We start from the raw sequence: 56,042 nt of genomic DNA, 5'->3' as shown, positions 1-56,042 counted from the left end.
GAAGTGGAACGCGCTGGACCTGGAAAACGCGATTGCGGACGCCGGCGTCTGCGGCGCCATGGTCCGCACGGCCGAAGAATGGGACGCCTCCGAGCAAGGCCGCATCCTCGCCGCTCGTCCCGTCGTCGAGATCGTGAAGATCGCCGACGGCCCGCCGATGCCCCTGCCCGATCATGGCCAGGCGCCGCTCTCGGGAGTTCGCGTCCTGGACCTCACCCGCGTGCTAGCCGGGCCGACCTGCGGCAAGACGCTGGCCCAGCACGGCGCCGACGTCCTATATGTCGCCTCGCCCAAGCTGCCAGCCACCGAGTTCTTTGTCAGCGACGTTGGGCACGGCAAGCTGGCGACCTGGCTCGACCTCAAGGATTCGGCCCAACTGGCGCAGTTGAAGGCGCTGATCTCCCAGGCCGACGTCTTCAGCCAGGGCTATCGCCTCGGCGCGTTGGAACGGCTCGGCCTTGGCCCGCTCGACCTCGCCAAGCTGCGCCCGGGCATCGTCTACACCTCGATCAACGCCTACGGACACGAGGGTCCGTGGGCCAATCGCCCGGGCTGGGAGCAACTGGCCCAGACCGTCACCGGCATGGCCGACATTCACGGCGGCGACGGCCCGCCCAAGCTGCAGCCGGCGGCCGTCGCCGACTACACGACGGGCTTCCTCGCCGCCTTCGGCACGTTGGTCGCGCTTGAGCGGCGGGCCCGCTATGGCGGCAGCTATCTGGTTCGCGTGTCGCTCGTGCAGACGGCGACCTGGCTGCGCGGCCTGGGGCTGAAGTCCGACGACGCCCTCGCCAAGGTGCAGAGCGCCTCCCCGGCCGAGATCGACGGCTGGCGGATCGACTCGCCCTCCGGGTTCGGACCCGTGCGGCACCTGCGCCCGCCGGTGCGGATGTCGGCGACGCAGCCGCGTTGGGTCCGGCAGACGACGCCGCTGGGCGCTGCGCCCGCGATCTGGCCCGGCTAGGGCGCGTCGTCGATCAACGACAGCGGCGGGGAGACCTCCTCCAGCGGCTTGCGCTCGGCGGCGACGCCCAAGAACAGCTCCACGACCGCCGCGCTCAGCATCAGCACGCCGCCCAGCAGGTAGCCCCAGAAGATCTGGCTGCGCTCGCCGCTGTCGATCAGCGCCCCGAACAGCGCCGGGCCGCCGACGCCGCCCAGCAGCGTGCCGAACGCATAGAACAGCGAGATGGTCACCGCCCTCGTCTCCAGCGGGAAGCTCTCGCCCACCGTCAGATAGGCCGCGCTTGCGCCCGCCGAAGCGAAGAAGAAGATCACCGTCCAGGCCGCCGTCTGGGTCGTGGCGGTCAGCATCCCTGCCGAGAACATCCAGCCGGTGGCGCACAGCAGCGCGCCGGCCAGCCCGTAGGTCAGGGCGATCATCGGCTTGCGCCCGACACTGTCGAAGAAGTGGCCCAGCAGCAGCGGCCCCAGGAAGTTCCCCGCCGCGAACGGCAGGATGAACCACCCGATCGAGGCGGCCGGCACCTCGTAGAACTTGGTCAGGATCAGCGCGTACGTGAAGAAGATCGCGTTGTAGCAGAAGGCCTGGGTGGCCATCAGCACCAGGCCCAGCACCGTTCGTTTTGGATGGCGCACGACCAGCGAGCGGGCGATGTCGAACCACGACGTCCGCATCGGGCGTAGGCGCAAGGTCGGTAGTTCGTCCGGCGGGCCTAGCGAGCGCCCGGTGTCGCGCTCGATCCGCGCCTCGATTCCCTCGACGACCGCCAGCGCCTCCTCAGGATGGCCGTGCGTCATCAGCCAGCGTGGGCTCTCGGGGATGTAGCGGCGCACCCAGATGACGATCAGCGCCAGCAGGCCGCCGATGATGAAGGCCAGCCGCCAGCCCCAGGCCTGGTCGACCAGGTTCGGGTCGAGCACGATCAACGAGCCCATCGCCCCCAGCGCCGCGCCCAGCCAGAAGCTGCCGTTGATGGCCAGGTCGGTGTAGCCGCGCCGCCGCGCCGGGATCAGCTCCTGGATCGCCGAGTTCACCGCCCCGTACTCGCCGCCGATGCCGGCCCCGGTCAGGAACCGGAACAGCATGAACGACCAGAAGTCCCAGGCGAAACCGGTGGCGATTGTCGCCACGAGGTACACCGCGACCGTGATCGTGAAGAGCCGCCGCCGCCCGAAGGTGTCGGTCAGCCGTCCGAACACCAGGGCGCCCAGAACCGCTCCCAGGATGTAGGCGCTGCCCGACAGGCCGATCTGTGTGGTGGTGAGTCCCAGCCCCTCCGAGATCGCCGGCGACAGCGACCCGACCAGGGTCACCTCTAGCCCGTCGAGGATCCAGGTGATCCCCAGCGCCGCGACCACCAGCCAGTGGAAGCGGCTCCAGGGCAGCCGGTCGAGCCGTGCAGGCACGTTGGTTGTGAAGCTGTCGGTCATGCGCCCGCCCCCGTCGTTTCGCGTAAGTGAGCGACAACGCGACGGCGCCGCTTGGGTTCATGCCCTTCTGGCTGTATGGCCGCACAAGATGTTTATCGACGAGATCACCGTTGACGCCCGCGGCCACCGCTGCCCGGTTCCGACCTTGCGGCTGCGGCGGGCGCTGGAAGACGCCCGGCCGGGCGTGAAGGTCCGGCTGCTGGCCGATGATCCGCTGGCCAGGATCGACGTCCCGCACTTTGCGACCGGCGCCGGGTTCGTCGTCGTCGAGACCGGCGAGCATGACGGCGTGCTTAGTTTTCTGGTCGCGCGGCCAGATCCGGCCTAGTCCCCTTCGGGTGGCAGGCGCCGCTCGCGCTCGCGCAGGACCATCTCGATTTCGGTCGCGAAGGCGCCGCCGAAGAACACCGCGTTGACGCTCCACGACAGCCAGATCAGGAACACGACGACCGCGGCGACCGAGCCGTAGGTCGCGCCCAGGTGCGCCACCTGCTCGACATAGAAGGCGCTGGCCCAGGACACGAGCAGGCAAAGGATCGCGGCCGAGACTCCGCCCAGGATCGACGGCAGCCAGGCCACCGGCCGGCTGGACATCGCGAACCGGTAGATCAGGGTCATCGCAAAGGTCAGGCCGAAGCTCGCCCAGGTCCATTCGCTGTAGAGCCAGGAGACCCCGGCCAGCGGCTTGAGCCCGAACGCCGCCGCGATGAAGCGGAAATAGAAGAAGATGGCCGAGAAGAAGGCCAGCATCGCAAAGGCGGCGATCAGCACCGCCAAGGCCAGCAGGTTGAACTGCAGGAAGCTGCGCGGCGCCTCTTCGTCGTGAATGAACGACAGACCGGCCAGCAGCGCCTTGAAGCCGCGGTGCGCGGCGTAGCCCCCGACCACCAGCGCCACCCCGCTCTGCGCCGAGACGGAATGGAAGGGCGTCTGCGCCAGCCGCTCGAGCTCGGCCTGGAAGATCGCCTGCGCCCCAGAAGGCATCAAGCGGGCCAGGGCCTCGGCCTGATGCGCCACCTCGTTGGGATCGGCCAGCAGGCTGTAGAGCCCGATGCCGATCGCCAGAGCCGGAAACACGGCCAGCATGATGAAGAACGAGACGCCGCCCGTGTAGAGCATGACGTCGCGCCCCCAGAGACGGCGCATGGCGCGGCCGGTGATCAGGACCGCCAGGCGCACCCAGTGCGAAGGGTCCCAGTCCGTCTCGCGAACGCGCTGGATTCGTTGCCGTAGCGACATGGCGCGGAAGGTGCTGAAGCTCGCCTCGCGGCGCAAGCAATGATCTTCCCACGCCGAACGGCGCGCCGGACCTTGCTGGGGGACCGACGCGCCGCCGATGGGCGTGTCATGCCATCGGGCCGGCCGCCGTATCGAGGGACGGGAGTGACGACGACCGACCGTGGCTAAGAATGCCTCGCTGCGGCTGAACCCCCGCTGAACGCGGTTCGTAGAACCTGTTCAGCTCGCACGCGTTCGTCATCCAACCTTCACATAACCGTCAAACAACAATGTTAGCGCCTCTGCCGTACCGGAGCGGAGCCAGATCATGAAGACTTTCGCCTATCTCGCCGTCGCCGCCGTCGCGCTCAGCGCCTGCGGCCAGCAAGCCCCCAAGGGCGGAGCCGAAAAGGCTGCGGGCCCCAGCGCCAGCGGCCGCGATCAAGTGTGGGCCGCCGGCTCATCGACCGTGTTCCCGTTCGCGACCCGCGTCGCTGAGAATGTCGCCAAGACCACGGGCGGTCGCCCGGCCAAGGTGGAGAGCCTCGGCACCGGCGGCGGCTTCAAGCTGTTCTGCAGCGGCACCGGCGCGGGCTTCCCCGATATCGCCAACGCCTCGCGCCCGATCAAGAAGTCGGAATTCGAGCAATGCGCCGCCAACGGCGTGACCGACATCGTCGAGATCAAGATCGGCTTTGACGGCATTGTCATCGCCAACGCCAAGGGCGGCCCGACCTACAACTTCAAGATCGATCAGGTCTATCGCGGTCTTGCCGCCGAACTGCCGCAGGGCGACGGCTTCGCCAAGAACACCGCCAAGTCCTGGAAGGACGTCGACGCCGGCCTGCCGGCCCAGGCGATCCTGGTCTACGGCCCGCCGCCGACCTCGGGCACCCGCGACGCCTTCGTCGAACTCGGCCTGGAAAAGGGCGCCCGCAAGCTCCCGGCCCTCGAAGCCCTGCGCGAAAAGGACGAAGACGCCTTCAAGGCCAAGGCTCACACGATCCGCTCGGACGGCGCGTGGGTCGACGCCGGCGAGAACGACAACGCCATCGTCCAGACCCTGACCAAGACCCCGAACGCCATCGGCGTGTTCGGCTACTCGTTCCTCGAGAACAACCTCGACACCGTGAAGGCCGCGACGGTCGACGGCATCGCCCCGACCTTCGAGACCATCTCGAACGGCACCTATCCGGTGTCGCGCTCGCTCTACATCTACGTGAAGAAGGCCAATGTCGGCGTCATTCCGGGCCTGCGCGAATACGTCAACGCGTTCGTCTCGGACGCCGCGACCGGCAAGGGCGGCTATCTGCAGCAGCGCGGCCTGATCCCGCTGCCGGCCGATCAGCACGAGGCCCAGAAGGCCTCCGTGACCGAGCTGAAGACCATCAGCGCGCCGGAAAAATAAGCGCCGCCCAAACGGCGGCGAACAAGGCCCCGAAGCTCAGCGCTTCGGGGCCTTTCTGTTATCCGGCCATGTTATCCAGCGAGCGCGCCGGCCGCCTTCAGCTCGTCGATCGCCGCGGCCGAGAAGCCCCAGTCGCCGAGCGCCTCGCGGTCGTGCGCGCCGATGGCCGGCGGCGGGCCCTGGATCTCGCCCGGCGTGGCCGAGAAGCGCGGCGCCGGGGCCGGCTGCACCACCCCGCCCAGTTCCACGAAGGTCTGGCGCGCGACGTTGTGCGGGTGCTTGGGAGCCGCATCGAGATCGAGCACGGGCGCGAAGCAGACGTCGGTGGCGTCCATGATCTCGCACCACTCGGCCTGGGTCTTCTGGGCGATCACATGGGCCAGCTTCTCGCGAAGGTCGTTCCACGCCCCGCGGTCCATCTGCGCCGCAAACGCCGGGTCGTTGATCCCGGTCTTCTCCAGCAGCAGAGCGTAGAACTGCGGCTCGATCGAGCCGATCGAGATCCACTTGCCGTCGGCGCACTGGTAGGTGTCATAGAAGTGCGCCCCGCCGTCGAGCAGGTTGGCCCGACGCTCTTCCTTCCACATGCCGCTGGCCTTGAAGCCGTAGAACATCGACATCAGCGAGGCCGCGCCGTCGCTCATCGCGCAGTCGATGACCTGGCCCTGGCCGGTCTCCCGCGCGCTCAACACGCCCGCCAGCAGTCCGAAGGCCAGATAGAGCGCCCCGCCCCCGAAATCGCCGACTAGGTTCAGCGGCGGGATCGGCTTGTCGCCCGTGCCGATGGCGTGCAGCGCCCCGGTGATGGCGATGTAGTTCATGTCGTGGCCGGCGGCGTTGGCGTAGGGCCCGGTCTGGCCCCAGCCGGTCATGCGGCCGTAGACCAGCTTCGGATTGCGCTTCAGGGCGACGTCGGGGCCCAGGCCCAGGCGCTCCATCACGCCCGGCCGGAAGCCCTCGAACACCGCGTCCGCGCCTTCCATCAGCTTGAGGCAGGTTTCGATGGCGGCGGGGTTCTTGAGGTCCAGCCCGATTGAACGGCGGCCGCGGCTGGTGATGTCGGCCGGCGACGAGCGCCCCTGCCCCTTGCGATCGATCCGCACCACGTCGGCGCCGAGGTCGGACAGCAGCATGCCGCAGAACGGACCAGGGCCGATCCCGGCGAACTCGACGACCTTCAGCCCTGAAAGCGGTCCCTTACCCATGCGACGTCTCCCTGTTTCGTTGCCCCGAACCTAGCGGCCATGACGCGCCGTCAGCCAACGGCTTCAGCCGCCGCCCGGCAGCGACTGGCCGTCGTCGACGGTGATCACCGTGCCGGTGATCGCCCGCGCGCTCGGGCCGCTCAGCATCAGCAGCGAGGCGTCCAGGTCCCCGGCCTCCATCAGCCGCCGCCGCGGGAAGCCCTTCATCTGCTTCAGCCCGCCCTCGGTCTTGAACCAGTCGGAATTGATGTCGGTCTCGATGTAGCCGGGGCAGATGGCGTTGACGGCGATCCCCTTGCGCGCCCACTCGCGGGCCAGGCTGCGGGTCAGCATCGCCACCGAGGCCTTCGAGGCGCAGTAGGCTGACAGCCCCGGCAGCACGGTGTGCGAGGCGATCGAGGCGATGTTGACGACCCGCGCCTCGCCGCGCTCGGCCACGCCCGAAGCGATCATCCGCCTGGCCGCCTGCTGAGCGGCGAAGAACACCCCGCGGACATTGACGTCGAAGGTGCGGTCCCAGTCCTCGATCGACAGGTCCAGCGCCAGGCCCTCGCCGCCGACCCCGGCGTTGTTGATGAGGATCGAGATCGGCCCCAGAGCCGCCTCGACCTCGTCGAACGCCGGCCCGATCGCCGCGGCGTCCGCCACGTCCAGCTTCAGCGCCATCGCCTGGCCGCCCTCTCCGGCGATCGCGCCCGCGTGGCTCTCGACCAGGTCCAGGCGGCGGGCGGTCAGCGCCACGGAGGCCCCGGCATGCGCCAGCACCCGCGCGAAGTGCGCGCCCAGCCCGCCCGACGCGCCGGTGATCACCGCCACGCGGCCCTTCAGCGTCTGCTCCATCCTGTCTCTCCTCCACAGGCTTGCGACTCGGCGTCGCTGTGCCATTCGCCTTGCGGCTGTATAGTTGTTGCGCACGTCGATTCCCGCCCAGCCTGGGCGCGCGACCGAGAGGCCAGGGTTTAAGCGAATGACGGCGGGCGTCCAGGCGCGAGTCTTGATCGTTGCACGGGACGATGCTGTCGCCGGACCGCTGGCCGAAGGGCTGGATCGGCTCGGCTGGCGCACGGTGACGGCCCGCGGTCCCTACGCCGCCGTGGCGGCCCTCGCCGACCTCAACGTCGAAGCCGCCATCGTCGACCTCGCCAGCGGCGGCCACGAGGCGCTGACCATGGCGCGGCGCCTGAAGGCCGCCTGCGCCCCGCGCCGCCTGCCGGTGGTCGCCATCGGCGATCCGGGCCCCGAGCTCGACACCTACGATTTCGACCTGACCCTCGCCGCGCCGGTGCACCCGGCCCAGATGGTCATGCGGCTGGAAACCCTGGTCCGCACCGCCGTAGCCGAAGAAGAGTTCGAGCTGCGGCTCGAGACCTTCGCCGAGCGCGGCCGCCGGCTGGACATGCCCGAGCCGGATCCGACGCCCTATCATGTCCTGGCGATCGGCGAGCCGGCCCCGCAGTTCCTGGCCCTGGCCAACGCCCTGACCCGATCCGGCGCCGAGGTCGTGGGCGCGTTCACCGCCTACACCGCCTTCGACTACCTGCATGAGCGCCCGTTCGACGCCGTGGTGCTCTGGGCCGGCGACACCAGCCAGGAGGCGCTGTCCATCGCCGCCGGCATGCGCCGCAACACCCGCCTCTATCACACGCCCGCCCTGCTCTACATGCGCCAGGAGAGCTACGTGACGATGTCGGAGGCCTACCATCGCGGCGTCTCCGACGTCGCCTCGCCCGAGACCCCTGAGACCGAAACCGCGCGCCGCGTGCTCGAACTGGCCCGCAGCTATCGTCGCCAGACCGCGATCCGGCGCGCGCTGGAAATGGCGCGCACCTCCGGTCTGATGGACGCCGCCACCGGCCTCTTCACCCGCGATCTCTTCGCCCGTCACGTCGGGCGCCTGGCCCAGGCGTCGCGCGTTCGCGGCCGCCCGCTGTCGGTCTGCGTGCTCAAGGTCGCCGAGCGCACCGACGTCTCGGCCGCCCGCGCCGGCGGTTGGCTGGACCGCGCAATCCCGCAGATCGGCTCGATGATCGGCCGCCTGGTCCGCGTCGAGGACACCGCCGCGCGCCTGGGCCAGGAGGTCTTCGCCCTGGCCCTGCCGGCCACCGGCAAGGCCGCCGCGCGCGCCGCCGGCGAGCGGATCGCCGCCGTCATCGGCTGCACCGCCTTCGAGGCCGGCGACGGCCAGCCGCCGTTCGTGGTCGACTTCGACATCGGCGTGGCCGAAGTCACCTCGCCCGAGAACGTCGGCAAGGCCCTCGAGGAGGCCGCAGCCAGGGCTCACCAGAAGGCGAGCTAGCCTGCGGCCTCCGCCGCGACCGGAGCCGAACTCCGCAGCCGCATGCTCAACGCCTGGGCCTTGTTCCAGACGACCCAGGCCAGAATTCCCCCGACCAGCGCGCAGGCCACCTGCAGCAGCGGCCAGTTCGGCGCGCCGACCGCGTTGAGCGCGACCCGGAAGTGATAGTGGGTCAGGTAGATGAACAGCGAGCCGCCCGACAGCAGGAAGATCGCCCGCCCGAACGGTTTCAGCACCGGCAGCCGGCGCACGAACAGCAAGGCGAAGGCCGAGGCCAGGATGAACAGCCAGCTCATGACCTCGAGCGTGAAGTAGGTCGCCGCGGCATAGGCCAGGGCCGCCGCCATCGCCGTCAAACGCCGGCGCGGCGTGTCGGCGCAGGCCACCATCGCCCCCAGGATCAAAGTCGCATAGTGGGTGGTCGGCAGCAGGTTCACGACCAGCAGCGGATCCGACGTCGCTTCAGGATAGTCTGGATAGATCAGGAACGGGACCACGAAGCGGAACACGCAGGCGATCGAGAACGAGCCCATCAGGAACGCCCATTTCCGGTCCGGCTCCAGGCGCCGCTTTCCCGCCAGCAGCACCGACAGATACAGGATGGCCAGCATCTGCATCATGCAGTGGATGTACCAGAGGAAGAACTGCTTCTCGCTCGGGGTGTAGGCCAGGAAGTTTTTGTAGAAGAAGGCGAGCGACCAGGAGGCTTCCTGCCCGGCCAGCACCTTCGCGAAGAACAGTGCATATGAGAACAGCGCCACCGGTATCGTGACGTTGAGCAGCATCTTGAGAATGGGCTTGGCGCTCTTCTTCTCGAACACCTCCCACAGCTGATGGCCGCCGATCATGAACCCGGACACCAGGAACAGCGCGCTCGTCGCCCCGCCGCCGTAGTCGAGCAAGGCGAAATGCCCGGCGACGACCAACGCGATCGACACCGCGCGGATGATCATCGAGGTGTCGACGTCGCTGAAGAACCGCTTGGCGGGCGCGGCCGTGGCGGCGATGTCGCGCAGGGACATCAGGTGCCAGCCGTCCGGAACGACGCCCAACACCTCCTCGGTGGCGAGGTAGAGCTGGACATAGGACAGGCTGTCCCCGCCGATGCTCACGAAGGACGCCCCTGCGGTGATGTCCCGGCGTCCGAGCACCGCCGACCATTTCTCCACCAGTGCACGTTCCTTGGGCGTGCCGGCCGCGCGGCCCGCTGGCTCGGGCGCCGCCTCGACCGCCGACGTCCTGGCGCGCAGCGCCATGCGGTCGATCTTGCCGTTGGGCAGCAGCGGCATCGCTTCCAGTCGCACGAGGCTGCTCGGCGACATGTAGCTGGGCAGCCGCTCGGCGAGGTGCCGCTGGATGTCCTCCAGCAGGGTCGCGTCAGACCGGTCGGAGGTCACGAACGCGGCGATCCTCGGCGCGCCGTCCCCGCCCTCGGCGAGGGCGATGGCGGACCGGACGTCGGGATGCGCCAGCAGCGCCGCCGTGATCTCGGAGAGATCGACGCGATAACCCCGGATCTTGATCTGGTCGTCTTGGCGGCCAAGCACGACGACGTCGCCGCTCGGCAGATAGAAGCCGCGGTCCCCGGTGTAGTAGGTGTCGCCGCTCGTGCTGGCCTGGATCTCTCCGCCGACCACATAGCCCAGGCTGAGCATGTTCGAGCGGACGGCGATTTCGCCGACTTCGCCGATGCCCTTCAACTGCCGATCACGATCGACGATCAACAGCTGGAAGCCGCCGGAGCCTTGCCCGACCGGAACCGTCTTCCAGCCGAAGTCGCCGTCGAAGACGAAGTGGCCGGCGGCCTGCGGGGTTTCGGTCGATCCGTAGAAGTTGACGTTGACCGCATTGGGCGCGACGCGGGCGATCTCGGTCAGCAGCGTCGGGCGAAGCAGGTCTCCGCCCCAGAAGACATGGCGAAGTCCCGGAAACGCCCCGGTCTTCGCCCCGGCGCAAAGCAGTTGTCCCATGGCCGGCGTCATGTGCGCGGCGGTCGGACGAACCTCTTCGAACCAACGCCGCAGGCCGCCCGGCTCGAAGATCGCCCTCTGCTCAGGGATCATCAGGCAGGCGCCGAGCGACAGCGGCGTGAAGATGTCGCGCAGCAATGGATCGTGCGACAGCCCCGACAGCATCGTGAATCGGTCGCCTGCGCCGAGGTCGAACCTCCCCGCCTGCCAGGCTGCGAAGTTCACCAGCGGCCGATGGCCGACGGCGACGCACTTCGGAACCCCAGTGCTGCCGGAGGTGAACAGCAGATAGGCCGGATCGGCGGGGTCGGCGGCGTCGAGCCCCGCCTCCTCGCACTTTGACAGTATCTCCCGGCCGGGATGGACGATGGGGCCGCCTCGGCCAGCCGCAATCCGCGCCGCAAGAGCCTTCACGTCCTCGCCGTCAGCCGCGCAGACGACGGCGCCGACCACTGCGATCTCCGCGAGGTCGGCGAGGCGCTGTTCGGGATAGGCGCTGTCGAGGACCACGAACACCGCGCCCAGCCTCAGGACGCCAAGGATCGCCCAGATCAGGGCCGGTCCGCGTTCGGCGATGATCGCCACGCGGTCGCCGCGCCCGACGCCCGACGCCTGCAGCCGCGCCGCGACGTCTCTCGAACGCTCCGCGACCTGGCCGTAGCTGTAGGCCAGCCGGCCATGACGCAGGGCGATCGCCTGGGGCGCGCCGCGCGCCGTTCGCAGAAACGCGGCGTGGACGAGCTCGCCGCCGCCCGCCGTCAGCGCCGCGGTCGGATCCGGAAGCACGCCGGACGCGGCCAAAGCGCTGGATCGGACCTTGGCCGTCGGGACCGAAGGCGCGGCGCAAAGGTGCGTCGTAAGGGCGAGCAGCAGATCGGCCATCGCCGACGCCCGTGATGGCGACACGCCCGCGGCGTGAAAGACCGAGACCTTTCCCGGCGAGGCGGCGAGATCAAACTCCAGACGCAGATCGATCGCGCCCTCGGCGTGGGCCGGCGCCGAGCCGGCGTTCCGGACGTCCAGGGCCAACCGCGGCGTGGCCTCGTCGCCCGCCGGCGTCCGCATCGCGAGTGCGACGGCCTGAGCCTGCTCGCCCAGCGAACGCGCCTCGTCGACGCTGATGCTGAGAAAGGTCCGGCCGCGTTCGTCGCCCCCGAGCGCCACGTATTGCCGGTCGGCGTCGGTCAGCCGGGCCAAGACGATCAGGCCGATCGCCCGGGCCACGTCACCGGCGCTCACGCCGGCGCTGCGCGCGCTCGCCTCCAGGTCCGCGCGCACCCCTTCCGGCAGGTCGAGCACGACTCGACCGCCTTCGCTTGGATCGGCGGCGACGAGCCGATCCATCGGGATTGTCGGCATATCCTCCGACGGTCCGGCTTCCGCCGGTCGAGCCTCTAAGTCCAACGACGCGTGCGTACGCGACCGTCCATCCCACAGGACGATCTTACCCATCTCACCCCCCCGACACCGTCAGGCGCGAACCTGCCGATGCAGCGTTTACTCGACTGCGATCACCGTTCAGTGATCATCGCTACGGCGCGGGGTTCTATACGCTCAGGGTGTAGAGGCAAACCTCAATCCACCATTGCGAGAGTCGTCGGCGCGACGCTCGCAATTGGATCGACGGACCAGATCAGGCCGCCAGCTTCGCCAGCTCGCTGAGGATGCCTTCGGCCGCAGCCAGACGCTGCTCAGGGGTCTCCCACTCGCCCTTCACCACGACCTTGTGGTCGGGGCGGATCTTCCAGGCGACCTGGTTCTTCTGCACGAAGCCGACCAGACCCATGGGGTTCTTGAACTCGTCGCCACGGAAGGTGACGACCGCGCCCTTAGGCCCGACGTCGATCTTGGCGACATTGGCCTCGCGGCACATGCCCTTGATGGCCACGACCTTGAGCAGCTGGCCGGCTTCGGGCGGCAGTGGACCGAAGCGGTCGATCATCTCGGCCGCCAGCGCTTCGCGGTCGCCCGCCTTCTCGGCGTCCGACAGGCGGCGATAGAGCGACAGGCGCACGTTGAGGTCCGGCACATAGTCGTCGGGGATCAGCACGGCCGCTCCGGTGTTGATCTGCGGCGACCATCCGCGGTCGGCCGCCTCGCCCTTGCCGGCCAGTTCCTTGAGCTCGTTGACCGCGTCTTCCAACATCTGCTGGTAGAGCTCGACCCCGATCTCGCGGATGTGGCCCGACTGTTCCTCGCCCAGCAGGTTGCCGCCGCCACGCTGGTCCAGATCGTGGCTGGCCAGCTGGAAGCCGGCGCCCAGGCTGTCCAGCGACTGCAGAACCTTCAGGCGCCGTTCGGCCGACAGGGTGATCTGCTTCTCGGCCGGCGTGGTCAGGTAGGCGTAGGCCCGCGCCTTGGCCCGGCCGACGCGTCCACGCAGCTGGTACATCTGGGCCAGGCCGAACATGTCGGCGCGGTGCAGGATCATGGTGTTGGCGGTCGGGATGTCGAGGCCGCTCTCGACGATCGTCGTCGACAGCAGCACATCGTACTGCCCCTCGTAGAAGGCGCTCATCACCTCTTCGAGCTGGGTCGGCGCCATCTGGCCGTGGCCGACCACGAACTTCACCTCAGGCACCTGCTCGCGCAGGAACTTCTGCAGGTCCGGCAGGTCGCTGATCCGCGGCGCGACGTAATAGGCTTGGCCGCCACGATACTTCTCGCGCAGCAGCGCCTCGCGGATGACGACCGGATCGAACGGCGTGATGTAGGTCCGCACCGCCAACCGGTCGACCGGCGGCGTGGCGATGATCGACATCTCGCGGATGCCGGACAGCGACATCTGCAGCGTGCGCGGGATCGGCGTCGCGGTCAGGGTCAGCATGTGCACGTCGGCGCGAAGCTCCTTGAGCTTCTCCTTGTGCTTGACCCCGAAGTGCTGCTCCTCGTCGACGATCACCAGGCCGAGGTTCTTGAAACCGACCTGCTTGGAGAGCACCGCATGGGTGCCGACGATGATCTCGACCTCGCCGTTGGCCAGGGCCGTGCGGGTTTCGCTGGCTTCCTTGGCCGGCACCAGCCGCGACAGCCGGCGAACCTTGACCGGCCAGCCCTGGAACCGTTCGGAGAAGGTCTTGTAGTGCTGGCGCGCCAGCAGCGTGGTCGGCGCGACCACCGCGACCTGCTGGCCGCTCATGGCGACCACGAAGGCCGCGCGCAGCGCGACCTCGGTCTTGCCGAACCCGACGTCGCCGCAGATCAGGCGGTCCATCGGCTTGCCCGCGCCCAGGTCCTCCAGCACGTCGCCGATGGCGTTGAGCTGGTCCTCGGTCTCCTCGTACGGGAAGCGGGCGCAGAACTCGTCGAACACCCCGTGCGGCGGGGTGATCGCGTCGGTGTCCTTGGTCGCCCGTTCGGCCGCGATGCGGATGAGGCCGATGGCCATCTCCCGCAGGCGTTCCTTGGCCTTCGCCTTGCGGGCCTGCCAGGCCGCGCCGCCGAGACGGTCGAGCTGAACGTTCTCGCCGTCGCTGCCGTAGCGGGTGAGCAGGTCGATGTTCTCGACCGGCAGGTACAGCTTGGCCTCGCCGCCGTACTGCAGCTCCAGGCAGTCGTGCGGCGCGCCCGCCACGTCGAGGGTCTTCAGTCCCTCGTAGCGGCCGATGCCGTGGTCGATGTGGACGACGAGATCGCCCGGCGTCAGCGACGAGGCCTCGGCCAGGAAGTTCGAGGCGCGGCGGCGGCGACGCGGGCGCGCCAGGCGGTCCCCGAGGATGTCGGTTTCGGAGATGACCGCCAGCTTTTCGGTCTCGAAGCCCGATTCCAGCGGCAGCACCACGCGTTGGAAGATCTTCGGGTCGGCGGACCGCGCGGCGTCCCAATAGGGCGCCAGCGAGATGTTCTTCAGGCCGTGGTCGGCCAGCATCGCCCCGAGGCGATCGGACGAGCCGTCCGACCAGGAGGCGAACAGGACGCGCTTGCCCTCGCCCACCAGCCGCTTGGCGTGATCGGCGGTCGCCTCGAAGAGATTGACCGAGTCCTGCTGGCGCTCGGCCGTGAAGGCGCGGCCCTGGCGCGCGCCCATGTCGATGACGGTTTCGCCCTCGACCTCCTGGAACGCCGAGAACCGCCGCGTCGGCCGCACCGCCAGCCGCTCGCGATACTCGTCGGCGTCCATATAGAGCCGGGTCGGCTCGAGCGGCCGATAGTGCACCTTGCGGTCGGCCTGGGCGCGGGCGTCGTAGGCGTCCTCGATCATCGAGAGCCGCTCGTCGCGGGCCCCGTCGGCCAGGTGATCCAGGGCGATCAGCGTGTCGGCCGGCAGATAGTCCAGCAGCGTCGCCATGTCCGGGTAGAACAGCGGGAGCCAGTGCTCCATGCCGGCGCGGCGGCCGCCCTCGCTGACCGTGTCGTACAGCGGATCCCCGCCCGGCGCGCCGAAGGCCTCGACATAGCCGCGGCGGAACCGCGAGATCGCGTCCTTGTCCAGCAGCGCCTCACTGACCGGCAGCAGCGAGATGTCCTTCAATTGCCGCGTCGAACGCTGGGTCTCGGGATCGAAGCCCCGGATCGATTCCAGCGTGTCGCCGAACAGGTCCAGACGAACGGGTTCTTCCGCGTTGGGCGGGAAGACGTCGATCACCCCGCCGCGGATGGCGAACTCGCCGCGTTCCGACACGGTCGAGGCGCGCTGGTAGCCGTTGATCGCGAAATAGCGTTCGAGATCGGCGATCTCGACCACATTGCCGACCGTGGCGGCATAGGCGGCGCCCTCGACCGCCGACTTCGGCGGCACGCGCTGGATCAGCGCCGGAACCGTGGTGACCAGCAGCGCCGGCTTCTTGGCGTCGAAGCCCTTGGCCAAGCGGGCCAGGGCCGTCATCCGCTCGGCGGCGGCGCCGGCGGAAGGCCCGATGCGGTCGTAGGGCAGGCAGTCCCACGACGGAAAGCGCACGACCTCGACATTGGAGGCGAAGAACGAAAACGCGTCTACGAACGCCGACAGCCGCGATGCGTCGCGGGCGACGAACACCGACAGGCCGCCGCGGGCCTTGACGATGTCGGCCATGACCAGGGCGTCGAACCCCTCGGGCGCGCCGACCAGGTCGAGCCGACCTGGATCCTGAGCGATACGCCGGGTCTCCGCCGCCGTCGGCGCCCGGAAGCCGTCAGCCGCCACGGGGTCCTCCCCTCGCCTCGAAAGCTTCGAAGCGGAAGGTCTTGATCATGCCCATGATTTCGCCGTCGAACTCAGGCGGGGTCGGCGTGCGCTCGACGATCCACTCGTAGAGGTCCTGGTCCGGCTGCTCCATGAGCGCCTCGAGGGCGTCGAGCTGCTCGGGCGTCAGCGTGTGGGCATAGGTGTCCGCGAACGGCCCCAGGATGAGGTCCGCTTCCCGGAAGCCCCGGTGCCAGGCCCGGAACTTCAAACGCTTCAGTCGTGTGTCATCGATACTCATGGGCGAGCGGCCGATATAGGCCGCTACGCCCATGCGCGCCAGAGCGCGTTCGCCGAAAACGCGTCAGCCCCAATCGCCGCCGCGCCAGGTGAAGGCGACATCCTTGAACGGCGTGTCGCCGACCTGCAGCGCCCCTTGGGCCACGGTCAGGCCGTCCTTGCCCTTCGTGCCCTTGGTCTTCTTCAGCGCCGCGGGGTCCAGCTTCACGTCCAGCCGCACGTCGCCGAGCTTCGGATGCTTGCCGACCAGCCGGATCCGCTCGTCGGTGACGGCGTAGGCCTCGGGCAGCACCTTGAGCTTCACGGAATAGACGACGTTGCCGAGCGCGTTCTTCCGCGCCGGGCTGGTGATGTCGACGAACTCCAGCATCACCGGGGCGTAGGTCTTGGTCCGCTCGCCCTTTTCCCAGTCGTTGAAGCCCATCTGGCCGGCGACGTGCAGGTTGTCGAGTCGGTAGTCGCCGACCTTCACCTCGTTGGTCGGCAGGTAGTAGCCGAACTGGGCGTCGCCCTTCGGCCGCGTCAGGCCGGTGAACGTAGGATCGACCGGCACGGCCGGCTCGGCGACCGGCGCCTTGGCCTGCTCGACCTGCTCGGCCGGCGGGCTGCAGGCCGCGAGCATGGCCGCGCCGACGGCCGCCAGAAGCGCTTTACGCATAAAATTCCCCCCTGGGTTTTGCGGAACTTCATCATGGGCGCCGCAGGCTGTCCATGGTCGCGCTATGTTCCGCCCATGCGGCCCGAGATTCTTTTCCCGCTCTATGCGCCCATCACGACCCTGAAGGGCGTCGGCGCGCGCGTGGCGCCCCTGCTGGAGAAGCTGGCGGGGCCGATCGTGCGCGACGTCGCGTTCCTGCGCCCGCACTCGGTGATCCGCCGCGAGCACGCCACCGTCGCCAGCGCCGTCGAAGGCGCCGTGCAGATCTTCGAAGTCCAGATCGACGCCTACAAGCGCCCGCGCAGCCCCCAGCAGCCCTGGCGCGTCGAGACCTACGACGGGACCGGCGTGCTCAGCCTGGTGTTCTTCGGCAGTTTCGGCGGCCAGCTGGAGGCCAAGCATCCGCTCGGCTCCAAGCGCCTGGTCAGCGGCAAGGTCGAGCGCTTCGGCGCCGGCCTGCAGATCGCCCATCCCGACTACATCGTCGCCCCCGACCGCGCCGAGGACATCCCGGCCTTCGAGGCGGTCTATCCCGCCACCGCCGGCCTGCCGGCCCGCACCGTGCGCAGGTTCGCGCTCGAAGCCCTCGGCCGCGCGCCCGAGCTGCCGGAATGGCAGGACCCCGCCTGGCTGGCCCGCGAACGGTTCCCGAGCTGGCGCGAGGCGCTCGGCCTCATGCACGCCCCGCAGTCCGAGCTCGACCTCGCGCCGCAGACCGCCCACGCGCGGCGCCTGGCCTATGACGAGCTGCTGGCCCACCAGCTGGCCATGGCCCAGCGCAAGTCCGAGCGCCGCGCCGAACCGGCCGCGAAGATCGCCGCCTCCGATCTCGCCGAAAAGGTCCGCGCCGACCTGCCCTACCGCCTGACCGGCGCCCAGGACCGCACGCTCGGCGACATCCGCCGCGACCTTGAGGCCGGCGACCGCATGAGCCGCCTGGTCCAGGGCGACGTCGGCTCCGGCAAGACGGTCGTGGCCATGCTGGCCATGGCCGACGTCGCCGCCGGCGGCGGCCAGAGCGCGCTGATGGCCCCGACCGAAATCCTCGCCCGCCAGCACTTCGAGACCCTCTCGGGACCGCTGTCGCAACACGGGATCACCGCCATCCTGCTGACCGGCCGCGACAAGGGCGCGGCGCGGGCCGAGAAGCTGCGCGCCCTGGCCTCCGGCGCGGCCCAGGTCGCGGTCGGCACCCACGCCCTCTTCCAGGACGACGTCGGCTTCCAGAACCTGCAGCTGGCGGTCATCGACGAGCAGCACCGGTTCGGCGTCGCCGAGCGCCAGCGGCTGCAGGCCAAGGGCCAGGCCGTCCACCTGATCGCCATGTCGGCGACGCCGATCCCGCGCACGCTCGAGCTGACCGTCTACGGCGACCTCGATGTCTCGCGGATCGACGAGAAGCCGCCGGGCCGCACGCCCGTCGCCACCCGTGCGGTGCCGACCAGCCGCCTGGACGAGATCGAGGCCCGCCTGCGCGAGGCCATCGCCCACGGGGCCCAGGCGTTCTGGATCTGCCCGCTGGTCTCGGAATCCGAGCTGATAGATCTCAAGGCCGCCGAAAAGCGCGCCGCCGAGCTGCGCGCGAAGATCGGCCCCGGCGTCGGCCTCGTCCACGGCAAGATGACCGGCCCCGAGAAGGACGCGGTCATGGCCGACTTCGCCGATGGCAAGATCAGCCTGCTGGTCGCCACGACCGTCGTCGAGGTCGGGGTGAACGTCCCCAACGCCACCATCATGGTCATCGAGCAGGCCGAGCGCTTCGGCCTGGCCCAGCTGCACCAGCTGCGCGGCCGCGTCGGCCGCGGCTCGCGCGAGAGCGCCTGCGTGCTGCTCTACGATCCGCCGCTGTCGGAGACGGCGCAGAAGCGCCTCGACATCCTGCGCCGCACCGACGACGGCTTCCTGATCGCCGAGCGCGACCTGGAACTGCGCGGCGGCGGCGACGCGCTGGGCCTGCGCCAGTCGGGCTTCCCCGCCTACGTCTTCGCCGATCCCGTCGCACACAAGGACCTCATCGCGGTCGCCGGCGACGACGCGCGGCTGATCATCGAGCGCGACCCCGAGCTGACCTCGCCGCGCGGCCAGGCCGTGCGCGTCCTGCAGGAACTGTTCGACTGGCGGCCGAGCTCGCCCCTGAAGGACGCCGGCTAGGGCGCTCGCTAGACCTTCACCATCCGCTTGCCGCGGTTCTCGCCGGCCAGCAGGCCGACCAGCGCGGCCGGCGTGTTCTCCAGCCCCTCGATGACGTCCTCCTGCACCTTGAGGGCGCCGCTGGCGACCCAGGCCTGCAGCTCGGCCAGCGCAATGTCGCGGCGGTCGTAGAAGTCCGAGACGATGAAGCCGCGAACGTTCAGCCGCTTGGTGACGATCAGGCCCGGCACCCCGCGCGGCCCATGCGACGGCGCCGCGCCGTCGTACTGCGAGACCGCGCCGCAGCAGGCGATGCGGCCGAAATTGTTCATGTTGAACAGCGCCGCCTCGAAGACGTCGCCGCCGACATTGTCGAAATAGATGTCGATTCCGTCCGGACAGGCCCCGCGCAGCGCGCGCCGCACGTCGCCGGCCTTGTAGTCGACCGCTGCGTCGAACCCGAGCTCGTCCGTTAGCCAGGCGCACTTTTCGGCCCCGCCGGCGATCCCCACGACCCGGCAGCCCTTGATCTTGGCCAGCTGTCCGACGATCGACCCGACCGATCCCGCCGCCGCCGACACCACGACCGTTTCGCCCGCCTGCGGCCGGCCGCACTCCATCAACCCGAAATACGCGGTCAACCCGGCGACGCCATAGACGCTGATCAGGTGGGTCAGCGGCTTCAGGTCAGGGAGCGGCGCCAGCCCCTTGGCCGGGAGCGCAGCGTATTCCTGCCAGCCGGTGTCGGCGAACACCAGGTCGCCGGCCTTGAGGCCCGCCGCCTTGCTCTCCACCACCTCGGCGACCGATCCGCCGGCCATCACGTCGCCGGCCTGCAGCGCCGAGCGGTAGGTCGCGCCCTGCATCCAGGCGCGGTTGGCCGCGTCGAGCGAGATGTAGCGGGTGCGGACCAGCACCTCGCCGTCCGCCGGCGTCGGGGCCGGCGCGGTCTGCAGCCGAAAGTGCTCCGGTGTCAGCTTGCCCTGCGGGATCTGCTCAAGAACGATCTGGCGGTTGTCCATCCGGCGTCTCCTGTCCTGCGGTGAGGCGACGATGATCCCCGAAGCCCGTCAGGGTCAATCGACGGGCTTGGCCCCCCGCCCGGACAGCGCCTCGACCCGGGCCCCGGCGTCGGCCTCCAGGTCGGCGAAGAAGACGTTGTAGCCGGGCGCTCGCCGTCGGTCGGTCCACGAGCCAGACGGCTTCAGCGACGGCGACTTCGGTCGCGTCACCCGCAGGATGCCCTTCTCGCACTTGGCCCCGACCTGGCGGGTCAGGAAGGCCGGCCGCGCGCCCCACTCGAGGCCCGTGGCGTTGGTGGCCCCCAGGTTCAGGCGCGCCGGGGCCTCGGCGTCGACCACGGCCCCGAACAGCGGATTGAAGCAGATCGGCGTGCGGCCGCCGAGATTGATCAACTGCCCGGCGTCGCCCCAGACCAGCGAACGGTCCAGCAGCGCCTGGGCGCGCTCCGGCTCGCCGTCATAGACCGACGCCCAGGCCGCCAGGCACCCGGTCTGCTTGGGCGCGATGCACGGCGGCAGCGGCGGCTTGTCGGACGGCACGACGGTCTGCATCAGGTAGGCGGCGGCGATCCGCGAGCGCAGCGCCGGATTGGGCGCCACTTCCTCGGCGATCAGCCGCGCGGCCAGCGTCCCGCCCTGCTCCACCCCGACGATCACGAAGGGCCGGCCCTGGTTGTAGTGGGCCACGTAGTAGCGGAACGCCTCGGCGACGTCGCCATAGGCGAAGCGGCGCGCCTCCTTGGCGTCGTCGCGCAGCGTCATCAACGTGTAGAGGCTGGCCTGGCGATAGCGCGGGGCGAAGATCCGTCCGACCCGGACGAACGGCCCGGCATAGTTGGGCGCCATGACCTCACGGAACAGGCGGTCGGCCTGCGGATCGTCGATCGGCGCATTCCAGTGGCGGCCGCCGTCGAAGGTGGTCGGCGCGACGAAGAACACGTCCGCTGCCGGTTCGGCCGCCGTCGGAGCTTCCGGCGCGTTCGGCATCAGGGCCCAGGCCGAGCGCTGCGCATAGTCGGGCGCCGGCGGCGGATCGTAGATCTGGAACGGCTCCTTGGGATCGAGCTGGGTTCGCAGGATATCGTCGCGCCAGACATAGCCGGCCGCCGCCAGCACCAGCGCGACCACCACGATCGTCGCGGCCGCCAGACGCCGAAAACCCTTGGGACGATCGGCCATTTCGCCCCTGCGCCTAGCGGTAGGGATCGGGCTGGGACAGGTAGCGCTTCACGTAGTCGCTCACCCCGTCCTCGAGCGTGGTCATGGGCTGGTTGTAGCCGGCGGCCTGCAGCCGCTCCATGTTCGCCTGGGTGAAGTACTGGTACTTGTCGCGGATCGCCGGCGGCATCGGCGTGTACTCGATCTCGGGCTCGCGGCCGGCCGCCGTGAACACCGCGCGCGCCAGGTCCTCGAAGGTCCGGGCGGTTCCCGAACCCAGGTTGTAGACCCCGTTCACCTGCTCGTTCTTGGCCAGCCAGCCGATCACGTCGGCGACGTCGCGCACATAGACGAAGTCACGCGTCTGGCCGCCGTCCGGCACACCTTCGCGGTAGGACTTGAACAGCTGAACGGAATGGCCGTCGCGGACCTTCGGCCAGATCTGCGAGGCCACCGACTTCATCGAGTGCTTATGCTCTTCGTTCGGCCCGTAGACATTGAAGAACTTCAGGCCGACCCACTGCGGCGGCGCGTAGTCGCGCGCAGCCTGGCGCGCGGCGAACAGGTCGAACAGCGCCTTGGACCAGCCGTAGGTGTTCAGCGGGCGCAGGCCCGCCAGCCACTCCAGGTCATCGCGATCCTGGAAGTCCGTGGAGTCGCCATAGGTCGCCGCCGACGAGGCGTAGACGAACCGGCGCTGGTGGTCGGCGCACCAGCGGAACAGGTCGCGCGACAGCGTGAAGTTCGAGTGGATGATCTTGTCGGCGTCCGGCTCGGTGGTCGACGACACGGCGCCCATGTGGACGACCAGCTCGACGTCCCGCCAGCGCTTTTCCAGCCAGTCGAACATCGCCTCCGGGGCCACGAAGTCGCCGATCGGATGCTTGGCGATGTTGCGCCACTTGCCGAGCTCGGCCTCGCGCAGCCGGTCGCAGACCACCACGTCCAGAGACGGATCCTCGGCCAGCTTGGCGACGATGTTGGAACCGATGAAGCCGGCGCCGCCGGTGACGAAGATGATGCGACGGGTCATGCCTTCTCCTGCATCCGGGCGATGGCCGCGGTCGTGGAATAGCCGTCCACGAGCTGGGCCAGCCTGACCTCGCCCCCATATGACTTCACAAAGTCGCCGCCGACCACCTCGCTCTCGGCGTAGTCGGCGCCCTTGATCAGCACGTCGGGCCGCGCGGCCTCGATCAGCGCGATCGGGGTGTCCTCGTCGAACGGCGCCACGAGGTCGACCGAGCCGAGCCCGGCCAGCACCATGGCCCGGCTCTCCAGGTCGTTGACCGGCCGTCCCTCGCCCTTCAGTTCACGGACTGAGCGGTCCGAGTTCACGCCGACGATCAGCCGGTCGCACCAGGCCCGCGCCTGGGTCAGATAGGCGACATGCCCGCGGTGCAGGATGTCGAAGCACCCGTTGGTGAAACCGACCTTCAGCCCCTTGGCGCGCCAGCGGGCGATCTCGTCGGCCATGCGCTGCGGCGTGGCGATCTTGGCTTCGGCCGGCGCCATGTGCGCGGTGATCGACGCCTCGATCATCTCCTCAGGGGTCACGACCGCCGTGCCCGCCTTCCCGACCGCGACGCCGGACGCCAGCATCGCGAACTCGATGGCGTCGGCGACGTCGACCTTGGCGGCCAGGGCCACGCCCAGCGCCGCCAGCGTGGTGTCGCCGGCGCCCGAAGCGTCGAACACCTCGCGCGGCACGCCCGGGAAGTGGCGCACCGGCTCGCCGCGAACGGCGAGCGAAATCCCCTTGGCCGCGCGCGTCACCAGGATCGCCTTGGCTTCGCAGAGCATCAGGGCGTGGGCGAGCGCCGCTTCGATCTCGGCGTCGGTCTGGGTCGGCATGTCGGTGGCGTGCGCCAGTTCGGCGGCGTTCGGCTTGACGATGTCGACAGCGCCATAGCGGGCGAACGACCGGGCCTTGGAGTCGACGATCATCAGCGCGCCGGACGCGCGGCACGCTTCGATGACGGCGGCCGTCACTACGCCCTTGCCGTAGTCCGACAGCAGGATGACGCCGGCGTCCTTGGCCACGTCGCGCACCGTGCGGACCAGCCGCTGTTCGACCTCCCCGCTCGCCGGACCGCTGGTCTCCATGTCGACGCGCAGCAGTTGCTGGCCGCCGGACACGAAGCGGGTCTTCAGGGTGGTGGGCCGTGCGGCGTCGGTGACCACGAAGCCTTCGACGCCCTCCTCGGCCTTGATCAGCCGCAGGGCTTCGACGCCCTCAGGATCCCCGCCGATCATCCCGACCAGGCAGACCTCGCCGCCCAGCGCAGCGGCGTTGCGCGCCACGTTCCCGGCCGCGCCCAACATCACCAGCTCGCGCTTGCGCGCCAGCACCGGGATCGGGGCTTCGGGCGAAACGCGGGTCACGTCGCCATAGACGAACCGGTCGACCATGAGGTCGCCGACGCAGGCGATGCGGGCGCCCGACAGGGCCGAAAGGATCTTTTGAAGGGCCGCGAGGTCCATGGATCAGAGCCTACGCCGATTACTGAACCGCCGCATGAACGGCTTTGACGCTGGCCAGCAGGTCGCGCGCGCCGTCGAGCGGCAGGCAGCTCGGGCCGTCGCAAAGCGCCTTGTCCGGATCGGGATGGAACTCGAAGAACACGCCGTTGGCGCCCGAGGCCACCGCCGCCTTGGCGATGATCGCGACGCCGTCGCGCCGCCCCCCCGTCGAGGCGCCCCCGGTCCGCGGATCGGCGCCCGGCAGCTGCACCGCGTGGGTGGCGTCGATCGTCACCGGCGCGCCGAGCTTCTTCATCTCCGGGATCCCGAGCATGTCGACCACCAGGTTGTTGTAGCCGAACGACGAGCCCCGCTCGCACAGGACCACGCCGACGTCCGACACTTCCTTGATCTTGCTCAGGATGTTCTTGGTGTCCCACGGAGCCAGGAACTGCGCCTTCTTGACGTGCACCAGGCCGCCGGCCGCGCCAGTCGCCTTGGCGGTCGCCACCACCAGGTCGGTCTGGCGGCACAGGAACGCCGGGATCTGCACGAGATCGGCGACAGCAGCCACAGGCTCGGCCTGCTCGACCTCATGCAGGTCGGTGCAGATCGGCACGTCCAGTTGCGCCTTCACCTCGGCCAGGATCTTCAGGCCTTCCTTCAGGCCAGGGCCGCGGAAGCTCTTCACAGACGAGCGGTTCGCCTTGTCGAAGCTGGCCTTGAAGACATAGGGCAGGCCGAGCTCGGCCGTGACCGCCTTCAGGTGGCGGCCGGTCTCCAGCGCCAGGTCCAGGTCTTCGATGACATTCAGGCCGGCGATCACCACCAGCGGCTGGCCGTCGCCGATCGAGAGATTCCAGCGATTAAGCGTCAGTGCGGTCATGATAATCTCGGATTTGGGTGATCTGCGGCGCGCTCGCGCCAGGGCCTAAGTGGCGCGCGTGCGCCCGCTTCACAAGCGCGAAAACGTGAACCTCTGCAACCAGCTCCACCGCTCCCGCGTACTGGAGTTGATTCTATTCAATCCCAAATGCAGTGTTGCAGGTGTGAAAATCGAGGGTTGCGACCATGAGCTTGGCGCACGAACCATCGCTGGCGGCCCTGGCCGCCTCACCCAGGGCCTTCGGCAAGCTGCCGGCCCTCGCCGGCGCGCCCGCCGCATTTCGTTTTGCGGCGCGCCTTATGGCGCTGAATTGGCGGGCAGGTTCACTGACCTTCGTCACGCCGTCCGGCCAGGAATTGCGGATCAAGGGCGCCGATCCTGGGGTCGATGGACGCATCATCGTCCACGACTTCGGCTTCATGCGCCGGGTGCTCGCGGCCGGCGACATCGGGTTCGCTGAAGGCTACATGGCCGGCGAATGGGACACCCCCGACCTGTCGGCGGTGCTCAGCACGGTCAGCATGAACTTCGACCGCCTGGCGCGCTTCTTCATCGGCAATCCGGTCGTGCGTGCGGTGAACTTCATCGGCCACAGCCTGCACGCCAACACCCGCAAGGGCTCGCGTAAGAACATCCACGCCCACTACGACCTCGGGAACGCCTTCTATTCCCAGTGGCTCGACCAGACGATGACCTACTCGTCGGCGCGCTACGCGCATGATGGCGAGGCGCTGGAGCTGGCCCAGACCAACAAGTACCGCTCGCTGGCCCAGGGCATGGGACTGGAAAGCGGCCAAAGCGTGCTGGAGATCGGCTGCGGCTGGGGCGGGTTCGCCGAATACGCGGCCAAGGAAGTCGGCGCCAAGGTCACCGGCATCACCATTTCGCAGGAACAGTTCGACTTCGCCCGCAGGCGGATCTTCGAACAGGGCCTGACCGAACGCGCCGAGATCCGGATGATCGACTATCGCGACGTCCAGGGCCAGTTCGACCGCGTCGCCTCCATCGAGATGTTCGAGGCGGTCGGCGAGCGCTATTGGCCGACCTACTTCGGCAAGATCCGCGAGGTGCTGGCCCCTGGCGGCCGGGCCGGACTGCAGATCATCACCATCCGCGACGAGATCTTCGAATCCTACCGCCGCCGCGCCGACTTCATTCAGAAGTACATCTTCCCCGGGGGAATGCTGCCTTCCGAGGAGCGGCTGAAGGACGTCACCGATCGCGCAGGCCTGGCCTGGACCGGGATCAGCCGCTTCGGGCAGGACTACGCCGACACCCTGGCCGAATGGGGCCATCGCTTCGAGAGCGCCTGGGACGACATCGCCGCGCTGGGCTTCGACGAGCGGTTCCGCAAGCTCTGGCGCTTCTACCTCAGCTACTGCGAGGCGGGGTTCCGGACCGAACGGACCAATGTCGTGCAGCTCAGTCTTTCGCGGGGCTAGGCCGCAGAACAGCTTAGGTCGGTTCGACGAAAGCTGAGGGGTTTGCCCCCTGTTCTGCGCCTGCGGCCCGGCTTAAGTAGTCGGCTATGACCGTCGCCAGAAGCGTCCTCGACGCCATCGGAAACACGCCCCTGATCCGTCTTCGCCGCGCAAGCGAGGCGACGGGATGCGAAATTCTCGGCAAGGCCGAGTTCATGAACCCCGGGGCGTCGGTCAAGGACCGCGCCGCCCTCTACATTGTGCGCGACGCCGAACGCCGCGGCCTGCTGCGGCCCGGCGGGCGCATCGTCGAGGGCACCGCCGGCAACACCGGCATCGGCCTGGCCATGGTCGGCGCGGCCAGCGGCTACAAGACCACCATCGTCATCCCGCGCACCCAGAGCCAGGAGAAGAAGGACGCGATCCGCCTGCTCGGCGCCGAGCTGGTCGAGGTGGACGCGGTCCCCTACTCCAACCCCGACAACTATGTCCGCTACTCCGGTCGCCTGGCCGAGGAACTGAACGCCAAGGAGCCGGCCGGCGCGATCTGGGCCAACCAGTTCGACAACGTCGCCAACCGTCAGGCCCACGTCGAGACGACCGCGCCGGAAATCTGGGAGCAGACCGACGGCAAGGTCGACGCCTTCATCTGCGCGGTCGGCTCGGGCGGCACGCTGGCCGGCGTCGCCGAGGGCCTGCGCGCGCGCAATCCGAACATCAAGATCGGCCTGGCCGATCCGCACGGCGCGGCGCTCTATTCCTGGTACGCCGACGGCGAGCTGAAGTCGGACGGGACCTCGATCAGCGAGGGCATCGGCCAGGGGCGGATCACCGCCAACCTCGAAGGCCTGAACGTCGATCACCCCTACCGCATCGACGACGTCGAGATGCTCAACGTGATCTTCGACATGGTTGAGCACGAGGGGCTGGTGATGGGCGGCTCGACCGGCATCAACGTCGCCGGCGCCATCCGCATGGCCAAGGACCTCGGCCCCGGCCACACCATCGTGACGATCCTCTGCGACCAGGGCGCCCGCTACCAGAGCAAGATCTTCAATCCGGCGTTCCTGGCGGAGCGCGGCTTCCCGATCCCGCGCTGGCTCTAGCTATGGATCCGGTCGTCTCCACCGCCTGGCTGGCCGAACGCCTCGGCTCCGTCCGCGTCGTCGACGGCAGCTGGCACATGCCCGCCGAAGCCCGCAACGGCCGCGAGGAGTATCTCCAACGGCATGTTCCTGGAGCCGTCTTCTTCGACATTGATCATGTCGCCGATCACGACACCGACCTCCCGCACATGCTGCCGACTCCCGAGGCCTTCGCCGAGGCCGCCGGCGCGCTCGGCCTGGCGCGCGACGCCGACATCGTCGTCTACGACGTCCATGGCATCCGCTCCGCCGCCCGTGTCTGGTGGACGCTCCGCGCCATGGGCTACGACAAGGTCCACGTCCTCGACGGCGGTCTGCGCAAGTGGCTCGCCGAAGGCCGTCCGGCCGAGGCCGGGGAAGTGATCCCAGACCCCGTTGTCGTCGCGCCGAAGTTCGACGCCGAACTGGTGCGCAACGCCCAGGACGTCCAGGCCATCCTGCAATCGGGTGAAGCCACGATGGTCGATGCGCGCTCCGCCGCCCGTTTCCGCGGCGAAGCGCCCGAGCCGCGCGCCGGCCTGAGGTCGGGCCATATGCCGGGCGCGGCGAACCTGCCCTGGGAACAGGTCGTCGCCGACGACGGCACGCTGCGCCCTGCCGACGCGCTCAAGGCCGCCTTCGAACAGGCCGGCGTCAATCTCGCCAAGCCGATCGTCACGACCTGCGGTTCGGGCGTCACCGCCTCCGTGCTGGCCTTGGCGCTCGCCCGCCTGGGGTTTCGCGCCGCCGTCTACGACGGATCCTGGTCCGAGTGGGGCGGCCTGGCCGGGGCGCCCGTCGTCACCGGCCCCTAACGCGCGGGCGGCGCGTAGAGCAGGCCGGGCTTCGGCGCATTCCAAAGCGCGTTGTGCCCACGCTCGAGGTTCAGCGCCGACTGCCCCCCCAGATTGCGGGCGAAGACCTCGTCATATGCGCCGACCTGAATGATCGCCTGCAGCGCAAAATCGCGCCGCAGGCCCAAGAGCGGCCCGAAATCGCCTTCCGCCCCAAGGAGACGCCGGATCCTCGGATCGACGGAGCTCTTGACCAGCTCGGCCGCGGTCTTCGAATTCACGCCGATCTCCTCGGCCAGGATCAGCGAATAGACGGTCCACCGCACCACGTCGGTCCAGGCAGGATCATCCTGGCGAACCACGGGCGCCAGCGGCTCCTTGGAAATCACCGTCGGCAGGATCACGTGGGCGTTCGGGCTGTTCATCACCGAGCGGGCCGACGCCAGCGCCGAGACATCGGCCGTAAACGCGTCGCAGCCTTCGGCCTGGTAGAGCGCGCGAGCCTCGGCCTCGGTCTTGGTCACGACCGGCGTGTACTTGAGGGCGCGCGCCTTGAAATAGTCCTCGACGTTGGTCTCGCTGGCGGTGCCGCGCTGAACGCAGATGCGCGCGCCGTTGAGTTCGTCAGCGCTGGTCAGGTTCAGGGACTTGGGCGCCAGAAAGCCTTGCCCGTCGAAATAGGTGATCGCCGCGAAGTCGACGCCCTCGCCCGCGTCGCGCGCCAGCGTCCAAGAGGTGTTGCGCGACAACACGTCGATCTTCCCGCTCCGTAGCGCCTCGAAGCGGTCTGCAGCGTCCACGCTGATGAAACGCACCGCTTTGGCGTCGCCGAGCGTCGCCGCAGCGACCGCCCGACAGATATCGACGTCGAATCCGCGCCAGGTTCCGCGGTCGTCGGCGAAGGCGAACCCTGGCAAGCCCGGATTGACCCCGCAGGAAACCCACCCGCGGGCCTTCACAGCGGCCAGCGTCGGGCTGGGCTTCGGCTTGTAGGCCCCAGCCGGCGCGGTCGTCTCGACCTTCGGTGCGGGCTCGGGCGGCGGCGCGGCTTGTTCCTTCCCGCAGGCGGCCAGCAACAGCGCCGCGGCGATGCTGCTGGTGGTCTTCGTAGAAATACTGAGCCGAGAGATTGGCCGCGCTCCTTGATTGCATAGCTCTGGAGGCTCTAAGTGCCACGCGATCATGGCTCAAGTTCGCTCCACCCCGTCAACCCGCGTCACCCCAGAAACTCGCCTCATCCGTGCTGGCGCGCGCGACTGCGAGCTGGTGAAGACCGTCGGCCCCCCGATCCAGAAGGGCTCGACCGTCCTGCTGCCCAACGCCGCGGCGCTATACGATGACGATTCGTTCCTGACCTACGGTCGCGCAGGCCTCGCCGCCCACGACGCGCTCAAGTGTGCGCTGGCCGAGATGGAAGGCGCGGAAGGTGTTTGCCTCTATCCGTCCGGCCTGGCGGCGGTGACCGGCGCCGTGCTCGCGGTGCTGAAGGCGGGCGACGAGGTGCTCGCCGCCGACAACATCTACAAGCCCAGCCGCCGGTTCTGCGACAACGTCCTGAAGCGCTACGGGGTCAGCGTCCGCTATTTCGACCCGCGGCTGTCGCCGCAGGCGCTGATCGATCTGACCGGCGAAAAGACCCGGCTGATCATGATGGAATCGCCGGGGTCACTGACCTTTGAGATGATGGACCTGGCCGCCGTCGCCGCGCTGGCGAAGGCCAAGGGCATCCTGACGCTGACCGACAACACCTGGGGCGCCGGCTATCTCTTCAAGCCCCTGGAGCATGGCGTCGACATCAGCGTCCAGGCGCTGACCAAGTATGTCGGCGGCCACTCGGACGTATTCATGGGGTCGGCGGCTGCGCGCGATGCCGCCCTGGTGCGCCAGCTTGAAGACGGCGTGCACAACCTCGGCTGGTCGGTCTCGGCCGACGACGCCTACCAGATGCTGCGCGGCCTGCGCACGCTCCCGGCCCGGCTGAAAGCCCAGGGCGACGCCGCGCTGCGGATCGCTCAATGGTTGGGCGAACAGCCAGAGGTCGCCGAAGTCATCCATCCCGCGCTGCCAGGCGCCGCCGGTCATGCCCTCTGGACCCGTGACTACAGCGGCGCCTGCGGCCTCTTCGGCTTCGTCCTGCGGGGCGGCTCGCCGCAGGCCGCCGACGCCTTCCTGGACGCTCTGCAGCTGTTCGGCCTGGGCTTCTCCTGGGGCGGGTTCGAGAGCCTGGCCATCGTCAGCGATCCGCAGCTCGGCAAGCGCAAGTTCGCGCCGACCTATGACGGCCCGCTGATGCGGCTGCACATCGGCCTAGAGGCTGAGGACGACCTGGTGGCGGACCTGCGCCGGGGCCTCGAGGCCTTCGCCGCCGCCCTCTAGGGCCGGGCCATCCGGCTCATGAACAGCGCGGCGCGTTTCGTCTGCCGGTCGAGGCTTTTGACATCCATGGTCTCGCCGGGCGCATGAGCGCCCGCGCCTGCCGCGCCGAAGCCGATCAGGCCCGGAATGATGTCTCCCACGAAGCCGATGTCACCGGCGCCTCGCTTCAGCGGGTCGAGCTCGGCCATCTGATCGAGCCCAAGGTCGCGGTTCACCTCGTTGAGGCGTCCCAGCAGTTGTCGTGAGGGCTCGCTCGGCGCCATGGCCGGATAGCCGTCGTCGAATGCGATCGACGCGCTCGCGCCGTTCAGCGGCTGAGCGACGATGGCCCGCATCTTGGCCCGGATGCTCTCGGTCTGGGCGTTGGACAGGGTGCGCAGGTCGCCCCGGGCCACCGCCTCGGCCGGAATGATATTGGTCTTGCCGCCGGCGACCCCGCCCGTGTCGCTGGGGTTGGCCGCCGCTGTCGTCCCCGCCAGCATGTAGCCGACGTTGAAGGTCGCGTTCGGCTCGCGGGCTTGCTCGCGGAAGGCGTCGACGATCCGGGCCAGCTCATAGGCCGCGCCGTAGCCGACGGCGTCGTTGAAGACCCCCGACGAGTGCCCCGACTTGGCGGCGACCGTGAGCGTCCAATCGGTCGACGATCGGCGCGCGATCGAGGCCATGTCCTTGCCGTTCTCCTGGGCGAGGCCCTCGAACTCCAGAGCCAGGTCGCTGGCCTTCGCGGCGTTGATCAGTTCGGCGCGCGATACCGACAGCGGCCGCCCGCCCCGTTCCTCATCGCCGGTCAGAACGATGGTGATGTCAGCGTCCTTCAGAGAGCCCGCCGCCTGCATGGCGCGCAGGGCGGCGACCATGATCACCAGCCCGCCCTTCATGTCGTTGACGCCCGGCCCCTCGGCGACGTCGCCGCGCCGGACGTATTTCTGGAACAGGCTGTCGGGTTCGAAGACCGTATCGAGGTGGCCGATGAGCAGCATCCGCCGCCCCTTGCCCGATCCCTTGTGGACCGCCACCACGTGCCCCGCGCGATCGACCTGCGCCATCGGGACCCAACGAACGTCGAAGCCGAGCGCCTTCAGCTCGGCCTGCATCCGGCGACCGACTTCCTCGACGCCAGGCTTGTTGAGGGTGCCGCTGTTGATGTTGACCAGCGTCTCCAGCAACTCCAGGGAGCGCGCTTCCTCCGCGGCGGCGGCGTGGACGAGCTTCTGTTCCTGGGCGCTTAACCCGGCGGCGTGGACGGGGCCTGCGGCGAGCATGGCGAGCGCCGAAAGAACAGCGGCGGTGGTCTTGAAACCGGTCACGAGCGATCCCCCAGCGACTTGAAGGCCCAAGGCGCCCGGCGGCCTGGCGCGCCCAGCAGGACTCGAACCTGCAACCGTCCGCTTAGAAGGCGGATGCTCTATCCGGTTGAGCTATGGGCGCCTGGCAGGCTGCTAGTGCGTCCAGGACTGCTTGCGATTGTAGGCGAAGTTGTCGGCGTAGGCCTTCAGGATGCGCTTGGGCGCCTTCGGCTCGGTGATCTGGAACGGAATGCCGTGAGCCTGCGCGTAAGCCACCGCATCGTCGCTGGTGTCGAAGGACAGACGGATCTGGCCGTTCATGTCGCTGGTCAGGGTCCAGCCCATCAGCGGGTCCGAGCGACGGGCCGAGTCCGGCTCGAACTCGAGCACCCAGTCCTTGGTCTTGGCCTTGCCGGACTGCATGGCGTTCTTGGCCGGACGATAGATGCGCGCGAGCATGCGAAGCCTCATAGAAATCTTACCGGCGTGGTCGGGGCGGCAGGATTCGAACCTGCGACCCTCTGCTCCCAAAGCAGATGCGCTACCAGGCTGCGCTACACCCCGAAGAGCCGGCGTGGGCGGGATATAAGGCTTTGGCCTTTCCCGCAATTGAACAAAGTCGCGCGCCGACGCCTAGCCGTGGCGCCGCATCAACTTGAACACGGCCGAGCCGCGCACGACGTCCGTTCCGGCTACGTGCGCGCGAGCCTCGACGAACGCGACATCGCGGGTCGCGCGCGTCACCCGCGCCTCGCCCATCACCCATTCCCCAACCCGCGCCATGTGCAGGAAATCAATCGAGAGATGGATCGTAACCGCTGTCTGGCGCGCGCTGCGATAGACCGCCGCGCCCATCAGACCGTCGAGAAAGGCGGTCAGCATGCCTCCGTGAACCAGCCCCAGGCCGTTGGCGTGGCGCGGCAGGGCATAGAAGGCCTGTTCGGTGACCTCGCCCATCTCGGCGCGGTGAAAATAGGGTCCGTTGTGACTCGAGAACGGCCCGCGGCTGCCTGACGGCACAAATCCGGCCGGAGGCGCCGGCACCACATCCTTGTCAGTCACGCTTGAAGATCCGGTGCTCGATGCGATCGCCCGGCATCAGGCCGATTTCTCCGGCCCGGCCTCCGGCCAGTTCCAGGACGCCGACGATGGGACCGCCCGACGGGATCGGCGCCTCGGACAGCGGCGTGGTGTTGCGGGCGATCGACAGAACCGTGCCGTCGGTGCGGATGTAGATGATGTCCAGCGGGATCAGGGTGTTCTTCATCCAAAACGCCACCTCGCGCGGCGTCTTGAAGTCGAACAGCATGCCGCGGTCAGGCGGCACTTCCTTGCGGAACATCAGCCCCTTCTCGCGCTCAGCGTCGGTGTCGGCGATCTCGACGAAGAAACGGGTCCGGCTGGACGGCGTCACCGCCTCCAGCGCCTCGAAACCCGCCGGCGGCTTTCCGACCGCGCCAGCAGCCGGCGCCGACGCCGCGACTGAGGGTGCAGGCGCAGCATGAGCCGAAGCCTCCTGCGCCGCCGGTTCCTGCGCACAGGCCGCAAGAAGCGTCAGCGCGCCGACGAGCACGGTCAGGCCGCGTCGCAGCCTCATCTGACTAGGCACCGGAAACCTCCGAGCAGTGGGTCCGGAGCGCGACGAGCGTCGTGCCCCCAGGTCGAGAGTCCCGAAAGACTCTAGGCCAGACCTACAGACTCGATCTCGGCGACGACAAGCCCCTTCGGACCTTCCGCGAACCGCACCATGACATCGTCACCCGGCTGCAGGTCCTCAATGCCGGACCGCCGCAGGGTTTCAATGTGCACGAAGATGTCGCCGGTCTCCCCGTCGCGGACCACGAAACCGTAGCCTTTTGCGCGGTTGAACCACTTCACCTTGGCGCGTTCCAACGGACCACGCGGAGTCAACGGACGGCGCTGAGGACGGGCGCCAAAGCCCCCGCGATCAAAACTGCGTCCGTGATGCCCCTCGTCGTGTCGTCGGCGGTCGGAGGGCGGCGGAGCAGAGCTCTCATCCACCTCCAGCACCTCGGCGACCTGCCACCCCTTCGGACGTCGGATCACGTCACAGACGATCACCGCACCTTCGAGCGCGCTCTCGCGGCCTGAATTGCGAAGACTTGTGACGTGAAGCAATACGTCCTTGAGCCCCGTTTGATTGGGGTCGTCAGGAACGACAAATCCATAACCCTTGCCGGCGTCGAACCACTTCACACGCCCGCTGATCCGCACGGCTTCTTCGTGTGGACCTAATCCCTCAAATTCGTAACCAGACATCTGCCCCTCTGGCCCCGGTCTCCCCCCGATCCTTTCGGATATGGCCAACTAGAACAGTGTTCTCGTTACGCTAGTGCCGTCAATGGGGCATTTTGCGAGCAACACACGCGTCGGTCGCAATATTCGCGCCAGCGTCGTGAACGAGTGATTTTGGGGAGCCTCGCGGTGGCAGTCCCTAGGGGAGTCGAACCCCTCTCTCCAGGTTGAAAACCTGGCGTCCTAACCGATAGACGAAGGGACCGCGTCCGCGAGAGCGGTGTCTATATGGGCGAATCTTCGGGGGCGCAAGCGCCTTGCTCAAACCTTTTTCAGCACGCCGTTATTCGAATGCGAAGCAGAGGGCCCGAGCCCTTCTGGCTCAAGGCTCAGCCAACGCGACGAGGGTCGGCGGCGTCTTCGATTTCCAGCTCGACGCTCTCGCGTCCCTGCCAGTCATCGGGCTTCAGGCGACCGGCGACGTGGATCGCTCCGGCCCCGCCGAGCAGCGCCCGGCCCAAGTCCGTCTCTTCGGCGCGCCAGGCCACCGCCTTCAACCGGCCGCCCGAGCCGTCAGTCAGCGTCACCCGCACGTGGCCGCCGCGGAGGGCCATGGGCCGCTCCACGCGGACATTGGCCGCGGCGAACATCGGCTCGGGGTTGCCAGGCCCAAAGGGCGCCATCGCTTGAAAGGCCGCCCAGAGTCCCCGGTCGGCCCCGCCGGCCGTGACCAGCGCGTCAATGTCCAAGGCGTCCTCTGCGGCCGCGATTTCAGCCTCGGCGGCGATGTGCTCGTTCAGGAAGGCCCGCAGGTCGGGAATGAGCTCTGGCCGCACCGACAGGCCCGCGGCCATGGCGTGCCCGCCGCCCGCCAGCAGCAGCCCCTCGTCGAACGCGGCCTGCACGGCGCGGCCGAGGTTCACCCCCGGCTGTGACCTGCCCGAGCCCTTGCCGATGTTCGCGGCGCGATCGACGCCGATGACCATGGTCGGCTTGCGATAGCGTTCTCGCAGGCGGCTCGCCACGATGCCGATCACCCCCGGGTGCCAGCCATCGGCGGCGACCAGCGCCATCGGCGCGTCGGCCTGGTTGCTTTCACGCTCCACGACGCGCACCGCCTCGTCGAAGATCTCTTTCTCGACTTCCTTGCGTGAGGCGTTGAGGGCGTCGAGTTCGGCGGCGAGAGCAGCCGCCTCCTCCGGATCGTCGGTCGACAGCAGTCTTGCGCCGAGATCCGAGCGGCCGATGCGGCCGCCGGCGTTGATGCGCGGGCCAAGGATGAAACCGGCGTGGAAGACACTGGCGGGGCCAGAACCCTTAGCGACCTCAAGCAGCGCCTTCAGGCCGGGATTGCGCCACCCCGACATCACCTTCAGCCCCTGCGCCGTCAGCGCGCGGTTGAAGCCCACGAGCTGGGTGACATCGCAAATCGCCCCGAGCGCCGCCAGATCCAGCCATTGGCGCAGATCCGGTTCGGCCCGGTCCTGGAACAGCCCCCTGCCCCTGGCCTCGCGGTTCAGAGCCGCCAGCAGCACAAAGGCCACCCCCGCGGCGGCCAGGACGCCCTGACCCGACTCGCAACCGGGGCGGTTGGGGTTCACCAGGGCGGCGACATCGGGGATCTGGTCGCGCATCAGGTGGTGGTCGATCACCACCACTTCGAGCCCGATCTCCTTCGCGCAGGCCAGCGCCTCATAGGCAGCCGCGCCGCAGTCGACGGTGACGACCAGGTCGACGCCGGATGCGCGGATCTTGCGGAACGCCGCGGGCGACGGGCCATAGCCCTCCGTCATCCTGTCCGGCACATAGATCGGCAGTTCCATGCCCATGACACGGAACCAGCGAACCAGCTGGGCGGCGCTCGAGGCGCCGTCCACGTCGTAGTCCGCGAACACGGTCATCGACCGGTTCGCGAGCAGCGCGTCGATCAGGATCGCGGCGGCCCGGTCCATGTCGAGGAAGCTCGACGGATCGGGAAACTGCGCCTTGAGCGTGGGGTTGAGATAGGTTTCGCCGCCGTCGGCGCCGACCCCGCGCGAGGCCAGCGCCCGCGCCAGGGGTTCGGAGAGGCCAAGCGCCAACTGGTGACGGCGCACGATGGCGGGATCGGCCGGTCGCTCGCGCCACGCCCGGCCCGTCAGTGACCGCGCGACACCAAGATAGGCCGCCGTCGAGCCCCCGTCCGGCACGGTCCTAGACCGGCCGCTTCATCCGCACTTCACGCACGGTGCGGGTGGAGGAGTTCATCACCAAGGTATGGGTGTGGACGAAGCCGTCATCGTAGGCCACGCCATCCAGCAGGGCGCCGTTGGTCACGCCGGTCGCCGCAAAGATCGCATCGGCGCGGACCATCTCGTGCAGGTCGTACTTCTTATCGAATTCGGTGATCCCGATCCGGGCGGCGCGCGCCTTCTCATCGGCGTTGCGGAACACCAGGCGGCCCTGGAACTGGCCGCCGACGCACTTCAGCGCTGCGCAGGCCAGGACGCCTTCCGGCGCGCCGCCTTGACCGATGTAGAGATCGACGCCGGTGGTGGGGTCCGACGTGTTGATCACGCCAGCCACATCGCCGTCAGTGATCAGATGGACGCGCGCTCCCACCGACCGGACTGACGCGATGATCTCGGCATGTCGCGGACGATCCAGCACACAGACCGTGATTTCGGACGGGTCGACGTCCTTCGCCTCGGCCAGCGTCCGCACGTTCTCCGCCGGGGTCTTGTCGAGGTCGATGACGCCGGGGGGATAGCCAGGACCACAGGCGATCTTGTCCATGTAGGTGTCGGGCGCGTTCAGCAGGCTGCCTTTCGGCGCCCACGCCATCACCGCCAGCGCGTTGGCCATCGCCTTCGCCGTCAGGGTGGTGCCTTCCAGGGGATCGAGCGCGATGTCGATGGCGGGGCCTTTGCCCCGGCCGACCTTCTCGCCGATGTAGAGCATCGGGGCCTCGTCCCGCTCGCCCTCGCCGATCACGATCTCGCCGTCGATGTCGAGGTCGTTGAGCGCCGTACGCATGGCGTCGACGGCGGCCTGGTCAGCGGCTTTCTCGTCCCCGCGCCCGACCAGCTTCCAGGCGGCGATCGCAGCGATCTCCGTCACCCGAACCGCGTCCATAACCAGACTGCGATCCAGATCTTGCGAGCTCATCTGTCTCTCCCAGCACCTCGACGGGCGCAGACTATCCTTGGATTCTTATATGCGGGCGATCCGCAAGAGGCGCGGTCTTTCCAGCACCGCCGGCAGATTGGCGATGCGGTCGATCGCCGCCGTCAGCACCGATTCCGCCACGGCGTGCGTGGTCAGCACGATCGGCACGCCTTCGGCGTTCTCCACCGGCTTCTGCAGGAAGCTCTCGATCGAGACACCCGCCTCGGCCAGAGTTTCGGACACCGCGGCGATGACGCCGGGCTCGTCCTTGACCAGGAACCGCAGATAGGCGCGGCTCAGGCTCCGGGCCGGATCGACCGGCGTAAAGGGCTTCAGCGACTTGGCCGGGGCCTGGAAGACGGGCCGCTGGGCGGCGGTCATCACGTCGGCGATGTCGGCGGCCACGGCCGCCGCCGTCGGCCCGGCCCCTGCGCCGGGGCCCTGGATGAAGATCCGGCCGATCCGCGTGCCCTCAATGAACAGCGCGTTGAGCGCGCCACCGGCCTGGGCCAACGGATGGCTCTGGGCCACCAGGGTCGGATGGACGCGCACCAGCACGCCCTCGTCGGACCGGTTCGCCGAGGCGATCAGCTTGATCTTGTAGCCGAGGTCCTTGGCGAGCTGGATGTCGAGCAGCGCGACCTGATCGATGCCTTCGATCTCCGCGGCCGCGTAGTTCGGCGCGCAACCAAAGGCGAGCGCCGCCAGGATCGAGATCTTGTGGGCGGCGTCGAAGCCGCCGACGTCCATGGTCGGGTCAGCTTCGGCGTAGCCCAGGCGCTGGGCCTCGGACAGCACGTCGGCGAACGAGCGCCCGCCGCTGTCCATCTCGGACAGAATGAAATTGCAGGTGCCGTTCAGGATGCCGGCTACCGACTTCACGTCGTCGCCGACCATGGCCTCGCGCAGCATCTTGACCGCCGGCGTTCCACCCATGACCGCGGCCTCGAACAGCAGCGGCACGCCCTTGGATTCCGCCAGGGCGGCGAGTTCCGCGCCGTGCTCGGCGATCAGCGCCTTGTTGGCGGTCACGACAGGCTTGCCGGCGTTGAGAGCCGCCTCGACGGCGGCCTTGGCCGGACCGTCGGATCCGCCAATCAGTTCGACGAAGATGTCGATGTCCGACGACTTCGCCAGTTCGACGGGGTCGTCATACCAGGGCAGGTTCGAGATATCGAACGGGCGCGGACGAGACCGCGAACGCGCCGACACGCCGGTCACGACCGCCTGGCCGCCGGCCGGCGCGAACCCGGCCCGATCCGACAGGAAGTTCAGCAGGCCGCCGCCGACCGTACCGAGGCCCGCGACGCCGACCCGCCACTCAGTTTTACTCATTGCGCCGCCATGGTGTTGTGGGCCCGGCCGAGGATCTCCTCGGCGTTGGCCAGAAATTTCTTCACGTTGCGCGCCGCCTGCCGAATGCGGTGCTCGTTCTCGACGAGCCCGATGCGCACATAGCCCTCGCCATATTCGCCGAAGGCCACGCCGGGAGCGACGGCGACGCCGGCCTCCTCGATCAGCAGCTTGGCGAACAGCATTGAACCGGCTTCCTTGAACTTCTCCGGCAGCGGCGCCCAGGCGAACATCGAGGCGGGCGGCGGCGGGATGTCCCAGCCAGCGCGCTTCATCGACGAGACCAGGGTGTCACGGCGCGCCTTGTAGATCGCGCGGATCTCATCGACGCAATCCTGCGGGCCGTTCAGCGCCGCCGCGGCCGCGACTTGGATCGGCGTATAGGCGCCATAGTCGAGATATGACTTCACACGCGCCAGCGCCGCGCACATCCGCGCGTTGCCGACCACCATGCCGACGCGCCAGCCGGCCATGGCGTAGGTCTTGGACAGCGAGTTGACCTCGACGGCGATGTCCTTGGCGCCCTCGACCTGCAGGATCGACGGAGGCGGGTTGTCCTCGAAGTAGATCTCCGAATAGGCGATGTCGGAAAGCACGAGCATGTCGTGCTTCTTCGCCAGCGCAACGGCCTCCTTGTAGAAGTCCAGGTCGACCCACTGCGCCGTCGGGTTGGACGGATAGGACAGGATCAGCACGCTGGGCGGCGGCGCCGAGTGCTTCACCGCGCGGCTGATCCCAGCCAGGTACTCTTCCGGCGACGGGGCCGGGACATGGCGGATCACCCCGCCGGCCATGATGAAGCCGTAGGCGTGGATCGGATAGGCCGGGTTCGGGCAGATCACGACGTCGCCGGGAGCGGTCAGCGCCTGGGCGAGATTGGCGAACCCCTCCTTCGAGCCGAGCGTCGCGATGACCTCGGTGTCAGGGTTCAGGTCGACGTCGAACCGCTTCTTGTAGTAGCCGGCCATGGCTTTGCGCAGACCGGGAATGCCCTTGGAGGCGGAGTAGCGACCCGCCTTGGGATCACGCGCCGTCTCGATCATCTTGTCGACGATGTGCTTGGGCGTCGGCATATCCGGATTGCCCATGCCGAAGTCGATGATGTCGACGCCCTCAGCGCGAAGCCGCGCCTTGATGCGATTTACTTCTTCAAAGACGTAGGGCGGGAGCCGGCGGATACGGTGGAATTCGGGAGTCATTTTGAGCTCTGGCCGCGACGCTCGCGGCGATGGGGAGCTGAAGTCGCGCATGGATAGCCCCCGCGACGGGGCGAGCCAAGCAGGTTGAAGGTCATTTTTGCCCCCGCCTGCCGAATTATCGCGGCGACGGAGGCGGGGTAGCTCGCTCCCGAAGTTCCTTGGCGAACGCCTCGCTGGACGGCGTCGTCGACGCGTCCGACCCAATATCCGGACCAGCCTGCGAACGGGCGCGCGCCACGAATCGCTCGGTGCCGGTCAATGTCCAGGTGTTCGGCGCCGTCGCTTGCTCGACCTTGGCGCCGGCGATCTCGAGTTGGTCCGCCGCCTTCCCCCATTCGGCAGCCGGCCGCTGCGCCGCGGGCAAGGGCGGGATCTCGGCGAAGGTCGGGAAGGTCCGCGACTCATGGGCCATTCGCGCCACGTCTTCGGCCACGGCCGAATTCGGGTCCACCTTGGCTTCAGAGAACGGATTGGCCGCGCATCCGGCCGCCAGCACGGCCAGCGAAGCACAACCGAGCAGCGCCCGGGCGGTGGCTCCAAGCGACGAACATGCAAAAAGTCGAAGCGGCGCGTTCATTTCCGTCTCGGTCTTATGCCACTATCGCGTCGGGCGGAAGAGCGTGGGCGCTTTCGCTCCAAAGGAATGCGCATGCGGGAGGACAACGGGCGATGAGCGATCAGGCCACGGCGCCGCCGAAAACCAAGGCGAAGAAGAAGGTCAAGGCAGCCAGCAAGGCCGCGAAGACCAAATCCGCCGCCATGCCGCCGCCAGAAATCGCCGTCGAGGAGCAGGCTGCACCTGCAGCCGCGAACGCGTCGAGCTTCGAGCAGCTGAGCGCCGAGCAGCGCGAGATGATGGAAAAGCTCTCGACCAACCTGGCCCGGGCCGCGCTGACCGCGCAAGGCGCGATCGCCGAAGCGGCTCTGCGCCAGGCTGAACGCCCGGCCGGTTTGCAGCCCGACCCGTTCCACGTGGCCCCGGCCCTGACCGATGTGATGGGCCGCCTGATCGCCCAGCCCGACCGTCTGGTCCGCGCCCAGGCCGATCTCTTCCAACGCTATCTCGAGCTTTGGCAGACCGCCGCCCGCCGGGCCAGCGGCGAAGCGGTCGAGCCGGTGGTCCAGCCCGAGCGCGGCGACAAGCGGTTCAATGATCCGGACTGGGCCGAGAATCCGGTCTTCGACGTGATCAAGCAGTCCTATCTGCTGACTTCGAACTGGCTGAACGGATTGGTCGCCGAGGTCGACGGCGTCGACGGCATGACCAAGCGGCGCGTCGAGTTCTTCATGAAGATGCTCACCGACGCCTTCTCACCGTCGAACTTCCTGGCCTCCAACCCGGCGGCGCTGCGCGAGGCGATGGCCAGCCGCGGCGAGTCGCTGGTCAAGGGGATGGAGAACTTCGCGGCGGACCTGGCCCGCGGCGGCGGCCAGCTGGCGATCAGCCAAACCGACTATCAGATGTTCAAGATCGGCGAGAACGTCGCCACCGCGCCGGGCCAAGTCGTCTTCCAAAACGAGATCCTGCAGCTGCTGCAGTTCAATCCGACGACCGACCAGGTCCACGAGATTCCGCTGCTGATCTTCCCGCCGTGGATCAACAAGTTCTACATCCTCGACCTGCGCCCCGAGAACTCGATGATCCGCTGGCTCACCGACCAGGGGTTCACGGTGTTCGTCGCGTCTTGGGTCAACCCGGACCCCGCCCTCGCAGGCAAGACCTTCGAGGACTACATGCACCAGGGCATCTACGCGGCCACCGAGGCGGCGATGACCCAGGCTGGCGTCGATCGCGTCAACACCGTCGGCTACTGCATCGGCGGCACCCTGCTCTCCTCGTCGCTGGCGCACATGGCGGCCAAGAACGACCAGCGGATCTCCTCGGCCACCTTCTTCGCCGCCCAGCAGGACTTCGCCGAGGCCGGCGACCTGTTGCTGTTCACCAACGAGGACTGGCTGTCCGACCTGGAAAAGCAGATGGACGCGGCCGGCGGCGTACTGTCGGGCCAGACCATGGCCGAGACCTTCAACTCGCTGCGCGCCAACGACCTGATCTGGTCGTTCTTCGTGAACAACTACCTGATGGGCAAGGAGCCCAAGCCCTTCGACCTGCTGTTCTGGAATTCCGACCAGACCCGCATGCCCAAGGCGCTGCACCTCTTCTACCTGCGCAAGTTCTACGGCGAGAACGCGCTGTCGAAGGGCGAGCTGGTGCTCGACAACGTCAAGCTCGACCTGAAGAACGTGAAGACCCCGGTCTATGTGCAATCTTCGAAGGAGGATCACATCGCGCCGGCCCGCTCGGTCTATCGCGGCGCGCGGCTGTTCGGCGGTCCGGTGACCTTCACCCTCGCCGGCTCGGGCCACATCGCCGGCGTGATCAACGCGCCGGTGGCCAACAAGTACCAGCACTGGACCAACAGCAACCTGCCGGAGAGCGTCGAGCAGTGGATGGGCGACGCCGTCGAGACGCCCGGCTCCTGGTGGCCGCACTGGGCCGAGTGGCTGCGAGCCAAGTCAGGCGGCCTTGTCCCAGCCCGCGATCCGGCGAAGGGCAAGTTCGCCCCTATCGAGGCCGCGCCCGGTTCCTATGTGAAGGTGAAGTCTTAGGCGGCTGAGCTTTCGGGGGCGTGATGATCAAGACGGTGTTGCTGGGGCTGGCGGCCTTGCTCGCCCTGTGGGTGGGCTCGGGCCTGGCGTTAGTCGCCCTGTCCGGGCCGTTCGAGCCCAGCGGCCGCTACGTCGACATCGGCGGCCGCAAGCTTCGCCTCGTTTGTGCGGGGCCCAAATCGGATCAGCCCGTGATCTGGATGGAAGCCGGCGCCTGGGGGCTGGCCGCCGACTTCGCCGCGATCCAGCAGCGGCTGGCCGGCAAGGGGATTCGCTCCTGCGCCTATGACCGCGCAGGCATGGGCTTCTCGGATCCCGGCCCCAAACCCCGCGACAGCGCCGCAGTCGCCGCCGACCTGGCCAAGCTGATCGCCGCCTCAGGGGAGCCCGGCCCCTTTGTCTTCATGGCCCACTCGATGGCGGGGCAGCACATCCGTCTCTACGCAGGACAGCATCCCGACCAAGTCGCCGGCCTGGTGCTGCTCGAAGCGACGACGCCGGAGATGGCCGAAAGTCCTGGGGCCCAAAAGTTCCTCAACCGCGTCCAGATGGTCGCGCGCGCCAGCGCTGTCGCGGGCAGCCTCGGCCTGACCAAGATCGCGTACTACAAGGGCGACCGCATCGGCCTGCCGCCGCAGGGCCAGGCGGAAAAGCGCCACGCCTTCGTTTCCGGGCGACATGCGCGCACCGCCGCCGACGAGGTGCTGGTCTGGCCGCAGGGCGCGGCGCAGGCCGCCGCTGTTCAGCTCAATCCGGATTGGCCGGTGGCGGTGATCACGGCCGGAAACGCCGAGCTCATGGCCGGCTGGAATACGGCTCGCCGCGCGCCAGAGCGCAATTCCCGCGCCGGTTACTACGAAAACGAGGGCGACGCCGGTCACGCAACCCTGCTCGGGCTCACGCACTCGGACGCCGTGCTGCGCGGGGTCGATCACGTCCTCGCCGCGATCCGCAAGCCGCCGGCTCAGCCCTAGCCCTTGGCCGGCGCGAACCGCAGCGCGTCGCCGTTGTTGCAGTAGCGCAGGCCCGTCGGCCGCGGCCCATCCGGGAAGACATGGCCCTGATGCCCGAGGCAGCGCGCGCAGTGGTATTCGGTCCGCGGTACGCCGATGGCGAAGTCGGTCTTCTTGCCCAGGGCGCCTTTGATCGCCGTGTAGAAGCTGGGCCAGCCGGTGCCGCTCTCGAATTTCCATTGGGACACGAACAACGGCAGCGCGCAGCCGGCGCAGACGTAGGTTCCCTTCCGCTTTTCCTTGTTGAGCGGACTGGTGCCGGCCATCTCGGTCGCCTCCCTGCGGAGGACGTTGTAGGTCGCCGTATCCAGTCGCTTACGCCACTCGGCGTCGGACAGCTTCCGCCAGGGTGAGGCGGCATAGGGATCATCAGCCGCGGCGGACAGCGCCGGAACGAACGCCAGGGCCGATCCCATCAGGAAAGCGCGTCGGTCGATCTTGCTCATGCCAGGAGATACGGCGCTCTCGCGCACGCGGATGCAAGCCTAGCGGCCGGCCCAGCGATAGAGTGCGTCCGGCGTCTTCTCTTCGTTGTCGGCGCCGTCCGTAAGCCGGACAAGCTCGAATCCCCTCGCCTCGTAGAAGCGCCGCGCCCGCGTGTTTTGCTGGAACGTCCAGAGCTCGCGCGCGGTCCCGTCTTCGAGGGCCTTGCCGAGCAACTGAGGCCCGATCCCTTGGGCCTGGTGGTCCGGGTGGATGTAGAGGTGGCTCACCCAGCCCGGCTTGAACGCCACATAGCCGACGATCGCGCCCTCCACCTCAGCGACCCAGACCTCGTTCTCCGGAAACAGGCGCTCGCTGAAGAACCACAGGTCCTCTTCCGGGGTGTGGAGGTCAGGTAAATAGGGCAGCGAGACGCTTACGACGTGCCGCTGCAGCCGGGCGACCTCCGCCGCATCGACAGCGGTCGCCCGGCGCAGGATCACAGGCCCTCGCCTTCCGGCAGGCCGAGCATGATGTTGAGGTTCTGGACAGCGGCGCCCGACGCGCCCTTGCCCAGGTTGTCCAGCACCGCCACCAAGCGCGCCTGCCCACGATCAGCATTGCCGAACACGAACAGCTTCATGCGGTTGGTGCCGTTCATGGCCTCAGGGTCCAACGTCGCATTGTACCCCCCCGCGCCGGCGCGCGCCTTTTGCAGATCCGCGCTTTCCTCGACCGAGGCCACCTCGACGAAGCTCTCGCCCTCATAGGCGGCGGCCAGGGCCTGGCGCAGGGCCTCAGGCGCGGGCTTGCCCGGCAACGCCCAGAGCTGCAGCGGGACCTCGACGATCATCCCCTGGGCGTAACGACCGACCGACGGCGCGAACAGCGGTGGGTGATCCAGTCCCCCATAGGCCTGCATCTCGCCGACGTGCTTGTGCTGCAGCGTCAGGCCGTAGGTGCGATAGGCGTCGTTCGTCCCCTCCGGCGCGGGCGCCTCGAACTCGGAGATCAGGCCCTTGCCGCCGCCGCTGTAGCCGGAAATGGCGTTGACCGTGATGGGGAAGTCGCGCGGCAGCAGCCCTGCCGCCGTCAGCGGCCGCACCAGGCCGATGAAGCCGGTCGGATAGCAGCCCGGATTGCTGACCCGGGTCGCCGCGGCGATGGCCCCGCGCTGCGCCTTGCCCATTTCGGCGAAGCCATAGGTCCAGTCAGGCGCGGTCCGATAGGCCGTGGAGGCGTCGATCACCTTCACGCTGTTCGACGTGATCATACCCACCGCTTCCTTGGCCGCCTCGTCGGGCAGGCAGAGGATCACGGCGTCCACGCCGTTCAGCAGCTCCGCGCGGGCGTCGGCGTCCTTGCGGCGCGCCGGGTCGATCGACACCACGTCCAGGTCGCGGCGGCCTTCCAGCCGCTGCCGGATCTGCAGGCCGGTGGTGCCGGCTTCGCCATCGATGAAGACTGTGTGGGCCATGGTCGGAAATCCAGAACGGGTGGATCAAACAGCAGAAAGGGCGCCTCGGTTTCCCGAAGCGCCCTTCCCAAACGCGATTGCTCGCGCAGCTCTTAGCGCTTCGAGAACTGGAAGCTGCGGCGGGCCTTGGCCTTGCCGTACTTCTTACGCTCGACGACGCGGCTGTCGCGGGTCAGGAAGCCATGCGGCTTCAGGACCGGGCGCAGGGCCGGTTCGTAGTAGGTCAGAGCCTTGGACAGGCCGTGGCGGATGGCGCCGGCTTGACCCGACAGGCCCGAGCCTTCGACCGAGACGATGACGTCGAACTGGCCGACGCGATCGGTCACTTGGAACGGCTGAGCGATCATCATGCGCAGCACCGGGCGAGCGAAATACACTTCCTGGTCGCGGCCGTTGATCGTGATCGTGCCCTTGCCGGGCTTGATCCAGACCTTGGCGATCGCGTTCTTGCGCTTGCCGGTCGCATAGGCGCGGCCTTGAGCGTCGATCTTCGGCTCAGCCGGCGCGGCTTGCGGGTTGGACGAGAGGCCTTGCAGGGCCTCGAAACCTTGGGTCTCGGACATCTGTCTTACAGGCTCCGCACGTTCTTGGCGTTCAGCGAAGCGAACGCGATGGTCTCGGGGTTCTGCGCTTCGTGCGGATGCTCGCCGGCATTGTAGATGCGCAGGTGCGTCATCTGCTTGCGGGCCAGCGGGCTTTCCTTCGGCAGCATGCGCTCAACCGCCTTTTCCAGGATGCGCTCCGGGTACTTGCCGCCGAGGATCTTGTCCGCGGTGCGTTCCTTGATGCCGCCCGGATAGCCGGTGTGCCAGTAGTAGGTCTTGTCCTGCAGCTTCTTGCCGGTGAACTTCACCTTGTCGGCGTTGACGACGACGACGTAGTCGCCGCAATCGACGTGCGGGGTGTAGTCCGGGCGGTGCTTGCCGCGAAGACGCATGGCGATGAACGAAGCGAGACGGCCGACCACGGCGTTCTCTGCATCGATCACGATCCACTTCTTCTCGACGTCGGCGGGCTTCAGCGAAGCCGTCGTCTTCATCATGGGAACGGGTCCGTTAGGTTGGCGGGACGAGAAGGTCCCGGCGAGGGCGCGGCTAGTACGGGGTTACCAGCCGCCTGTCAACACAGATTGCGACATAAAGTACGCAACGCCTTGTCACGCAAGGCTTTGCTGCGCGCGGTATTATAATACCGTCAATTTCAGCGATCTAGCTTCTATGGTCGCGTCTCGTCCCACAGCCATGCTGGAAAGTCCCCATGTTCGCGTCGCGTCGCCAGTTCCTCCAGACCGCAGCCGCCACCGCCGCCTTCACCGGCCTCGCGCGATACGCCAACGCCCAGGTCACCGCCGACGCGGAGGGCTACTCCACCCCCGGCTACGCCAGCGAAATCGCAGGTTACGGCCCGCTGCGCCGCGACCCGGCCGAGATTTTCGACCTGCCCGAGGGCTTTTCCTACAAGGTGATCTCGCGCGCCGGCGATCGGATGGACGACGGGCTCGTCGCCGCGGGCAAGATGGACGGCATGGGCTGCTTCCCCGCTGGCCGCAACCGGGTCGCCCTGGTGCGCAATCACGAGATCAGCCCCCCGCCCCGCGACATCCAGATCACCGCCTTCGGCGAGAACCGCAGCCTGGCCGGCAAGGTCGCCGCCGCCAGCGTTTATGACACCGACAGCGAGGGCCTGCCGCTCGGCGGCGGGACCAGCACCCTGATCTATGACCTCAAGTCCCAGGAGCTGAAGGCCCAGCACCTCAGCCTCGCCGGCTCGGCGGTCAACTGCGCCGGCGGCGTCACCCCCTGGGGTTCATGGCTGACCTGCGAGGAGACGGTCGTGAAGGCCGGCCAGGGCGTGAAGAAGGACCACGGCTGGGTGTTCGAGGTTCCTTCCCGGCTGCGCGGCCTGGCCGAACCGGTTGCGCTCACCGGCATGGGCCGCTTCAAGCATGAGGCCTGCGCCGTCGATCCCCGCACGGGCGTCATCTACATGACCGAGGACGAGATCGACGGGAAAGGCCTGTTCTACCGCTACCTGCCCAATGATCGGCGCAAGCTGCAGGCGGGCGGGCGGCTGCAGGCCCTGGCGGTGGTCGGCGACGGCGATCCGCGCAACTGGGATGCAGCGTCCTGGAAGCAAGGCGACTGGCGCAACGTGCGCTGGGTGGACCTCGATGGCGTCGACAACCCCAACAACGACCTGCGCCAGCGCGGCAAGGCGGCCGGCGCCTCATGGTTCGCCCGCGGAGAAGGCATCTTCTTCGGCCAAGGCGAGCTCTACTTCACCTGCACCAGCGGCGGTCCGAAGTTCCACGGCCAGGTCATGCGCTATGTCCCGAGCGCCCACGAGGGTCAGGCCGGCGAAGCGGACGAACCCGGTCGCCTGCAGCTGTTCGTCGAGCCATCCGACATCCGGGTCATGGAAATGGCCGACAACCTCGCCATCGCGCCCTGGGGGCACATCGTCACCTGCGAGGACAAGGTCGGCGGCACCAACTACCTGCGCGCCATCACGCCGCAGGGGCAGGTCTATACGATCGGCCGCAACGCACAGACCCTGCCTGGGGCGAAGATCCGCGGCACATCGGAGCTGGCCGGCGTCTGCTTCTCGCCCGATGGCTCGACGTTGTTCGTGAACATCTACGCGCCCGGCTGCACGCTCGCGATCACCGGGCCGTGGCGATCCCTGAAGACCTAGGGACGGCGCACCCGCCAGCCAAACGCCACGGCCAGCGACAGCACCAGGGCGGCCGTCACCTGGTGGGCCATGCCCAGCCACACCGGCACGCCGGCGACCAGGGTCACGACGCCCAGCAGCGCCTGAAGCAGGATGGCCGCGCCGGTGGCCTGGGCCAGCAGCTTGGCCTCCGCCGGCAGGTAGCGCGAGCGCGAGGCCACCCAGGCCATCGCCAGGCCGACAATCGTCAGCAGGTAGGCCACGATCCTGTGGTTGAACTGCACCGCAGCCTGGCTGTGGGCCAGCGTCGCCCAGAGGCCGCCGTTGGCGTAGTCCTGCGGGAATAGCGCTCCGTTCATGAAGGGCCAGTCGTTGTAGACGAACCCGGCGTCGTTTCCGGCCACCAGCGCGCCAAGCAGGATCTGGAAGAAGATCAGCCCGATGAGGCCCCACGCGCCTCGGGTCCAGGGGCTGGGCACCGTCTGCCGCGGGGCGCCGGACCAGGCGTCAAGCGCAGTCCAGACCAATGCGCCCAGCAAGGCGAACGCCAGGCCCAGGTGAATCGCCAGGCGCTCCGGCGCCACCGAAACCCGCTCCACGAGGCCGCTGGCGACCATCCACCAGCCCACCGCGCCCTGCAGGCCGCCGAGGACGAACAGGCCCACACAGCGGACGACGAGCCGCCGCGGCAGCTCGCGCCGAATCAAGAAGTAGGCGAACGGCAGGGCGAAGGCCGCCCCCACCAGCCGGCCGAGCAGCCGATGGCTCCATTCCCACCAGTAGATCGCCTTGAAGGCCTCGAGGGTCATGCCCTTGTTGACCTGCTGGTACTGCGGGATCTGCTTGTAGAGCGCGAACTCGTCGGCCCAGTCCTGCGCCGACATCGGCGGCAGCGCGCCAGTGACGGGCTTCCACTGCGTGATCGACAGGCCGGAATCGGTAAGGCGCGTCGCGCCCCCCACGACCACCATCGCCAGCACCAAGGCGGCGACGATGAACAGCCAAACCGCGACCGGGCGCGACCGGTCGGAACGAAGGAACGAGGTCATGACTTAAAGTGCAGGCTCTTCAGGGCGTTCTTACGGCGATCCGCTATCGGAGATCGCGCCGCAGGTCCATGCTCGGGAGGCGGAACCACGGAAGCTTGACCGCATTTGGTGAGTGGGACTCAACCAGAGGGCAAGACAATGCAGGGCGTGGGTATCATCGGGTGGATCGTTATCGGCATCGCCGCCGGCTTCGTGGCCGAGAAGGTGATGAAGCGTGACCACGGTTTGCTGACCAATCTGCTCGTTGGGGTCGTCGGCGCGCTGCTCGGCGGCTGGATCGCGGGCTTGGTCGGCTTCAGCTTCGGGGGGTGGATCGGCAGTTTCATCGTCGCCACGATCGGCGCGATCCTTCTGCTGTTCCTTCTGAGCCTCATCAAGAAGCGCTAGGGGCTTAACGGCGCGCGCGCGGGCGCCTATAGGCATGGCATGAGCGCGCGCGTCCGAAAGTTCATTGGTGGCATTGGTATCGTCCTGTTCCTGGGGTTCTACGCCTGGATCATGACGATGATCGGCGAGCGACTGCCCAATCACTGGGCTGCGCAGTTGGCCTTCTACGGGATCGGCGGACTTGCCTGGGGCGTGCCGATCCTGCCGCTCATCAGCTGGATGAACCGCGGAAAGTAGCAAGGCCGCCCCTCGTCGGCCGGTCTGCGCGCATCAGAACCCGAAGCGCGCCAATTTGCACGCACAGCGCCCCCGCGCGGATCTGAACTCTGTTTTTGGGCGGGGGTTCAGGCCGCGAAGGCCAATTCGCCGATGGTCGGAGCGACAGGATTCGAACCTGCGACCCCTTGACCCCCAGTCAAGTGCGCTACCAGGCTGCGCCACGCTCCGACATCGGCGAGCGGCCCTTCTAACCACTTGGGCGGAGCGGGCAAGCTGAATTTCGAAATCCCACGACGATCTGGCCCGTCGCGGAGCGTCAGCCCTTATCCAGCAACGTGTCTAGACGCCGCTTGGCGCTTTGCAGGTCGTCGAGCGCGAACAACAGGCGCTCGCGGCCTTCCTCGGTCAGATCGCTGTTGGCGAGGTCCAGGGCCAGGCCCTCGGGCCGCGGCCCGACATCGCCGTCCGCCGCGGCCAGGAGCCGCTTGAGGCCCTGCTCCTTATGGAGCTTCTGGACGCCCTTGATGGTGTACCCGGCGTCGTGCAGCAGCGCGCGGACCCCGCGCAGCACCGCAATGTCCTGCGGCCGATAGAATCGCCGGCCGCCCGCTCGCTTCATCGGCCGGATGAAGGAGAACTTCGTCTCCCAGAATCGCAGCACGTGCTGCGGAACGTTCAGCTCGTCGGCTGCTTCCGAGATTGTCCGAAAGGCGTCCGGGCCCTTGGCCACTTAGCCGCCTTCCTCACTTCGCCAGGGCGCGGTCCACCCGCGCCTTCATGACCTGGGAGGCCCGGAAGCCAATCACCCGGCGCGGCTCGATCGCCGCCGGTTCCCCGGTCTTGGGATTGCGGCCCATGCGGGCGCGCTTCTCGCGCACCTGGAACACGCCGAATCCGGAAAGTTTCACCTGCTCGCCCTTCTCGAGGGCCTGCGCCATGAGTTCCAGCGTCCGCTCGACCAGCTCGGAACAATCCTGCCGGGTCAGACCCACTTCCTCATGAACCGCCTCGCACAGGTCGGCCCGCGTCACCGTCGCGCCTTTCATGAACGCCCCTACCCCGAAAAAACACCGTTACTCTAATAGTTGACCCGCCGTCACTACCTGATTGTCACGTCAGGTCAAAGACTTCACGGGTCGTTGTCTGAAATGCACCCTCGCGCCTACGCGCGCCAGACGCAAGCGTCTCGCAACAAACGTTACAGACGAACCACGCAGGCGCCCCAGGTTAGACCGCCGCCCATCGCCTCCAGCAGCAGCATCTGGCCCGGCTTGATCCGGCCGTCTTGCATCGCCTTCCACCATGCGAGCGGAATAGACGCCGCCGAGGTGTTGGCGTGTTCGGACACGGTGGAGACGACCTTGGACTCCTGAATGCCGACGCGCTTGGCGACGCCTTCGAGGATACGCTGGTTGGCCTGGTGCGGAATGAACCAGTCGACATCGGCGATCGCGACGCCCGCGTCGGCGGCGGCGGCGAATATCGCCTCGGAAATGTTCACGACCGCATGGCGGAAGACCTGGTTGCCCTGCATGCGCAGATGCCCAATCTGGCCGTTGGTCGAGACACCGCCGTCGACATAGAGCAGGTCCTGCTTAGTGCCGTCGGCGCGCAGCGCAAAGCCCAGCAGCCCGCGGTCGGCCGTCGTGCCCTCGCCTTCCTGCGGCTCGAGCACGACCGCGCCCGCGCCGTCTCCGAACAGGACGCAGGTGCCGCGATCGTTCCAGTCCATCAGGCGCGTCATCGTTTCGGCGCCGATCACCAGCGCGCACTTCGAGCGACCGCGCGCCACGAAGCCGTCGGCGGTGGAGAGCGCGTACACAAAGCCCGAGCACACGGCTTGGACGTCGAAGGCTATGCCCACCGGGCAACCGAGCTTGCGCTGGACGATAGTCGCGGTCGCCGGAAAGGTCAGGTCGGGCGTCGTCGTCGCCACGATGATCAGATCGACGTCGGCCGGCGTCTTGCCCGCCGCCTCCAGGGCCCTGCGGGCCGCCTCGACGGCCAGGTCGGACACAGGCTGGTCCTTCGCCGCGCGATGGCGCTGGCGAATACCCGTGCGCTCGATGATCCATTCGTCGGACGTATCGACGACCTGGGCCAGATCAGTGTTGGTGACGATCTCGTCGGGCAGATAGCCCCCGACACCGGTCACAACGCTACGCAGAACTTTAGTCACTCAGGCGGCTCCATCCACGGCCGGCGGCTGCTGTTCGGCCACCGCGGCGGTGAGCCGCGTCATATTCCGTTCGATCTCCGCTGCGAAGTCGCTTTGAGCGAGCTTCGAGGCCATGCGGATCGCGGCGGCGACGTCCCGGTCTGACGCGCCGCCGTGGGTCTTCACCACCACGCCATTGAGGCCAAGCAGGGGCGCCGCGGCGTCGGGACTCAGCTTCTCACGCAACTTCAGCAGGCCGGACTTGGCCAGCAGCGCGCCCAGCTTCGATGTCAGGCTGCTCATCAGCGCCGTCCGCAATTCGCCGCTGATGTAGCGCGCAGCGCCCTCGGCGGTCTTCAGCGCGACATTTCCGGTGAAGCCGTCGGTGACGACGACGTCGACCTTGTTCTGGAACAGTTCGTCACCCTCGACGAATCCGCGATAGTCCAGGTCGAACTTGCCGCTGCGCAGAATCCCGTGGGCCTGTCGGACCTCTTCGTGGCCCTTCATGTCCTCGGCGCCCACATTCAACAGGCCGACCGTCGGCTTGGCGACGCCGTGGGCCGCACGATGGAACGCCTCGCCGAGAATGGCGAACTCGACTAGACGCTCGGCGTCGCAATCGACGTTGGCCCCGACGTCGAGAACCGTGGTGATTCCCTTCACGCCCGGCCAGCCGACCACCAGACAGGGCCGGTCCACGTCCACGCTCATGCGCAAGATCAACAGCGAGATGGCCATCAAGGCGCCGGTGTTGCCGGCCGAGACGGCCCCCTGAGCCTCGCCGGACTTCACCGACTCGATCGCGGCCCACATCGATGTGCCCTTGCCCCGGCGCAGCGCCTGGGCGGGCTTCTCGTCCATGGCCACCACGCGCTCCGCGTGCCGGACCGCGACACGGTCCTTCAGGGCGGGATGCTTGGCGAGCTCGGCCGAAATGGCCGTCTCGTCGCCATGCAGCAGGAATCGCAGCGCGGGCGCTTCGGCCGCCGCCAGGGCGACGCCGGGGACCACGACGGAGGGGCCGTGGTCGCCCCCCATTGCATCAATTGAAATGGTCAGGGATCTCGTCACGGCGCTGTTTCACCCCTCACAGCGTCGCGCCGCAAGCATGCTCAGAATATGGCCCGAGGCGCCGTGATGCAAATGGAGAGCCGATCACGCACCATCATCCTTCAGGCGCTTGAGGACCGCGAATGGAGATTCCTCAGCCACGTCCGGCTTGTAGTCGAACTCTGCTCCCGGCTTGCGCGGGAACGGGTCGATCTCAAGCGCCAGATGCTCGACCAGATAGCCGACCAGGTCGATTTCATCCGAGGCGAGCACGTCGGGCGGATCTGGCGCATCGAGGCCCATCTCGACCTCGCCGCCCTCTGATTCCGCTGGGGCGTTGGGACTTCCCGCAGGAACAGCCTGGACCAGGAAATCGCCGTCGAGTCGCGACTCGAACGGATCGAGCGTCACGCCGCAGATCTGCTCGACCGTCGCCGTGAAGCGGCCGCCGATCTCGGCGCCGTCGAGCCAGGCGCGGGCCGTCACCCGTCCCTGCAGGGCGGGCAGACTCACCACACCGAGTTCCTTGGCGATGGCCGCGCGTGTTTCGCCGTCAGGCTCCAGCGTGACGCTGACCGGCCCGCGGGCCAGGTCCGCGAGGCGCACCATATGACGCCAGCCGCTCACGCCGCGCCCCAATCCGCACGGCCCTCGAGCAGGCTCTCGAGCTTCAGGTCAGCGAGGGTGGCGCGCTGGCGCAGGACGTACTCGCCGAGTTCGGCGACATGTTCGGCTCCGCCCTGGGCGTAGACCGTCCGGCCCAGCAAGGCGTGCAGGTGATCGGTCTGCGGCAGGGCGGCGAACGCCGATTCGTAGGATTTCACCCGGCCGTAGAAGGCCTCGCCCAGCTTGCGCATCTTCTTGCCGACCGAAAGGTCTCCGACGCCCATTTCGCGCAACGCGTCGTCCAACGCGCCAAGGTAGGTGTCGAACAGGGCCTGCGACGTTTCGCCGGCGCGACCGCCCTGCCCGCGCAGTCGATCCAGCAGCAGGAACACGTGGACCGTGTAGAGCTCGAAGCGGCCTTCGACCGTGTCGGGCACGCCATAGGCCTCGTAGAGCGCAGGCGTACGCGCCTGCGCGACGACGCCGGCATACAACTTCTGACCCATGGCCAGGGTCGTGCGTGGGCGGAAGAAGCGGTCCAGGAACATCTCGGCCTCGATTTCGCCCTCAGGCGCAGATACAGGCGGCATTGAACTAAGGGGCGGCGAGCGATAGGTCAAAGCCTCGAAGAATTGAACAGGTCCGGTTCGCACATGTTTCGCCGCGTCGCCTATGCCGCACTCGCCGCCGGTCTGCTGACCTCCGCTACGGCCTGCGCGCCTATTACGACCTATTCCGGCTTCCAGGCCATCGAAGCCAATCCGAAGGACGTCAAGGTCGGTACGGACACCAAGTCCACCGTCCGCGCCAGTCTCGGCTCGCCCTCCGCCACCTCCACCTTCGACCCGAATGTCTGGTTCTACATCGACCAGGTGAAGGAGCGCGTGGCGTTCCGCCGCCCCGTGGTCACCTCGCGCAACGTGGTCGCGGTGACCTTCGACAAGGACAGCGAGGTCGTGAAGACCGTCGACACCATGACCCTGAAGGACGGCAAGGTCATCGCCTTCAACGGCCGCGAGACCCCGACCCGCGGCCGCGAGCTGACCATCCTCGAACAGTTGCTGGGCAACGTCGGTCGCGGCGGCATGCTGCCCAACGCCGACGACGAGGGCATTCCCGGCACGCGTCCTGGCGACCGCCGCTAACGCGCCAGATCGCCGCAGAATCAAACAGGCCCCGGAGATCGCTCTCCGGGGCCTGTTCTTTTGGTGCGGTCGCGGAGTTAGCCGGCCGCGCCGTGAGCCAGCACCGCCAGCAGCAGCAGCGCCACGATGTTGGTGATCTTGATCATCGGGTTCACGGCCGGACCGGCGGTGTCCTTGTAGGGATCTCCGACAGTGTCGCCGGTGACCGCGGCCTTGTGCGCCTCGGACCCCTTGCCGCCGTAATGGCCTTCTTCGATCAGCTTCTTGGCGTTGTCCCAGGCCCCGCCGCCCGATGTCATCGAGATGGCGACGAAGAGACCGGTCACGATCACGCCCATCAGCATCGCGCCGAGGCTGGCGAAGGCGTTCACCTTGCCCGCGATGGCGTTGATGACAAAGAACAGCACGATCGGCGAGAACACCGGCAGCAGGGACGGAACGATCATCTCCTTGATCGCCGCCTTGGTCAGGATGTCCACGGCCCGGCCGTACTCGGGCTTGACCTCCCCGGTCATGATGCCCGGGTTCTCCTTGAATTGCCGCCGCACCTCGGCGACGACCGATTCGGCCGCCCGGCCCACGGCCGTCATCGACATGCCGCCGAACAGGAAGGGCAGCAGCCCCCCGATCAACAGCCCGACGACGACGTACGGATTGGAGAGATCGAAGGCCACGGCCCCGAGCCCGTCGAAGAACGAGCCCGGCGTCGCATTGGCCGCGAAGTACTTGAGGTCCTCGGTGTAGGCCGCGAACAGAACCAGGGCGCCGAGACCAGCCGAGCCGATGGCGTAGCCCTTGGTGACGGCCTTGGTGGTGTTGCCGACCGCGTCGAGGGCGTCGGTGGTCACACGAACCTCCGGCGGCAGACCGGCCATTTCGGCGATGCCGCCGGCGTTGTCGGTCACCGGCCCGAAGGCGTCGAGCGCGACGATAAAGCCGGCGAGCGACAGCATCGCGGTCGTAGCGATGGCGATGCCGAACAAGCCCGCGAGCCCGTAGGTCACGATGATGCCGACAACGATGACCAGCGCCGGGGCGGCGGTCGATTCCAGCGACATGGCCAGACCCTGGATGACGTTGGTGCCATGCCCCGAGACCGAGGCCTTGGCGACCGACTTCACCGGCCGGAAGCCCGTGCCCGTGTAGTACTCGGTGATCACCACGATCAAAGCGGTGACGACCAGGCCCGTGATTCCGCACCAGAACAGGCTCATCGCGTCGAAGGTCTTGCCGTGAACCTCCAGCGGGCCGGTGACCATCGTCGTCACCACCCAGTAGATCGCCGCGACCGACAGCACGCCGGTGATGATCAGGCCCTGATAGAGCGCGCCCATGATGTTGTTGGACTTGCCCAGGCGGACGCCGAAGGTGCCGATGATCGAGGTGACGATGCAGACGCCGCAGATGGCCAGCGGCAGCAGCATCATGTTGCCGACCACGTCGCTGCCGCGGAAGAAGATCGCCGCCAGGACCATGGTGGCGACCGTGGTCACCGCGTAGGTTTCGAACAGGTCGGCGGCCATGCCGGCGCAGTCGCCGACATTGTCGCCGACGTTGTCGGCGATGGTGGCGGCGTTGCGGGGATCGTCCTCGGGAATGCCGGCCTCGACCTTGCCGACCATGTCGCCGCCGACGTCGGCGCCCTTGGTGAAGATGCCGCCGCCGAGGCGGGCGAAGATCGAGATCAGCGACGCGCCGAAGCCCAGCGCGACCAGCGAGTCGACGACTTCGCGGCTGGTGTTCTCATGGCCCAGCGGACCGATCAGGAAGGCGTAGTACCCGGCGACGCCGACGAGCGCGAAGCCCGCGACCAGCATCCCGGTGATGGCGCCGGACTGGAATGCCAGCGACAATCCCTTAGCGAGCCCTTCGGAGGCCGCCTGAGCGGTCCGGACGTTGGCTCGCACCGAGATGAGCATCCCGATGAAACCGGCCGCGCCCGAGAGGATCGCACCGATCGCGAACCCGACGGCCGCCAGCGGGCCGATCAGCACCGCTGCAGCCACAAGCACGACCAAGCCGACGATGCCGATGGCCGTGTACTGACGCCGCAGGTAGGCTTGC

52 protein-coding genes and 4 tRNA genes (2 of these 56 running past the window's edge) are annotated in these 56,042 nt (G+C 68.2%); 15 read left to right on the top strand and 41 right to left on the bottom strand.

Annotation, left to right across the window (positions count from 1 at the left end):
- Positions 1-964, top strand: partial view of a CoA transferase gene (locus AC1Q87_RS03930; protein WP_492607672.1) — the 3' portion only. 455 nt of this gene lie to the left of the window's left edge; the window shows 964 of its 1,419 coding nt (coding positions 456-1,419); the start codon falls outside the window, past its left edge; the stop codon is at positions 962-964.
- Here AC1Q87_RS03930 and AC1Q87_RS03925 read toward each other — a convergent pair.
- Positions 961-2,394: an MFS transporter gene (locus tag AC1Q87_RS03925; protein WP_492607671.1), complete on the bottom strand. Its 1,434-nt coding sequence runs from the start codon at positions 2,392-2,394 to the stop codon at positions 961-963. The two genes, AC1Q87_RS03930 and AC1Q87_RS03925, sit on opposite strands and share 4 nt — an antisense overlap.
- Before the next feature lie 88 nt (positions 2,395-2,482).
- On the opposite strand from AC1Q87_RS03925, the gene AC1Q87_RS03920 reads away from it, so the two are divergent.
- Positions 2,483-2,722, top strand: coding sequence for a sulfurtransferase TusA family protein (locus AC1Q87_RS03920; protein WP_492607670.1), 240 nt, complete (start codon positions 2,483-2,485; stop codon positions 2,720-2,722).
- Here the strand turns inward: AC1Q87_RS03920 and AC1Q87_RS03915 are convergent.
- Positions 2,719-3,669: a YihY/virulence factor BrkB family protein gene (locus AC1Q87_RS03915; RefSeq protein WP_492607669.1), complete on the bottom strand. Its 951-nt coding sequence runs from the start codon at positions 3,667-3,669 to the stop codon at positions 2,719-2,721. The genes AC1Q87_RS03920 and AC1Q87_RS03915 overlap by 4 nt on opposite strands.
- Positions 3,670-3,940: 271 nt before the next feature.
- Here AC1Q87_RS03915 and AC1Q87_RS03910 point away from each other — a divergent pair, with 271 nt between their 5' ends.
- Complete coding sequence (locus tag AC1Q87_RS03910; RefSeq protein WP_492607668.1) at positions 3,941-5,020, top strand: substrate-binding domain-containing protein; 1,080 nt, start codon at positions 3,941-3,943, stop codon at positions 5,018-5,020.
- Positions 5,021-5,091: 71 nt separating this feature from the next.
- On the opposite strand, the gene AC1Q87_RS03905 is transcribed toward AC1Q87_RS03910, so the two are convergent.
- On the bottom strand, positions 5,092-6,225 hold the full coding sequence (locus tag AC1Q87_RS03905) for a CaiB/BaiF CoA transferase family protein (protein ID WP_492607667.1): 1,134 nt from the start codon (positions 6,223-6,225) through the stop codon (positions 5,092-5,094).
- 63 nt (positions 6,226-6,288) lie between these two features.
- Positions 6,289-7,065, bottom strand: a complete 777-nt coding sequence (locus AC1Q87_RS03900; protein WP_492607666.1) for an SDR family NAD(P)-dependent oxidoreductase — start codon at positions 7,063-7,065, stop codon at positions 6,289-6,291.
- Between the two features lie 127 nt (positions 7,066-7,192).
- Here AC1Q87_RS03900 and AC1Q87_RS03895 point away from each other — a divergent pair, with 127 nt between their 5' ends.
- Positions 7,193-8,521, top strand: a complete 1,329-nt coding sequence (locus AC1Q87_RS03895; RefSeq protein ID WP_492607665.1) for a diguanylate cyclase domain-containing protein — start codon at positions 7,193-7,195, stop codon at positions 8,519-8,521.
- Here AC1Q87_RS03895 and AC1Q87_RS03890 read toward each other — a convergent pair.
- The 4 genes from AC1Q87_RS03890 to AC1Q87_RS03875 form a co-directional block, all read right to left on the bottom strand.
- The gene (locus AC1Q87_RS03890) at positions 8,518-11,835 is read right to left on the bottom strand and encodes an AMP-binding protein (RefSeq protein ID WP_492607664.1); all 3,318 of its coding nucleotides are present in this window, start codon (positions 11,833-11,835) and stop codon (positions 8,518-8,520) included. The genes AC1Q87_RS03895 and AC1Q87_RS03890 overlap by 4 nt on opposite strands.
- Positions 11,836-12,124: 289 nt before the next feature.
- Positions 12,125-15,565: a transcription-repair coupling factor gene (gene mfd, locus AC1Q87_RS03885; protein WP_492608264.1), complete on the bottom strand. Its 3,441-nt coding sequence runs from the start codon at positions 15,563-15,565 to the stop codon at positions 12,125-12,127.
- 37 nt (positions 15,566-15,602) lie between these two features.
- Complete coding sequence (locus AC1Q87_RS03880) at positions 15,603-15,893, bottom strand: FAD assembly factor SdhE (protein WP_492607663.1); 291 nt, start codon at positions 15,891-15,893, stop codon at positions 15,603-15,605.
- Positions 15,894-15,956: 63 nt separating this feature from the next.
- Positions 15,957-16,550, bottom strand: a complete 594-nt coding sequence (locus tag AC1Q87_RS03875; protein ID WP_492607662.1) for a hypothetical protein — start codon at positions 16,548-16,550, stop codon at positions 15,957-15,959.
- A gap of 75 nt (positions 16,551-16,625) precedes the next feature.
- Here AC1Q87_RS03875 and recG point away from each other — a divergent pair, with 75 nt between their 5' ends.
- The gene (recG, locus tag AC1Q87_RS03870; protein ID WP_492607661.1) at positions 16,626-18,701 is read left to right on the top strand and encodes an ATP-dependent DNA helicase RecG; all 2,076 of its coding nucleotides are present in this window, start codon (positions 16,626-16,628) and stop codon (positions 18,699-18,701) included.
- Positions 18,702-18,709: 8 nt separating this feature from the next.
- Here recG and AC1Q87_RS03865 read toward each other — a convergent pair whose 3' ends face one another.
- From AC1Q87_RS03865 to kdsA, 5 genes are read right to left on the bottom strand one after another with little or no spacing between them, the layout of a single operon-like run.
- Positions 18,710-19,702: an NADP-dependent oxidoreductase gene (locus AC1Q87_RS03865; RefSeq protein WP_492607660.1), complete on the bottom strand. Its 993-nt coding sequence runs from the start codon at positions 19,700-19,702 to the stop codon at positions 18,710-18,712.
- Positions 19,703-19,756: 54 nt separating this feature from the next.
- Complete coding sequence (locus AC1Q87_RS03860; RefSeq protein WP_492607659.1) at positions 19,757-20,881, bottom strand: DUF3089 domain-containing protein; 1,125 nt, start codon at positions 20,879-20,881, stop codon at positions 19,757-19,759.
- 13 nt (positions 20,882-20,894) lie between these two features.
- Entirely contained in the window at positions 20,895-21,893 is a 999-nt protein-coding gene (rfaD, locus tag AC1Q87_RS03855) for an ADP-glyceromanno-heptose 6-epimerase (protein ID WP_492607658.1), read from the bottom strand.
- The gene (gene rfaE2 / locus AC1Q87_RS03850; protein WP_492607657.1) at positions 21,890-23,344 is read right to left on the bottom strand and encodes a D-glycero-beta-D-manno-heptose 1-phosphate adenylyltransferase; all 1,455 of its coding nucleotides are present in this window, start codon (positions 23,342-23,344) and stop codon (positions 21,890-21,892) included. Before rfaE2 ends, rfaD begins: the two co-directional genes overlap by 4 nt.
- Before the next feature lie 19 nt (positions 23,345-23,363).
- Entirely contained in the window at positions 23,364-24,209 is an 846-nt protein-coding gene (gene kdsA / locus AC1Q87_RS03845) for a 3-deoxy-8-phosphooctulonate synthase (protein ID WP_492607656.1), read from the bottom strand.
- Between the two features lie 185 nt (positions 24,210-24,394).
- Here kdsA and AC1Q87_RS03840 point away from each other — a divergent pair, with 185 nt between their 5' ends.
- The 3 genes from AC1Q87_RS03840 to sseA all read left to right on the top strand — a co-directional run bounded on the left by AC1Q87_RS03840 (position 24,395) and on the right by sseA (position 27,569).
- Entirely contained in the window at positions 24,395-25,651 is a 1,257-nt protein-coding gene (locus tag AC1Q87_RS03840) for a class I SAM-dependent methyltransferase (RefSeq protein ID WP_492607655.1), read from the top strand.
- A gap of 86 nt (positions 25,652-25,737) precedes the next feature.
- Positions 25,738-26,736 (top strand): cysteine synthase A, encoded by a 999-nt coding sequence (locus tag AC1Q87_RS03835; RefSeq protein WP_492607654.1) that lies wholly within the window; start codon positions 25,738-25,740, stop codon positions 26,734-26,736.
- A gap of 2 nt (positions 26,737-26,738) precedes the next feature.
- Positions 26,739-27,569 carry a 3-mercaptopyruvate sulfurtransferase gene (sseA, locus tag AC1Q87_RS03830; RefSeq protein WP_492607653.1) on the top strand — a complete coding sequence of 277 codons (831 nt, stop codon included), beginning with the start codon at positions 26,739-26,741 and terminating at the stop codon, positions 27,567-27,569.
- Here sseA and AC1Q87_RS03825 read toward each other — a convergent pair.
- A complete protein-coding gene (locus tag AC1Q87_RS03825; protein ID WP_492607652.1) occupies positions 27,566-28,624 on the bottom strand; it encodes an amino acid ABC transporter substrate-binding protein in 1,059 nt (352 codons plus the stop codon). The two genes, sseA and AC1Q87_RS03825, sit on opposite strands and share 4 nt — an antisense overlap.
- Positions 28,625-28,730: 106 nt before the next feature.
- On the opposite strand from AC1Q87_RS03825, the gene metC reads away from it, so the two are divergent.
- Complete coding sequence (gene metC / locus AC1Q87_RS03820; protein ID WP_492607651.1) at positions 28,731-29,924, top strand: cystathionine beta-lyase; 1,194 nt, start codon at positions 28,731-28,733, stop codon at positions 29,922-29,924.
- On the opposite strand, the gene AC1Q87_RS03815 is transcribed toward metC, so the two are convergent.
- The 13 genes from AC1Q87_RS03815 to AC1Q87_RS03755 form a co-directional block, all read right to left on the bottom strand.
- Positions 29,921-31,231, bottom strand: a complete 1,311-nt coding sequence (locus AC1Q87_RS03815) for a M20/M25/M40 family metallo-hydrolase (RefSeq protein ID WP_492607650.1) — start codon at positions 31,229-31,231, stop codon at positions 29,921-29,923. The genes metC and AC1Q87_RS03815 overlap by 4 nt on opposite strands.
- Before the next feature lie 44 nt (positions 31,232-31,275).
- Positions 31,276-31,352, bottom strand: a tRNA-Arg gene (locus AC1Q87_RS03810).
- Positions 31,353-31,363: 11 nt separating this feature from the next.
- Entirely contained in the window at positions 31,364-31,669 is a 306-nt protein-coding gene (locus tag AC1Q87_RS03805; protein WP_492607649.1) for an ETC complex I subunit, read from the bottom strand.
- 28 nt (positions 31,670-31,697) lie between these two features.
- Positions 31,698-31,774, bottom strand: a tRNA-Pro gene (locus AC1Q87_RS03800).
- 69 nt (positions 31,775-31,843) lie between these two features.
- A complete protein-coding gene (locus AC1Q87_RS03795) occupies positions 31,844-32,272 on the bottom strand; it encodes a PaaI family thioesterase (protein WP_492607648.1) in 429 nt (142 codons plus the stop codon).
- The gene (locus tag AC1Q87_RS03790) at positions 32,265-32,807 is read right to left on the bottom strand and encodes a DUF192 domain-containing protein (RefSeq protein WP_492607647.1); all 543 of its coding nucleotides are present in this window, start codon (positions 32,805-32,807) and stop codon (positions 32,265-32,267) included. The genes AC1Q87_RS03795 and AC1Q87_RS03790 overlap by 8 nt, the downstream gene beginning before the upstream one ends.
- 83 nt (positions 32,808-32,890) lie before the next feature.
- Positions 32,891-33,490, bottom strand: a complete 600-nt coding sequence (locus AC1Q87_RS03785; protein WP_436061399.1) for a cold-shock protein — start codon at positions 33,488-33,490, stop codon at positions 32,891-32,893.
- 166 nt (positions 33,491-33,656) lie between these two features.
- Positions 33,657-33,731, bottom strand: a tRNA-Glu gene (locus tag AC1Q87_RS03780).
- A gap of 124 nt (positions 33,732-33,855) precedes the next feature.
- On the bottom strand, positions 33,856-35,655 hold the full coding sequence (recJ, locus tag AC1Q87_RS03775) for a single-stranded-DNA-specific exonuclease RecJ (RefSeq protein WP_492607646.1): 1,800 nt from the start codon (positions 35,653-35,655) through the stop codon (positions 33,856-33,858).
- Positions 35,656-35,659: 4 nt separating this feature from the next.
- Complete coding sequence (gene glpX, locus AC1Q87_RS03770; protein ID WP_492607645.1) at positions 35,660-36,613, bottom strand: class II fructose-bisphosphatase; 954 nt, start codon at positions 36,611-36,613, stop codon at positions 35,660-35,662.
- A 45-nt stretch (positions 36,614-36,658) separates the two neighbouring features.
- Entirely contained in the window at positions 36,659-37,948 is a 1,290-nt protein-coding gene (locus AC1Q87_RS03765; RefSeq protein WP_492607644.1) for a homoserine dehydrogenase, read from the bottom strand.
- Positions 37,945-39,165: an LL-diaminopimelate aminotransferase gene (locus AC1Q87_RS03760; protein WP_492607643.1), complete on the bottom strand. Its 1,221-nt coding sequence runs from the start codon at positions 39,163-39,165 to the stop codon at positions 37,945-37,947. Before AC1Q87_RS03760 ends, AC1Q87_RS03765 begins: the two co-directional genes overlap by 4 nt.
- Before the next feature lie 115 nt (positions 39,166-39,280).
- Positions 39,281-39,742: a hypothetical protein gene (locus AC1Q87_RS03755; protein ID WP_492607642.1), complete on the bottom strand. Its 462-nt coding sequence runs from the start codon at positions 39,740-39,742 to the stop codon at positions 39,281-39,283.
- 92 nt (positions 39,743-39,834) lie between these two features.
- On the opposite strand from AC1Q87_RS03755, the gene phaC reads away from it, so the two are divergent.
- On the top strand, positions 39,835-41,775 hold the full coding sequence (gene phaC / locus AC1Q87_RS03750; protein WP_492607641.1) for a class I poly(R)-hydroxyalkanoic acid synthase: 1,941 nt from the start codon (positions 39,835-39,837) through the stop codon (positions 41,773-41,775).
- A gap of 23 nt (positions 41,776-41,798) precedes the next feature.
- Entirely contained in the window at positions 41,799-42,749 is a 951-nt protein-coding gene (locus AC1Q87_RS03745) for an alpha/beta hydrolase (protein ID WP_492607640.1), read from the top strand.
- Here AC1Q87_RS03745 and msrB read toward each other — a convergent pair.
- The 5 genes from msrB to rplM form a co-directional block, all read right to left on the bottom strand.
- Positions 42,746-43,234, bottom strand: coding sequence for a peptide-methionine (R)-S-oxide reductase MsrB (msrB, locus tag AC1Q87_RS03740; protein ID WP_492607639.1), 489 nt, complete (start codon positions 43,232-43,234; stop codon positions 42,746-42,748). The genes AC1Q87_RS03745 and msrB overlap by 4 nt on opposite strands.
- A gap of 39 nt (positions 43,235-43,273) precedes the next feature.
- Positions 43,274-43,714: a GNAT family N-acetyltransferase gene (locus tag AC1Q87_RS03735; RefSeq protein WP_492607638.1), complete on the bottom strand. Its 441-nt coding sequence runs from the start codon at positions 43,712-43,714 to the stop codon at positions 43,274-43,276.
- Positions 43,711-44,688 carry an N-acetyl-gamma-glutamyl-phosphate reductase gene (gene argC / locus AC1Q87_RS03730; protein ID WP_492607637.1) on the bottom strand — a complete coding sequence of 326 codons (978 nt, stop codon included), beginning with the start codon at positions 44,686-44,688 and terminating at the stop codon, positions 43,711-43,713. The genes AC1Q87_RS03735 and argC overlap by 4 nt, the downstream gene beginning before the upstream one ends.
- A gap of 92 nt (positions 44,689-44,780) precedes the next feature.
- Complete coding sequence (gene rpsI / locus AC1Q87_RS03725) at positions 44,781-45,251, bottom strand: 30S ribosomal protein S9 (protein WP_056019023.1); 471 nt, start codon at positions 45,249-45,251, stop codon at positions 44,781-44,783.
- Positions 45,252-45,256: 5 nt separating this feature from the next.
- The gene (rplM, locus tag AC1Q87_RS03720; protein ID WP_267230177.1) at positions 45,257-45,730 is read right to left on the bottom strand and encodes a 50S ribosomal protein L13; all 474 of its coding nucleotides are present in this window, start codon (positions 45,728-45,730) and stop codon (positions 45,257-45,259) included.
- 215 nt (positions 45,731-45,945) lie between these two features.
- Here rplM and AC1Q87_RS03715 point away from each other — a divergent pair, with 215 nt between their 5' ends.
- A complete protein-coding gene (locus AC1Q87_RS03715) occupies positions 45,946-47,382 on the top strand; it encodes an alkaline phosphatase PhoX (protein ID WP_492607636.1) in 1,437 nt (478 codons plus the stop codon).
- Here AC1Q87_RS03715 and AC1Q87_RS03710 read toward each other — a convergent pair.
- Complete coding sequence (locus tag AC1Q87_RS03710; protein ID WP_492607635.1) at positions 47,379-48,410, bottom strand: COX15/CtaA family protein; 1,032 nt, start codon at positions 48,408-48,410, stop codon at positions 47,379-47,381. The genes AC1Q87_RS03715 and AC1Q87_RS03710 overlap by 4 nt on opposite strands.
- 138 nt (positions 48,411-48,548) lie before the next feature.
- Between AC1Q87_RS03710 and AC1Q87_RS03705 the strand changes: the two genes are divergently transcribed.
- Complete coding sequence (locus AC1Q87_RS03705) at positions 48,549-48,797, top strand: GlsB/YeaQ/YmgE family stress response membrane protein (protein ID WP_492607634.1); 249 nt, start codon at positions 48,549-48,551, stop codon at positions 48,795-48,797.
- A gap of 39 nt (positions 48,798-48,836) precedes the next feature.
- On the top strand, positions 48,837-49,034 hold the full coding sequence (locus AC1Q87_RS03700; protein WP_492607633.1) for a DUF2842 domain-containing protein: 198 nt from the start codon (positions 48,837-48,839) through the stop codon (positions 49,032-49,034).
- A gap of 133 nt (positions 49,035-49,167) precedes the next feature.
- Here the strand turns inward: AC1Q87_RS03700 and AC1Q87_RS03695 are convergent.
- The 7 genes from AC1Q87_RS03695 to AC1Q87_RS03665 form a co-directional block, all read right to left on the bottom strand.
- Positions 49,168-49,244, bottom strand: a tRNA-Pro gene (locus tag AC1Q87_RS03695).
- Between the two features lie 88 nt (positions 49,245-49,332).
- Entirely contained in the window at positions 49,333-49,746 is a 414-nt protein-coding gene (locus AC1Q87_RS03690; protein WP_492607632.1) for a MerR family transcriptional regulator, read from the bottom strand.
- Between the two features lie 13 nt (positions 49,747-49,759).
- Positions 49,760-50,062 carry an integration host factor subunit alpha gene (locus tag AC1Q87_RS03685; RefSeq protein ID WP_056019003.1) on the bottom strand — a complete coding sequence of 101 codons (303 nt, stop codon included), beginning with the start codon at positions 50,060-50,062 and terminating at the stop codon, positions 49,760-49,762.
- Between the two features lie 152 nt (positions 50,063-50,214).
- Positions 50,215-51,195, bottom strand: coding sequence for a beta-ketoacyl-ACP synthase III (locus AC1Q87_RS03680; RefSeq protein WP_492607631.1), 981 nt, complete (start codon positions 51,193-51,195; stop codon positions 50,215-50,217).
- Positions 51,196-52,248: a phosphate acyltransferase PlsX gene (plsX, locus tag AC1Q87_RS03675; RefSeq protein ID WP_492607630.1), complete on the bottom strand. Its 1,053-nt coding sequence runs from the start codon at positions 52,246-52,248 to the stop codon at positions 51,196-51,198.
- 84 nt (positions 52,249-52,332) lie between these two features.
- A complete protein-coding gene (locus tag AC1Q87_RS03670) occupies positions 52,333-52,854 on the bottom strand; it encodes a YceD family protein (RefSeq protein ID WP_492607629.1) in 522 nt (173 codons plus the stop codon).
- Positions 52,851-53,423 (bottom strand): ubiquinol-cytochrome C chaperone family protein, encoded by a 573-nt coding sequence (locus AC1Q87_RS03665; protein ID WP_492607628.1) that lies wholly within the window; start codon positions 53,421-53,423, stop codon positions 52,851-52,853. Before AC1Q87_RS03665 ends, AC1Q87_RS03670 begins: the two co-directional genes overlap by 4 nt.
- A gap of 63 nt (positions 53,424-53,486) precedes the next feature.
- Between AC1Q87_RS03665 and AC1Q87_RS03660 the strand changes: the two genes are divergently transcribed.
- The gene (locus AC1Q87_RS03660) at positions 53,487-53,978 is read left to right on the top strand and encodes an outer membrane protein assembly factor BamE (RefSeq protein WP_183769959.1); all 492 of its coding nucleotides are present in this window, start codon (positions 53,487-53,489) and stop codon (positions 53,976-53,978) included.
- A gap of 77 nt (positions 53,979-54,055) precedes the next feature.
- Here AC1Q87_RS03660 and AC1Q87_RS03655 read toward each other — a convergent pair whose 3' ends face one another.
- A protein-coding gene (locus AC1Q87_RS03655) for a sodium-translocating pyrophosphatase (RefSeq protein WP_492607627.1) crosses the window boundary here: on the bottom strand, positions 54,056-56,042 show its 3' portion. The gene runs 140 nt beyond the window's last position; 1,987 of the gene's 2,127 nt are visible here — the last part of the coding sequence; its start codon lies off the right edge, out of view — the gene reads right to left on this strand; it ends in the stop codon at positions 54,056-54,058.

It is taken from the genome of Phenylobacterium sp. GW823-FHT02A09, from assembly GCF_058797775.1.
The sequence above is the reverse complement of the archived record's forward strand: the minus strand, read 5'-3'. Positions and strand labels throughout refer to the sequence as shown.

Bases quoted from the DNA above. Each gene is read 5' to 3' on its own strand.
- AC1Q87_RS03835 (WP_492607654.1), top strand. From the start codon at position 25,738: ATGACCGTCGCCAGAAGCGTCCTCGACGCCATCGGAAACACGCCCCTG.
- AC1Q87_RS03890 (WP_492607664.1), bottom strand. From the start codon at position 11,835: ATGGATCGGCTCGTCGCCGCCGATCCAAGCGAAGGCGGTCGAGTCGTG.
- AC1Q87_RS03745 (WP_492607640.1), top strand. From the start codon at position 41,799: ATGATCAAGACGGTGTTGCTGGGGCTGGCGGCCTTGCTCGCCCTGTGG.
- AC1Q87_RS03860 (WP_492607659.1), bottom strand. From the start codon at position 20,881: ATGGCCGATCGTCCCAAGGGTTTTCGGCGTCTGGCGGCCGCGACGATC.
- AC1Q87_RS03760 (WP_492607643.1), bottom strand. From the start codon at position 39,165: ATGACTCCCGAATTCCACCGTATCCGCCGGCTCCCGCCCTACGTCTTT.
- AC1Q87_RS03705 (WP_492607634.1), top strand. From the start codon at position 48,549: ATGCAGGGCGTGGGTATCATCGGGTGGATCGTTATCGGCATCGCCGCC.
- recG (WP_492607661.1), top strand. From the start codon at position 16,626: ATGCGGCCCGAGATTCTTTTCCCGCTCTATGCGCCCATCACGACCCTG.
- AC1Q87_RS03790 (WP_492607647.1), bottom strand. From the start codon at position 32,807: ATGAGGCTGCGACGCGGCCTGACCGTGCTCGTCGGCGCGCTGACGCTT.
- AC1Q87_RS03765 (WP_492607644.1), bottom strand. From the start codon at position 37,948: ATGAGTAAAACTGAGTGGCGGGTCGGCGTCGCGGGCCTCGGTACGGTC.
- kdsA (WP_492607656.1), bottom strand. From the start codon at position 24,209: ATGACCGCACTGACGCTTAATCGCTGGAATCTCTCGATCGGCGACGGC.
- AC1Q87_RS03665 (WP_492607628.1), bottom strand. From the start codon at position 53,423: ATGCCGCCTGTATCTGCGCCTGAGGGCGAAATCGAGGCCGAGATGTTC.
- AC1Q87_RS03685 (WP_056019003.1), bottom strand. From the start codon at position 50,062: ATGAAAGGCGCGACGGTGACGCGGGCCGACCTGTGCGAGGCGGTTCAT.
- glpX (WP_492607645.1), bottom strand. From the start codon at position 36,613: ATGAGCTCGCAAGATCTGGATCGCAGTCTGGTTATGGACGCGGTTCGG.
- AC1Q87_RS03900 (WP_492607666.1), bottom strand. From the start codon at position 7,065: ATGGAGCAGACGCTGAAGGGCCGCGTGGCGGTGATCACCGGCGCGTCG.
- AC1Q87_RS03660 (WP_183769959.1), top strand. From the start codon at position 53,487: ATGTTTCGCCGCGTCGCCTATGCCGCACTCGCCGCCGGTCTGCTGACC.
- AC1Q87_RS03905 (WP_492607667.1), bottom strand. From the start codon at position 6,225: ATGGGTAAGGGACCGCTTTCAGGGCTGAAGGTCGTCGAGTTCGCCGGG.
- AC1Q87_RS03715 (WP_492607636.1), top strand. From the start codon at position 45,946: ATGTTCGCGTCGCGTCGCCAGTTCCTCCAGACCGCAGCCGCCACCGCC.
- AC1Q87_RS03910 (WP_492607668.1), top strand. From the start codon at position 3,941: ATGAAGACTTTCGCCTATCTCGCCGTCGCCGCCGTCGCGCTCAGCGCC.
- AC1Q87_RS03785 (WP_436061399.1), bottom strand. From the start codon at position 33,490: ATGTCTGGTTACGAATTTGAGGGATTAGGTCCACACGAAGAAGCCGTG.
- AC1Q87_RS03920 (WP_492607670.1), top strand. From the start codon at position 2,483: ATGTTTATCGACGAGATCACCGTTGACGCCCGCGGCCACCGCTGCCCG.
- rplM (WP_267230177.1), bottom strand. From the start codon at position 45,730: ATGATGAAGACGACGGCTTCGCTGAAGCCCGCCGACGTCGAGAAGAAG.
- rpsI (WP_056019023.1), bottom strand. From the start codon at position 45,251: ATGTCCGAGACCCAAGGTTTCGAGGCCCTGCAAGGCCTCTCGTCCAAC.
- AC1Q87_RS03875 (WP_492607662.1), bottom strand. From the start codon at position 16,550: ATGCGTAAAGCGCTTCTGGCGGCCGTCGGCGCGGCCATGCTCGCGGCC.
- msrB (WP_492607639.1), bottom strand. From the start codon at position 43,234: ATGAGCAAGATCGACCGACGCGCTTTCCTGATGGGATCGGCCCTGGCG.
- rfaD (WP_492607658.1), bottom strand. From the start codon at position 21,893: ATGACCCGTCGCATCATCTTCGTCACCGGCGGCGCCGGCTTCATCGGT.
- argC (WP_492607637.1), bottom strand. From the start codon at position 44,688: ATGGCCCACACAGTCTTCATCGATGGCGAAGCCGGCACCACCGGCCTG.
- sseA (WP_492607653.1), top strand. From the start codon at position 26,739: ATGGATCCGGTCGTCTCCACCGCCTGGCTGGCCGAACGCCTCGGCTCC.
- rfaE2 (WP_492607657.1), bottom strand. From the start codon at position 23,344: ATGGACCTCGCGGCCCTTCAAAAGATCCTTTCGGCCCTGTCGGGCGCC.
- AC1Q87_RS03925 (WP_492607671.1), bottom strand. From the start codon at position 2,394: ATGACCGACAGCTTCACAACCAACGTGCCTGCACGGCTCGACCGGCTG.
- AC1Q87_RS03880 (WP_492607663.1), bottom strand. From the start codon at position 15,893: ATGAGTATCGATGACACACGACTGAAGCGTTTGAAGTTCCGGGCCTGG.
- AC1Q87_RS03710 (WP_492607635.1), bottom strand. From the start codon at position 48,410: ATGACCTCGTTCCTTCGTTCCGACCGGTCGCGCCCGGTCGCGGTTTGG.
- AC1Q87_RS03865 (WP_492607660.1), bottom strand. From the start codon at position 19,702: ATGGACAACCGCCAGATCGTTCTTGAGCAGATCCCGCAGGGCAAGCTG.
- phaC (WP_492607641.1), top strand. From the start codon at position 39,835: ATGAGCGATCAGGCCACGGCGCCGCCGAAAACCAAGGCGAAGAAGAAG.
- AC1Q87_RS03755 (WP_492607642.1), bottom strand. From the start codon at position 39,742: ATGAACGCGCCGCTTCGACTTTTTGCATGTTCGTCGCTTGGAGCCACC.
- AC1Q87_RS03805 (WP_492607649.1), bottom strand. From the start codon at position 31,669: ATGCTCGCGCGCATCTATCGTCCGGCCAAGAACGCCATGCAGTCCGGC.
- AC1Q87_RS03895 (WP_492607665.1), top strand. From the start codon at position 7,193: ATGACGGCGGGCGTCCAGGCGCGAGTCTTGATCGTTGCACGGGACGAT.
- AC1Q87_RS03840 (WP_492607655.1), top strand. From the start codon at position 24,395: ATGAGCTTGGCGCACGAACCATCGCTGGCGGCCCTGGCCGCCTCACCC.
- AC1Q87_RS03700 (WP_492607633.1), top strand. From the start codon at position 48,837: ATGAGCGCGCGCGTCCGAAAGTTCATTGGTGGCATTGGTATCGTCCTG.
- metC (WP_492607651.1), top strand. From the start codon at position 28,731: ATGGCTCAAGTTCGCTCCACCCCGTCAACCCGCGTCACCCCAGAAACT.